Raw genomic sequence first — 57,671 nt, forward strand, 5'->3', positions numbered from 1 at the left:
TAATAAAGAAATAGATATTGTGGAAAAGGTAAAATATTTTAATAAAATAGATAAGATCTTAAATACTTGTGAAAATACTGGAAAAGGATTCATGTATCAGGACTTTATTTTAGTGTTTTTAAGAGAACATGGAATAAGTATAGTACAACAAAATAAAACTCATGATGGTGGATTAGATATAATAGGAACAAAAAAGATATGCGTTATAGATAATATTTATGCAACTCTAAATATATATGGACAAATTAAATTTTATAATGGGGTTGTTACACTAAATGAAATTAAACAATTAGTTAAAGATAAGATTTATAGAGTTTTATATGAAAAAAACAATATAATGGAATGTAATAAAGCAATGTTTATTAGTCATAAAGGTTTTTCTAATAATGCAAGAGAGTTTGCAAAGAACAATGAGATTATATTACTTGATACAGAAGAAATTTTAACACAAATATTTATTAGTAAAAAAAATTTGAGCTTAAAAATTATTGATAAATATAGTAAAGATAAATAAATTTTAAATATATTATTAAATTGTGTGTGTAAAAAAAATATATTTTAAGTAATTATATTTTTTATAAGGATTTATAAATAAATTTTATATTTTTTATGTGTGTGTAAAAATAAAAAGATAAGTAAAACACTAATAAATGAGAGTATATCTAAGTTTTAAGTGTTTACACAAATGTATAAGTGAGTATAGGGGAAGGAGAGTATATCTATCGATTAGTTGATGATTTATCTGGAAATCCACAAAAAGAAAAATTACGTGTATGGATTGATTCTCAAACAGAAGAAGAAATAAAAAGAGGTATAAAAGAAGCAAAACCTCTAGATGAATATGATTCTTTAGCACATTCAGCATATTTAAGAGCAAAGGAAGATTACATAATAGGAATTAATTTCTCAAGGTTACTAACACTTATATATGGAAGGCAAGTATCTAACATATTAAAAAAAGATAAAAATTCAGTTGTAGCTGTTGGAAGAGTTATGAGCTGCGTATTAGGTATGGTTGTTGATAGAGAAAGAGAAATCAGGAATTTTAAAAAGACATCATTTTATAAAATATCAGGAAGCTTTAGTCGTAAAGAAAAAGAAGAAGATATACAAGGTGAATGGAAGGCTTTAGAGAAATCTAAATATAAAGATTCACCTAAGTTATATAATGAAGGTGGATTTAAGAAAAAAGAAGATTGTAAACTTCTTATAAAAGAGCTAGAAAAGTTAGAAGAAGGAATAATTTCAAATATAAAAAAGACTAAGGAAAATAAAAATGCACCACTTTTATTTAACTTAGCTGAGCTTCAAAATGAATGTTCTAAGAAGTTTAAGATAAGTCCAGATGAAACTTTAAAGCATCTTCAAACTTTATATGAGAAAAAGATGGTTACATATCCTAGAACTGATGCTAGAGTTTTATCTACAGCAGTTGCAAAAGAAATTAAAAAAACAATAATTAAGTTATCTAATATGGAGATTGGAGAAGAGATAAAAGGCTTTATTAATACTATATTAGAGAAAAACTTTGATAAGACAATTATAAAAAGTAAGTATGTTGATGATAAGAAAATAACAGATCACTATGCTATAATTCCTACTGGTGAGGGTAACTTTACTATAAATTCATTAAAAGAAATAGAAAGAAAGATATATTTTTTAATACTTAGAAGATTTATAGCTATATTTTACCCTAAAGCGCAATATAGTAAGCAAGCTATAACTATAACTGTAGGTGATGAGCCTTTTTATATAACTAAAAAGGTTTGTGTTGAAAGAGGATATTTAGATGTTTTAGAGAGTAAAAAAGAAAAAGAAATTGATGAATTTCCAAAAGATTTAAAAAAGGGTGAAAAGGTAAATATAAACTTCTTAGAAATGAAAGAAGGGGAGACTAGTCCTCCTAAAAGATTTTCAACAGGATCAATAATAATAGCAATGGAAAATGCAGGTAAGCTTATAGAAGATGAAGAATTAAGAGAGCATATAAAAGGTGCAGGTATTGGTACATCAGCAACTAGAGCTGAGATATTAAAGAAATTAATAAATATTGATTATATTAAATCAAATAATAAAACACAAATTTTAACTCCGACAGAACTTGGGGAAATGATTTATGAAGTAATAAATGTTTCTATACCATCTCTTTTAAATCCAAAGCTTACGGCATCATGGGAAAAAGGTTTAAAACTTGTGTATGAAAAAAGCATAGAGCCTGAAGAATTTATGCTTAAATTAGAAGCATATACAAGAAAATCAACATATACAGTTTTTAAAGATAATAAATTAGCATTATTAAATAGAAAACTTTTAGAAGTTAAAAATGTATATAACAATTAAAATTTATAAAAAAAGAAACCTAAAGATTAGGTTTCTTTTTTTATATCTATACTTTTTAATGGAATAATAAATTGTATACAGATACTGCAATATTAAATGCTAAAGGTGCAATAAACACTGTCATTGTACCTGAAATACCTATTGAAAGTGAACTCATAGCACCTTCAGTTTCTCCGATTTCTAATGCTTTTGTAGTACCGATAGCATGTGATGCTGTACCAAGAGAAATACCAACTGCAATTTTATTTCTTATTCTAAATATCTTTAATATTGTAGGTCCAATTATTGCACCGATTATTCCGGATAAGATAATTGCAAGTACAGTAACTGGTACTATTCCGTTAAGTTGTGCACTTATAGCCATACCTATTGGAGTTGTTACAGACTTAGGTATTAATGATTTAACTATTGATATATTAAGTCCTAGTAAGTGTGATAATAATATTATTGAAAAAATTCCGATAAGTGTTCCAAAGAATATTCCAATAAATATGGCGATTGCATTTTTCTTTAATGCTTCTATTTGTTTATAAAGAGGAACTGCTAATACTACTGTTGCAGGTCCAAGGAACATATTTATAAATTTACCACCTTGATTATATGTATCAAAGTCTATGTGGAATACTTTTAAAAATAAAATTACAAGAATTATTGCTATAAGTAGTGGATTAAATATAGGTATTTTTGTCTTTTTGTAGATAAACATTCCAATCTCAAATGCGATAAGAGAAAGGAAAATACTAAAAAGTATAAGTATGTTTTTATCGCTTAATAATGCATTCATCCTATTGTTCTCCTTTCTTTTTCTTGTTTAATAGGTTAACTATAAATTGTACAATCAAACCAGTTGAAGCAATAACTATTGCTGTAGTAACTATACAAACTATTATGATTTGTATTATACTTGATTTTAAAAGTCCAAGAGAAGTCATTAAGTTAACTCCTGCAGGAATAAAGAAAAAGGCTAAATGGTCTAAAAAGAAAGTTGATACTGTATCTACTTGTTCAACTTTTATTATTTTTGTACAAAGTGCTACTAGAAGTAATAATAGACCTATTATGTTTCCTGGAATTGGAATGCCAGTTAAGGAAACTATCGCATCCCCTATTAAACATATTGCAAATATGATAAGTGCTTCTCTAAATAATTTCAAGTCAATCTCCCCTTAGTATTATGTATTACTATATAAATGTATCACTTTAGAGAAATTAAGTAAACAGTTGATTAAGCTAGAAAAATCAAGGGTTTGCAAGTTACAAATATTTACAAACCCTTTATAAATGTTAATGAAAATGTTATCAATAGGATATCTTTTTAAATATTGTTAATTATTTTTTTACATATTTATTCTCAATAATAGCTACAAATTTATACATTATAAAAGCGATTATGGAAAGAATTACAATACTCATCATTACCATATCAAGCTGTGATATTTGTCCACCATAAACTATTAAAAAACCAAGTCCTTTTCGTGCAACTAAAAATTCTCCCATTATAACACCTACCCATGATAATCCAACATTTATTTTTAGTGCTGATATTAATGTTGGTATACTATAGGGGAATATTAGATATCTTAATATTTGAAATTTTGATGCTTGGAATGTCTCCATAAGTAATAGTTTTTCTTTATCTATTTCATTAAATCCAGTATATACGCTTATAATTGTTGTAACAACTGATATAAGAAGTGCAATTACAATTATAGCAGTTATACCATTACCAGCCCAGAAGATGATTATTGGGGCAAGGGCAACCTTTGGAAGGGCATTTAAAACAACTATATAAGGATCTAATACTTTTGAAGTAAATGGACACCACCAAAGAATAATTGCAATGATAGTTCCTATAATAGTTCCTAAGATAAATCCAATAATTGTTTCATAACAAGTGATAGCAATATGACTCCATATAGTTCCATCAGAAATAAAAGACAAAAGAGATGAAAATATCCTAGATGGTGAAGATGTTAAGAATGGATCTATAAATTTATAATCAGCTAAAACTTCCCATAATATTAAAAAGAATAGTAATATAAATATTCTAAAAAGAGATATTTTAAGTTTATCTTTCTTTAATTTCTTTAAATAAAGCTCGTGTTCTTTACTAATCACTATCATCCAGCTCCTTCCATAGTAAATCAAAGTAGTTTTTAAATTCTGATTCTTTTCTTCTATTAAATGGAGTTAAAGGATCATTTTTAAAAGATATTTCTATTTCTCTTTTTATAACAGAGGGTCTTTTACTTAACACAATTATTCTATTTGATGTAGATATAGCTTCACCGATATCATGTGTTACCATAATTACAGTTTTTCCTTCAAGCTTTATTATCTGATGAATTTCATCACAAACATTAAGTCTTGTTTGATAATCTAAAGCAGAGAAAGGCTCATCTAAGAATAAAATTTTAGGATTTAATGCAAGTGTTCTAATTAAAGCAACTTTTTGACGCATACCACCTGATAATTCAGTAGGCTTATGATCTTTAAATTTAGTTAAATCATAATTATCTAATAAAGCTTCAACCCTAGCTATATTTTCATCAGTAAGTAAGCCCTTAATTTTTAATCCAAGTATTACGTTATTCCAAACTGAAGTCCAATCAAAGAGATGATCTTTTTGAAACATATAGCCTATTTTATCTAAGTTATTTCTTATAGGTTCATTATTATAAGTTACAGTGCCACTTGATTGTTTTAATAGGCCACTTATTATATTTAAAAGTGTTGATTTTCCACATCCAGAAGGTCCTAGAATGCTTAAAAAATCTTTATCATTTACTACAAAACTTATATCTTTAATGGCTTCAGTTTCTCCTTTAAGAGAGTGATAGTTCATTTTTATATTATTAATATTTAATAGAGCCAAATAAATTCACCACCTTATTTTATAGAAGATAAAATAGTAATTACTATATGTATAAAGGAGTTATTCCATATAAGGAATAGCTCCTTATTATCATAAATTATTTTTCAGAAGTAACCTTTTTAGAAAATTCATTATTAACTATATCTTCAAATGGTGGCCTTGATTGAATTAAAGAAGAATCATAATCACTTATTATATCCATAAGATGATTTAAGTTTTCTTCATTTACAGTTGGATCATCTGCTATAGCGTCTATTTCCTTATAGTTATCAATAACAGAAATAATTATATCTTTATCAGTACCTGGGAAGAAAGATGAAATAGAATCTGCTATTTCACTAGAAGAATGCTCTTTAAACCAAATTTGGCCTTTATATATAGCACGTGTGAATTTTTCTATTGTATCTTTATTATTATCCATATAAGATTTTGTTGAGAAGAAGCAAGTATAAGCTACTTCACCAGATGATTCACCAATTGATGCAACTATATGACCACTACCTTCTTTTTCAAGCATTGAAGCTGTAGGTTCAAATAATGCTACATAATCTCCAGTACCAGATTTAAAAGCACCAGAAGTTGCTGTAAAATCTAAATTAGTAACCATGTTAACATCTTTTTTAGGAGAGATATTGTTTTTATTTAATACATATTCTAAAGCCATTTCAGGAACACCGCCAGGTCTTCCACCTATTATGTCTTTGCCTTTTAAGTCAGACCATTTAAAGTTTTCATCTTTTTCTCTTGCAACAAGGAAAGAACCATCTCTTTTTGTAAGTTGTGAGAATAAAACAGGATAATCTTCTCTACCTTGATTATAGATATAAATAACTTGTTCTGGTCCACAAAATCCTATATCAGCATTATTAGACAATACATTTTGCATAACCTTATCTGCACCTTGTCCTGTGGATAAATCAATGTTTAAGCCTTCTTCTTCAAAGAAACCTTCATTTATTGCAATATACATTGGTGCATAGAAGACAGAACGTACAACTTCATTAAGACGTACAGTTTTTAGATTTGAATTATCATTTGGTTTTTCACATCCAATAAGACATATGCATGTTATAAGTAAAATTGCTAGGCTAGAAATTAATAAACTAAATTTTCTTTTCATAAGCACTCCTTTTATAACAAAATAATTATCTGTGTTTTATACTATGACAAAAAGTACTAGATTGTTAAAAGATAGAGCAAACTAAGAAAAGCAATATCAAGAGATATTGCTTTTCTTAGTTATATAGAAATTTTTAAGTTTTAAGAATATTGCAGCACATAATATAGTTACTCCAATTATAAGAAGTTCTGATAATATAAGAACAAATAAATTTGAGTATCGTGCTATTCCACGTCCTATTAATATATTACTTATTGCACCATGAAGTAGATATAATACTAATGAATTTTTTCCAATAGGAGAAAAAATTGTTCTAAAATTTGGTATAAGTGTTAATATAAATCCACCAATTAAAAATGCCCCTATATAATGGAAAGCTCTTATACATAATGGGAATAATAAATCATCATAATAAGATGAGTAAGATGATAGTTCAAATAAAAGCTCTATTTTTATAGAATGTGATAAGGCATAAAGTATAATAAGAATTATTATAGAGCCTGCTAAAAGCTTTAATCTATGTTTTTTTAATATATCTACATATTCTTTTTTAAAAGACATTCCAGCTATGAAAAATGGAAAGAAGAAAATTGTTCTTGATATACTACTTAAACTTCCAATTGAATTATCAAATCCTAGAATTAATGAAACAATTATTGAACCAATAAGCCATTTTTTATTATTATCAACGTAATCAGATAATATGTACCAACAAGTTAAAGATAATAAGTACCAAAGAGTCCATTGAGGGTACATAAGTTCAAATTTATAACCATTACATCCTATTATGTATTTATAAAATATTATATAGGCTAATTGGGCAAAGAAATATAGTTTAAATGTTGATTTAACTTTCTGTACGGTTGTCCTTTTACTAAGTCTACAAAAATAACCGGATACGAAAGTAAACATAGGCATATGGAACATATATAAAAATAATATAAAATAGTGAGTGTTTACATTTTGTGGGCTTGCAAGTTCAAGAGAATTACCCGTTATAACGAATAAAATAAGAAGTCCTTTCAAGGTATCAAAATAATAATCTCTATTCTTTAGTTTTAATTCCATTATAATCCTCCAAGTATAAATGTTTACTAGTTTTATATAACAGAAATATAGCATAAATATTAGAATATTACAATTGTAGAAGATTGTCTTTAGAATGATTTAAAGTTAGTAATAAGGTATTATTTTTGATATAATAACCAGTATATAAAAAGAGAGGGGATGGATAAAATGATAAAAGCAGTTTTATTTGACTTAGATGGAACTTTATTAGATACTAATGAATTAATATATAAATCTTTTGATTATACATTTAAAGAAGGGTTAGGACTTACACTTTCAAAAAATGAAATAACATCATATTTTGGTCAACCATTACCATATACTTTCAAAATGTTTACTAAAGATGAAGAAAAGATTGAAAATTTAATACATATGTATAGAGAATATAATGAAAAAATTCATGATAATATGTGTTTTCCTTTTAAAGGAGTACCTAAGCTTTTAGAGGAACTTAAAAATAGAGGTATAAAATTAGCTATAGTTACTTCAAAAAGAGAAAACTTAGCAAGAAGAGGTATGGAGATTGCTGATATAATAAAATATATGGATGTAATAGTTACACCAGAATACACAAAAAAGCATAAGCCAAGTGCAGAACCTGCATTATTTGCTTGCGAAAAATTAGGTGTTGATCCTAAAGATGCATTAATGGTAGGGGATAGTCATTTTGACTTATTATGTGGAAAAGAAGCTGGTTGTAAGACTTGTGGAGTTAAATATACAGCATTAGATTTAAAGAGATTAGAAGAGGTAAAGCCAGATTATTTAATAGATTCTCCAGAAGAAATATTAGAATTATTATAAAGAGAAAGGGGAATATATATTTTGAATATACAGATATTTGGAAGTAAAAAATGTTTTGATACTAAAAAGGCAGAAAGATACTTTAAAGAAAGAAAAATAAAATATTCACTTATAGATATGAAAGAAAAGGGCATAAGTAAAGGTGAATTAAATAATGTAAATAAAGTAATTCAGGTTAATGAATTAATTAATCAAAAAGCTAAAGCGTATAAAACTTCAAATTTAGATAAAATAAGAAGTAATGAAACTAAGCTTGAAATTTTACTTAAAGAACAAAGTTTAATAAAAACACCTATAGTTAGAAATGGAAAATTAGCGACGGTAGGGTATAAACCAGAAGTTTGGAAGGATTGGGAGTAATAAAACATATGAAAAAAAGAGATTTTAAAGGAAGTGTAGTTTTAAATCCAGTTCCAGTAGTATTAATAACATCAAGAAATAAAGAAGGAAAAGATAATGTATTTACTGTAGGATGGGCAGGAACAGTATGCACAAGACCTCCTATGCTATCAATTTCTATAAGGCCTGAGAGACTATCTTATGATTACATAAAAGAGTCAATGGAATTTGTAGTTAATATACCTCATGCAGGTATGACAAAAAAAGTTGATTTTTGTGGAGTTAGAAGTGGTAAAAAGATAGATAAAATAAAAGAAATGAATTTTACTATGAGAGAATGTGACAACATAAATGTTGCATATATTGAGGAATGTCCAATAAATATTGAATGTAGAGTAAGACAAATAATTCCTTTTGGAAGTCATGATATGTTTATTGCTGATGTTTTAAGTTCACATATAAATGAAGATCTTATAGATGAAAAGGGTAAGATTCATTTTGAAAAGGGTGATTTAATAGCATATTGCCATGGAGAGTATTATAAGTTACCTAGAACTTCACTTGGATGCTTTGGACATTCAGTAATGAAGAAGAAGCAAACAAAACCAAATGCAAATAAAAGTATTAAAGAAAATAAAGATACAAAAGAAAATAAAAAAACTAATAATTTAGATAAAAAAACAAAGAATAAAAATAAGTCAAAAGTTAAAAGTTTGGGAAATAAAAAAACTAAGTCTAAGTCTTCTAAAAATAATAAAAAGAGTATAAGCAAAAAAAAGAAAAGATAAAAGAGCGGAAGTTAACTTCCGCTCTTTTATCTTACTCTAAGTATAAATTAGTATCTTCTATAGCTGCTATATGTTCTTCCATAACGGCTCTTACGGTTACGTCTACCACCAATAAATTTTATTATTAAAAGTATTAGTAATACTATTACAACTATAACTACAAGTACACCTAAGTAAGCAAATATATTTGCTTTAATTAATTGTCCAGCTGATATTCCAATGCTTCCTTTTAAAGTTGTATGATAATCTTTAACTGATAAGTTTAAATCAACTTCTTTGTGTGAAGCAACAGACCATGCATTTTTATCTTCATTATTAAATGTTATTTCAGCATTTTTATCATTAAATGTATTTTTATAAAGCATAGCATCTTCTGATAATGTTACAGGAGCTTCTATTGTCTTTTCAGGACCAAAGAATCTAAATATTTTATAGTTTAAAGTTACATTTTTTATAGAATCTCCAGCTGATTTAAATACAGATGGTTGTGCAGCATAGCTATAATCCATTATTTTATTCATGTCATTATATCTAGTTGAATCATCAGCACTAACTGCTGAATCTAAAACTATACCAATGATTTCTCTGCCATTTCTGTCATAAACAGCTGATAAACATTCTCCAGCTGCATCAGTTGTACCAGTTTTACCTGCAATATTTCCATCTTTACCTAAATTCTTATTTCTGTTTTCTAATTTAACAGTTTTTCCACCAATAGTAATTGTAGCTTCTTTAGTTTCCATTACTTCTCTAACCCATGGATTGTTAAAAGCAGCTTTAGTAAGTAATGCTAAATCATAAGCTGTTGTATAGTGGTTAGCATTATGTAATCCGTTTGGTGTTGTAAAGTGTGTGTTTTTCATACCAAGCTCTTGAGCTTTTTCATTCATAAGCTTTGTAAAATTATCAACATTTCCAGAAACCTTATCAGCTATCATGTAAGCTGCATCATTTCCTGAGAACATTAATAAACCTTTCATTACATCATCAGCAGTCATTGTATCTCCGACTTTCATAGTAACTCCTGGCCAATTTGAATGTAATGAATAAGCAGGTTGAGATTTTGCAGATTCAGTAAATTTGATTGTATCATATTTTTGAGCATGTTCTGCAAATATTAAAGCAGTTAATAGCTTAGTTATACTTGCAGGATATGCTTTTGCATCTGCATTTTTTGAATAAATAATTTCACCTGTCTTTAAATCCATTGTAATTGCATATTTTGCAGTTATACTTGGATCTTGTAAAGTTTGCGTATCTGCATATGATTTTACTAATCCAAAAGGAGCTAATAAATACATAGCAAAAACAACTACTATTACTTTTAATAGCATACTTTTTTTAGTTAAATTCATTTTTTCACCTCATTCTTTTTTGTTAATGATTAAATAGACATGCATACAAAAAAGTATATCACCTTATTAAAGTAATAACAATAAAGTTTAGGTTAAAATAGAGATTAAAATTATTACAATAAAGTTAAGCAGAAAGTTATATTAAAATTAAAAATAAAAAACCTCTATAAAAGAGGCTTTTTTTTATTTATCTTTATTTTCAAATCTTTTTATTATATTTTCTTTAGCTTTAAGTTCTAATTCATCATTTAGAGGTTCTAAAGTAACATTTTCATACTTATTATTTAAAGCTATCTCTAATAATTTATCTGCAAGTTCAGGATTTTTAGAAAGTAATGATCCGTGGAAATAAGTACAGAAAGTGTTTTTATAAACACAACCTTCATAACCATCTTCACCATTATTTCCGTATCCTTGGATGCATTTACCAAGAGGTTTTAAATTATTTATATAAGTTCTACCTGAGTGATTTTCAAATCCAACGTAAGTTTGAGAAAATTCATCGTTTCTTATTATTGTATCTCCAATAAAACGAGTGTCTCCACCTTCAGTATATATATCAAGTATTTTTAATCCTTCTAATTTTTCTCCATTTGGAGCTCTATAATAATTTCCAAGAAGTTGATAGCCACCACATATAGCTAATAATACTTTAGAATCTTCTACATATTTAGTTAAATCTTCTTTTTTATTTTTCATTAAGTCAGCTGAAACTATTGATTGTTCATAGTCTTGGCCACCACCAAAGAAAACTATATCATAATTTTCTCCATCAAATTTATCATTTACAGATATATCTATAACATTTACTTTTATTCCACGAGCTTCAGCTCTTGATTTAAGTATTAATATATTTCCTACATCACCATAAACATTTAATAAATCAGGATAAAGGTGACAAATATTTAATTCCATAAAAATACCTCCTTTACCAAAGCTTTTGTATATAGCCTTTTGAATGTAGATGCTTTCTATAATTAATCATTGCAGTATAAGTTGCAAGTATATAGATGTTTTTATCTTTACATTCTTTAAGCTTGTTAGTTAATTTTTCATAATCTTCTTCTATTATAAACTTGTTAGCATCAAGTCCAGCAGTTTTAAGTCTAACTGCCATATCATACATTCTCATACCTGAGATATAAACATTATTTATTGGAAGTTTTGGAAGTCTTTCAAAATCAACATCCCAAATCCAAGATACATCTCTTCCATCTGCATAATTATCATTTAGCATAAATAGAGCAGAGAATGGTTCTTTATTTAAGCATAAAGTATCGATTGCTTGGTTATAACCTGCAGGATTTTTTACAAGTATTATTTTAACATTTTTATCATCAATTTTAATAACTTCTTGTCTACCAAAACTTGAATCTTGCTTTCCTAAAGATTTTGCAATTACTTCATCTGGTACCCCAAGTTCTTTTGTTATTGAATAAGCACAAAGTGCGTTATATATGTTATAAGCTCCAGATTGACTTATTGTAATTGGAGTGTTATTTATAACAACTCTTGAGTATTCAGGAGTAACTTCTATTATTTCATTAACTTTATACTTTAAAGGAGGTCTTTTATATCCACAATTAGGGCAATAGAAATCTCCTAAGTGATTATATGTAATAAAGTTATAGCTATATGGAGATTTACAGAATTTACAGAATTTAGAATCAGCGTTTACATCAAGCTTTGTATCTTCTTGTACTGGTACGCTAAATCCATAAAATTCTGTAGGATTTTTAACATCTAATTTGCCAAGTAAAGATTCATCCCCATTTAAGATAAGTTTTGTTTTAGGAGCTTTAACTACTCCTTCAAGGATTTTTGTAAGAGTTGTGTATACTTCACCATATCTATCTAGCTGATCTCTAAATAAATTAGTTACAGTTAAAAGCTCAGGAGTTATGTATTCAGTAATAAACTTAACATTAGCTTCATCAACTTCTATAACTGCATATTTTGATGTGTTTTTGTCTCCAAATTTAAAGTTATCAATAAAGCAGGAAACAATTCCAGGGAAAAGATTTGCACCTGTATTATTAGTTATTACTTTAAATCCATTTTCTTTAAGTATGTTTGTAATCATACTTGTAGTTGTTGTTTTACCGTTTGTACCAGTTATAAGAATAACTTTATATCCTTTAGAAACAGTTTTTAAGATGTTTCTATCTAACTTTAAAGCAACTCTACCTGGGAAGGTACTACCACCTTTTAAAAAGTTCTTTGAAATAAAAAGTACTATTTTACTAGAAATAATACTTATAAATGATTTTATATTAATAATATTCACCACCCTATAATTAATAAAAATTTATAACTATCATATAAATAATAATTAGTATAACACAAAATTATATTACAGCGAAATATTAATAAATACAATAAAAATTAACATTAAAATAAATAAAAAAATTTATCTTAAAAGTAATTTGTAAATGTAATTTTCATAAAAATGTTGAGTAAACTTTGTAATTGGAGTATTATACTATTGGTTCAAGAATATGTAATTATATACATAATAAATAGATTAATGGAAATAGAAAAGGAGTGATTATAATGTATCCAATTAAATTTGAAAATTTATATTACGATAAGATATGGGGAGGAAGAGAGCTAGAAAGCTTTAGAGATAATTTACCAGATGGTAAAATAGGAGAATCATGGGATATTGCTTGTCATAGAAATGGAACTGGTATTGTTGAAAATGGAGAATTTAAAGGTATTAAATTTGATGAACTTATAAAAAAATTAGGGCATAAATTATTAGGTGATAAAATAAAAACTGATACTTTCCCATTATTAATAAAGCTTATAAGTGCAAATGATAAGTTATCAGTTCAAGTACATCCAGGAGATGAATATGCAAAGATAGCAGAAAATGATCTTGGAAAAACAGAAGCTTGGTATGTTGTTAGCGCAAAAGAAGGAGCATCACTTATAGTTGGAACAAAAAATTGTGACAAAAAGACTTTTGAAGAAGCTATCAAAAAGGGTGATTTAACTCCATATTTAAATGAAATCCCTGTAAAAAAAGGCGATATGTTTTATATAAAAAGTGGATTAGTTCATGCTATTTGTGAAGGCGTTGTAATAGCTGAAATACAACAAAGCAGTGATACAACTTATAGAGTTTATGATTATGGAAGAGGAAGAGAAATACATGTAAAGAAAGCACTAGATGTTATTGATTTTTCATTAAAAGGAGAAAATATAAAAGGAATTACAATCCATGAAGATGGATATGATAAGACAGTTCTTTGTGTTAGTAAATATTTTGCAATAGAAAAATATGAAATAAAAGAAAGTGCGAAAGAAGAAAGTGATAAAGATAGATTCTATTTATTTACTTGTGTTGATGGAAGTGGAGAAATAATTTGGGATAATAAATCACTAGAAATTAAAATGGGAGATAGCATACTTATTCCAGCATATCTTGGAGAGTATGAACTAAAAGGAAACTTTACTTTACTAAAGAGCTTTGAACCAGATATTGAAAAAGAAAAAGATGAAATATTAGATAATGTTTTAAAATAATAAATAGTACTTAATTTTTTACTTTCCCATATTTTCTTAAAATTTACTTAATTAAGTGATTGGATATAGACAACCACTGATAATATACTTATAATTAAAAAGTCAATAATATTTTTGAAAGTGAGTGAAAATCAGTGGGAATAGATTTACTATTGATATTTAAAGCAATAATTATTGCTATAGTAGAAGGTCTTACGGAATTTGTTCCAGTATCATCAACAGGACATATGATACTAGTTGGAAACTTAATTGATTTTACAGGTCCATTTGCTGATATGTTTGAAGTTGTTATACAACTTGGAGCAATTTTAGCAGTTGTTGTACTATTTTGGGAAAAAATTAGTACAAGTGTAGTAGAATTCTTTAAGTTTATTTTTACAAAAGGAAAAGAAGGAAAAACAGGTTTTAGATTTGGAATTAATGTAATTGTTGGATCAATACCAGCACTTATAGTTGGATTATTACTTCATGATAAGATTAAGTCTTTATTTACTCCAAGAGCTGTTATATACGGATTTATAGTTGGGGGTATCTTATTACTAGTTATAGAAAATATCTATAGAAAAAGAAAGCCTAAGGCAAATGATATAGATAGTATTACACCTAAAGAAGCTTTGATAGTTGGTGTAGCTCAATGCTTTGCTATGTGGCCTGGAATGTCAAGAAGTGCTTCTACTATAATGGGTGGTTGGATAGCAGGGCTTTCAACTCCGATTGCAGCAGAATTCTCATTCTTCTTAGCAATTCCAGCTATGATTGGTTCAAGCGGGCTTGATATGTTAAAGTTTGATTATTCAGAAATGAATTCAACAAAATGGATAGCACTAGCTGTTGGATTTATTGTAGCATTTATAGTTTCAATAGTAGTTATGGATAAGTTTGTAAGCTACTTAAAGAAAAAGCCAATGAGAGTATTTGCAATATACAGAGTAATAGTAGGTGTAATACTTGCTGTATTAGTATTTGCAGGTTTCATGACTTTACCGGCTTTATAAATAGAATATTTATAATTTAGAAAGTCTAGTTAATGTTTCATTAACTAGACTTTTTTTATACATAATAGATTTATATAAATCATATATTTTAAAAAGTAAATTGAATATTATAAATAAATTAAGTTTTCTCTTTTAAGTTATATAAAAAATAAATTTAATTGTTGGTAGAGGGGGATTTTTAAGTGTCAAAAGGAGTGAAAAAAATAGCTTTATTAACTGGGGGAGGAGATTGTCCTGGATTAAATGCTGTAATTAGGGCAGTAACTAGAACAGCAATTTTAAATTATGGTTATGAAGTTATAGGTTATAAATTTGGTTATCGTGGATTATATAAAAATGACTTTGTTAAATTAACATTAGAATCAGTATCTGGAATACTTCATAGAGGAGGAACTATTTTATATAGTTCAAATAAAGATAATCTTTTTGATTATAATGTTATGGAAAATGGAATAATGGTAAAGAAAGATGTTTCTGATATAGCTGTTGAAAATTTAAAAAGAGAAGGGGTAGATGTATTAGTTGTTATAGGTGGTGATGGTACATTAACTTCAGCAAGAGATTTTGCAAGAAAAGGTATAAAAGTGATAGGAGTTCCAAAGACTATAGATAATGATTTAGCATCAACTGATGTTACATTTGGATTTAATACAGCAATAGATGTAGCAACAGAAGCATTAGATAGACTTCATACAACAGCTGAATCACATCATAGAGTTATGATTTGCGAAGTTATGGGAAGAGGTGCTGGATGGATTGCATTAGAATCTGGAATTGCAGGATCAGCAGATGTAATTTTACTTCCAGAAATCCCATATGATATTAATAAGATAGTTGATAAAGTTAATGAAAGAAACGCAGAAGGCAAACTATTTACAATAATAGTAATAGCTGAAGGTGCTAAACCTAAAGATGGAAATATTGTTATTTCTAAAGTAGTTAGTGATAGTCCAGATCCAATAAGACTTGGAGGAATAGGAAATAAATTAGCTGATGATTTGGAAAAAATAATAAAAGATCATGAGGTAAGATGTACTGTGCTTGGACATATTCAAAGAGGAGGAAATACTTCTACTTATGATAGAATTTTATCAACAAGATATGGGGTAGCAGCAGTTGAAATGATAAATGAAGGTATATTTGGAAATATGGTATGTTTAAAAGGAAATGAAATAACTTATGATAGTTTAGAAAATGTAATAGGTCAAAAAACTAAGCAAGTTGATCCAAATTGCGAATTAGTTAAAATTGCTAAAAAGATAGGAATTTCATTTGGAGATTAATTAAAGAATAATTTTAAGGGTTTAGCATAGCGCTAAATCCTTTATTAGAATAAATTTGTATGATTTAAGGCAAATTTATAATATATTATAATTTTACTAAAAATTGGGGTAAATTTTAATTTTGATATTGGAGGGTATTATGAAAGAAATTAAAAAGTATTTAGAATCAAGAATAGGTAATTATAGTTTCTTCTTTGAAGACCTAAAAAGCGGTTTTGTTTATGGTTATAATGAAAACGTTCAGATGATATCAGCAGGGTGCATGAAATTACCTATATCAATTTCTTTAATAAAAGATGTAGAAAGAGGAAATGTATCTTTTATGGATAAAGTAAAGATAGAAGGAGCAGATAAAGTTTATGGAACTGGTATAATTCATGAATTTAATTCAAGAGATTATACTGTATTTGAACTTTTAGTTGCTATGCTTATTCAAAGTGATAATACGGCAGCCAATAAGATTATTGATATTGTTGGAATGGATAAAATAAACGAAGATATAGGTGAAATGGGTCTAAAAAATACTATCCTAAATAGAAAAACAACTGATGAAAGAACTGGAAAATCAGATATAGAAAATTTAACATCAGCTAGAGATTTATCTAAATTGTGGAAGCATTTATATGAAGGAACTTATTTAAATAGAGAAAATAGTACAATGTTAATAGATATATTAACAAGACAACAAATAAAGAATAAATTAGCCCTTTATATACCAGATGATTTAAAATATGAAATTTCAAGTAAAACTGGTGATAAAAAAGGTGTTGAAAATGATACAGAATTACTTCAGCTTCCTAAAGGAGATTTTACATTTACAGTTCTTTCTACATCAATTCCAAATAGTGTTTATGGAACTGTAACGCTAGCTAAGTGTGGAAAGATGATGTGGGATAATGTAATGAATAATTGGAATTAAATAATTTTTAACTAAAAATAAAATAACAAATATATTAAAATAACTGCTTTGACATTTATATGTTAGTAAGCAGTTTTTTTATAATATAAATTTCAAAATTATAATATTTTGTAACGATAAATTTGTTAATAATAAAAACTATCAGTAAAAAATTACTTTATATGAACTAAAAAATGTTATAGATGTGCAATTAATCAGTATATAAATATGCAAAATTTTCTTATATTTTTATAAAAAGTATCATATTTTCACTATATATTTTCTAATTTTTATTAAAAAATATGCTAATACATATATTTAGGAAAAAATCTAATCATGTTCATATATTAATTTTTTATAAATTGACAATAAATTTTAACAGGTATACTTTTAAGGTACAGATTTAATTGTTTAAGGAGATGATTTAAATGTGTACACATATACATATTTCAAGTAATAAAAATAATCTTTATTGGGGAAGAACTTTAGATACAGGATTCAATCCATTTGATATTGGATCACAAATAAATATTGTTCCTAGAGATTTTGTTTTAGAAACACAAAGTACACCTTGGAAAACAAAGTATTCATTTATAGGAATAAATTTAGCAGGATCTACAGTATACTTTGATGGAGTTAATGAAAAAGGTCTTGCAGGTGGTTTATTATTCTTAAATGCATGTACATTTGATAAGAAAGAAAATATAGAAAAAGAAGGACTTAAAGCCATAAATGCTGGAGAAATAGTTCCTTGGATTTTAAGTAATTTTGAAACTGTAGCTGATATAAGAGAAAGTATATCAAAAGTTGCTGTTACTGCTGATGATATTCCTTCATTAGGAGAATTAGGAAAAGGTAATCCTATGACAGTTCATTATACTTTTACAGATAGAAATGGGGATTCAGTTGTTTTAGAAGCAACAAATAATGGACATTTCCGTGTATTTAATAATACCGTAGGGGTAATGGCTAATGATCCAACATTTGATTGGCATATGACAAACTTAGGAAATTATGTTCAAGTACAAGGTTTTAATAATAATTCAAATAATTTAAATAAGGAAACAACAATTAATCCAATTTCAAATGGTTCAGGTTTACTTGGATTACCAGGTGATTATACTTCACCATCAAGATTTGTACGTGCTGCATACTTAAGAAATCTTATAGATGAAGTTAGTGATGAAGATGCACCAGCTGCTGTATTTAGTGTTTTAAATAGTGTTTGGATTCCAAAGGGAGTTGAACATTTTAATAAAGATAAAGAAGAATCAGACTTTACAAGTTATATGTGCGCATATGACCAAAACTTAGGAAAGTTATATTTACGTGTATGTAATAAAGTTGATACAATGGAATTCTCATTAGATAATATGAAAAATAGTGAAATAGTAAAATATTCAGTTAATTAAATATAAAATTAGTATTTAAGAATAAAAATTAAACGTAAAGAATCTCATATAGGCGTGTAATCTTAGGATATAAGGGGAGACTTATTTAATCTGTATATGGAGGCAATTATATGGGAGAAAAAAAGAGGTTTATTGATAGGCTAGAAAATTATCCAATAGGGATATGTGGGACATCCTTAGGCCTAATAACAGTAAGCTCAGCATGGCAATTAAATGGAATAAGTTTCTTAAAGCCATTAGCAATAATATTTGCAATTGTAGCAATAGCATTAATGATTTTAAGAATAATTATATTTCCTAAAAAAGCTATAGAAGAAATAAAAAATCCAGTTTTAGGAAGTTTTTATCCAACAATAGATATGACCTTAATGCTTATAGCAGCATATTTCTTAAATGTTGCACCAACATTTGCAAAAACATTATGGATTATTTGTATTGTTATACATTTTGTATTATTTGTGCTTTTCTTTACATTTAGAATAAAGAATTTTAAATTTGAAGATATGGTACCAAGTTGGTTTGTAGTATGGGTTGGTGTTGTAGTTGCCAGTGTTACAAGCACAGGAATGGGACATGATAGATTAGCACAATATCTATTTTATTTTGGATTTGTTATATATATAATAACTTGGCCAATAATGTTATATAGAGTATTTAATCATAAAGCTTTAGAAGAACACAAACTACCTACAATAGGAATAATGGCAGCACCTGCTAGCCTTTGCTTAGTTGGATATATTACTGCATTTAAAGTTTTAAATCCTATAATATTAGTTATTTTAACTATTATTTCACTGATAAACTTAATATTAGTTTATACTTATATAATAGGTTTTATAAAGAAAGGATTTGCACCAACATATGCAGCACTTACATTCCCACTTGCAATTAGTATTATGGCTGCTTATAAATTAAGTAATTACTTAATGAAAGTTGGAGTATTTGGATCTTATATATTTAAAGTTATAGGAGATATTGAAATATTTATAGGAACAGCAGTAATATTCTATGTATTATATAACTTTATATTATTGTTAATAACAATTTTAAGTGCAAAAGCAGAAAAAGATTTAGAATCAAAAGAATCTTTAGTTGGAGAAGTTATTAAAGAAGAAACTTTCCCTGAAAATAAAATAGAAGAAGTGATAAAGTAATCTACTCTAGTAATTTTATATTAGAATCTTTAGTATCTTTAATGCTAAAGATTCTTTTTTATATGATTAGAAATTAAATATATTTACATATAACTTTTTATATGATATTATATACAAAAATAACCTTTAACTTGATCCAGAGAGGTCATTAAGGAAGTAATAGTAATACAATTGTATCGTGGGATAACTACGTCTTCCTTAAGTTTTTTAAGGAAGACTTTTTTTATGCAATTGTAAGAAGATATTTCCCTTTTAATTTAACACAGAGAGGTTAAGAAGGAGTGAAAATATGTTAAAAAATAAGCATCTAATAGATCCTATGGACTTTACTATAGGACAATTAGAAGAAATTTTTGAATTAGCACATCAAATAATTAAAGATCCAAAAAAATATTCTCATGTATGTGATGGAAAAATTCTATCAACTCTATTTTATGAACCTAGTACAAGAACAAGATTCAGCTTTGAATCAGCAATGATGAGACTAGGTGGAAACATCTTAGGTTTTTCAGAACCAAATTCAAGTTCAGCCTCAAAGGGAGAGACCCTTGCAGATACAATAAAAATGGTATCAATTTATTCAGACATTATAACTATAAGGCATCCAAAAGAAGGAGCAGCAAAGGTTGCAAGTATGTATGCGGATGTGCCAGTTATAAATGCAGGTGATGGTGGACATCAACATCCAACTCAAACATTAACAGACTTATTAACAATAAAATCATTAAAAGGAAGTCTTTCAAATCAAACTATTGCACTATGTGGAGACTTAAAATATGGAAGAACAGTACATTCACTTATAAAAGCAATGTCTAGGTATGAAAACAATAGATTCATATTAATATCACCCAAAGAGCTAAAAATACCAGAATACATAAAAGAAGGTATATTAAAAAAGAATAACATAGAATTTAAAGAAGTAGAAAAGCTAGATGATGTAATAGATAAAGTAGATATTCTTTATATGACAAGAATTCAAAAAGAAAGATTCTTTGATGAGGAACAATATTTAAGACTTAAAGATAGCTATATTTTAGATATGGACAAGATGCATTTAGCAAAAGAAGATATGATAGTTATGCATCCGCTTCCAAGAGTTAATGAAATATCTAGAGAAGTAGATAAAGATAAAAGAGCCTCATACTTTAAGCAAGCTGAGTATGGAATGTATGTAAGAATGGCTTTAATATGTAAGCTTTTGGGGGTATGTTAGTATGTTGGAATTTAATAAAAATAGAAAGATAGTTAAAAATTTAGAACTTTCAGAAAAGGTTGTAGATGTAATTACTTGCGACAATGTAAGATGCATAACAAGCGATGAAAAGTATATTCCTCAAGTATTTAATCTTGTAGACAAAGAAAAAGGAATTTATACATGTGAATATTGTAATCATAGAGTGAAATTAAGATAAGGATTTAGAGAGGTGCTAATTTTGAATTTACTAATAAAGAATGCAAATATAATTGACTCACACCAAAACTTTTTTGGGGATATTTATATAGAAAATGGGAAGATAAAAGAGATAGGAATAGATATAAATAAAAAGGATGTTGAAGTTATTGATGCAAATGCTTTAACTTTAATGCCATCATTTATAGATACACATGCTCACTTTAGAGATCCAGGACTTACATATAAAGAAGACTTAGAAAGTGGCTCTAAAGCAGCACTAAGAGGAGGATATACAGGAGTTTGTTTAATGGGAAATACTAAGCCTGTATGCTCAAGTAAAGAAGTTTTAGATTATGTAAAAAAGAAGGAAAAAAAATTAAGTTTAATAGATATACATCAATGTGTAACTATAACAAAAAATTTTGATGGGAAAACAATATCTCATCTAGAAGATTTTAAAGGCGATTTTAGAGTTAAAGCTATATCAGATGATGGTGTTGGTGTATCTGATTCAAGAGTTATGATGGAAGCTATGAAAATAGCAAAAGAAAATGATTGGGTAGTTATGTCTCATGCAGAATCTAGTGAATTTTCAGATATAGATATGAGACTTGCAGAAAATATGATGACTTGGAGAGATATAACACTTGCAAAGGTTACAAAAGCTAAACTTCATATGGCACATGTAAGTACTAAAGAAGCTATGAAATATATAATAGATGCAAAATGCAAAGGAATAAATGTAACTTGTGAGGTTACTCCACATCATATAGCTTTAAGTAATGATGTTAGTGATTATAGGGTTAATCCTCCTATAAGAGAAAGGGAAGACGTTGAGTTTTTATTAAAAGCGATAAAACATGGAGATGTAGATTGTATAGCAACAGATCATGCACCGCACACATTTGAGGATAAGAAAAATGGCTCTCCAGGAATGGTAGGATTAGAAACAGCTTTTTCGATATGTTATACAAAGCTTGTAAGAAATGGTGTTATATCTATGAATAAACTATCAGAAATGATGTCAAGAAATCCAGCAAATATATTAAAGATGAATAAAGGAAATATTAGTGTTGGATTAGATGGGGATTTAGTTTTAATAGATCCAAACAAAAAGATAGTTATAAATTCAGAAGAGTTTTATTCAAAGGGAAAGAATACTCCATTTGAAGGAAATGAATTCTATGGGGAAGTAGTTATGACAATAAAAAATGGAAAAGTTTTATATAAAAGGTAGTGGGGGATTAAAATGAAGAACAATATAATAGACAAGTTATATAAGAGAGTAGAAGAAAGAGGAGTAGTATGTGTTGGACTTGATACTTCACTTGATTACATACCAAGCTTTATAAGAGAAGGAAAATCAAACAGAGAAGCAATTTTTGAATTTAATAAGGCGATAATAGATGCAACATATGATGTAGCAGCATGCTTTAAAGTTCAAATAGCTTATTATGAAGCATTAGGAATTGAAGGGTTACAGGCTTATAAAGACACATTATCATACCTTAGAGAAAAAGGAGAAATAATTATAGCAGATATAAAAAGAGGTGATATTGCAGCGACGGCTAAAATGTATGCAAAAGCTCATTTTGAAGGAGATTTTGAAGCTGACTTTATAACTTTAAATCCATATATGGGCATGGATAGTATAGAGCCATATATGTCATATATAGAAACTGGTCATAAAGGAGTATTTACTTTAGTTAGAACTTCAAATCAAGGGGCTAAAGATATAGAATGTGTAAAAACTTCAAGTGGAAGAAATGTTTATGATATAGTTGGTGAAAAAATATTAAATATAGGAAAAAAATATATAGGTGAATGTGGATATACTCCGCTTGGAGGAGTAATTGGTTGTACTCATGTAAAAGAAGCCGAAAAGATTAGAGAAGATTTTAAGGAAATGTTTTTCCTAATACCAGGTTATGGTGCGCAAGGAGGACAAGCTGAAGATGTTGCAATGTATCTTAGAAACTGTAATGGTGGAGTTGTAAATTCATCAAGAAATATACTTTTAGCTTATAAAAATAATGGAGCATTAGAAAAAGATTTTGCAAAATGTGCTAGAGAAGAAGTTATTAGAATGCAAAAAGAGATAAGAGAAGCATGTGAGATTTAAGGGGGATTTTAACTATGAGTATTGTATATAAAGAAGTTACTGTGCTTAGTAATGAAGAGATACAAAAAGGGATATTTAAATTAGTAGTAAAAAGTGATGATGAGATAAAATGTGGTCAATTTTATATGCTTAAAGCAAAAAATGTGTTCTTGCCAAGACCTATAAGCATTTGCAAAAAAGAAGATGATAAGCTTACATTTGTTTATGCTGTAGTTGGCTCAGGAACAGAAAAAATAAGTAAGCTAAGAAGCTTAGATAAAATAAATATTACAGGTCCTTTAGGGAATGGATTTAATGTAGATGAAAATTTAGGTAAAGTTGCATTAGTATCTGGAGGTATAGGAATTGCACCAATGCTTGAGGTAGCTAGAGAACTTAGGGAAAAAAATACAGCATCTAACATAGATTTGTATGCTGGATTTAGAGATGATGTATATCTAGTAGATGAGTTTGAAGACTATATAAACAATATAAATATAGCAACTAATACTGGAAAGCATGGCACAAAAGGGTTTGTTACAGATATTTTAAAAGCAAAAGATTATGATGTGGTTTTATGTTGTGGACCAGAAGTTATGATGAAAGAAGTTATAAGAATTTGCAAAGAATGTAATACAAAAATATATGTGTCTATGGAAAAGCATATGGCTTGTGGAGTTGGAGCATGTCTAGTTTGCACATGTAAAACAAAAGAAGGAAATAAGAGAACTTGTAAAGATGGACCAGTATTTGATGGTGATTATGTAGAGTTATAAGGAGAGTTATATATGTTAAATGTTAATATAAATGGAGTAGAATTTAAAAATCCTGTTATAGCAGCTTCAGGCACATTTGGATTTGGACAAGAATATAAAGAATTTTATGATGTTGGTATGTTAGGTGGAATATCATCAAAAGGATTAACTATAAAAAAGAAAGATGGAAATGATGGAATAAGAGTATATGAAACTGCAAGTGGCATGATGAATTCAGTTGGGCTTCAAAATCCAGGAATAGATTATTTTATAGAACATGAACTAAAAAATATGAAAAAACTTAATACAAATGTAATTGCAAATGTTGGTGGTGGATGTATAGAAGATTATGAAGAGGCTGTCATAAAACTTAATAATACAGAAGTTGATATGATAGAGCTTAATATATCATGTCCTAATGTCAAATCAGGTGGTATGGCTTTTGGAATAAAATCAGAAGTTGCATATGATGTTGTAAGTAAAATAAGAAGTATAACTGATAAACCACTTATTGTTAAGTTATCACCAAATGCAGAAAATATAGTTGATATGGCAGTAAAATGCAGAGAAGCAGGTGCAGATTCACTATCTTTAATAAATACAGTAAAAGGATTTGCAGTTGATATAAATAAAAGAAAACCAGTCTTTGATAATGTATATGCAGGATTATCAGGACCAGCTATAAAACCAATAGCACTTAGAATGGTTCATGAAGTATCAAAAGCTATTGATATACCAGTAATAGGTCTTGGTGGAATATCTAATTGGCAAGATGCTATTGAATTTATGATGGCAGGAGCATCAGCAATACAAATCGGAAGTATTAATTTTACAAATCCTATGGCAGGAAAAGAAATAATAGAAGGAATGGAAAATTTCCTTATAAAAGAAGGAATAAAAGACATAAAAAGTATAATTGGGATTGTTTAATAATTAACAAAATATTGGAGGTTTTTTAATATGAAAGCGTATAAAAAAGAATTTATAGAATTTATGATAGAGTGTGGTGTACTTACTTTTGGAGATTTTATAACAAAAAGTGGACGAAAAACTCCATTTTTTATCAATACAGGAAATTACAAAAAAGGAAACCAACTAAAGAGACTTGGGGAGTTTTATGCACAAGCTATAAAAGAAAATTTTGGAGAAGATTTTAATGTGCTATTTGGTCCTGCATATAAAGGAATTCCACTAACAGTTACAACATCTATAGCTTTATCAGAACTTTATGATATTGATGTAGAGTATTGTTCTAATAGAAAAGAAGTTAAAGATCATGGGGATAAGGGAATACTTCTTGGATCAAATTTAAAAGATAAAGATAAGGTTTTAATAGTTGAAGATGTGACAACAGCAGGTACTTCAATACGTGAAACAATGCCGATTTTAAAGGAACAAGGGGATGTTGATGTTGTTGGACTTATAATATCTGTAGATAGAATGGAAAAAGGGACGGGAGAAAAATCTGCTTTAAGTGAAATAAGAGAAAATTTTGGATTAAAAACATGTGCGATAGTAACTATGAAAGAAATAATAGAGTATCTTTATAATAAAAAAATAAATGATAAAATAATAATAGACGATGAAATTATGAGCAAAATAAATGATTATTATGATAAATATGGAGTTAGATAAAAATAATATTTTTCAAAAAATAGTAAATAGAAAAAGAAAATTTATAAAAAAAAATTTACAATTTTAATTTTTTATTTTAAAATAAAGGAGTAAGAGGAAATCTAAATAATGATATTTATTTTCATATGAAAATAAATATTGACTGTGAAAAAAATATCATTTATAATTAGATTATAAAAGTTATGAAAGCGAGGCGACGCATTAATGTTTAGAGAATGGGAAAACTTTAAATCAGGTAACTGGCAAAAAGAAATTGATGTCAGAGACTTTATTCAAAATAACTATACTCCATATGAAGGAGATGACTCTTTCTTAACAGGAGCTACTGAAAATACTACTAAGTTATGGAACGAAGTAAGTGAATTATTCAAAAAAGAAAGAGAAAATGGTGGAGTATTAGATGTTGATACAAAGACTGCATCAAGAATAGATGCTTATGCACCAGGTTATATAGATAAAGCAATAGAAAAAATCGTAGGAGTTCAAACTGATGCACCTTTAAAGAGAGCTGTAATGGCTGAAGGTGGAATAAGAATGGCTGAAAATGCAGCTAAAGCTTATGGATATGAAGTTGATCCTAAGATTTCTGAAATATTCACTAAGTATAGAAAAACTCACAACCAAGGTGTTTTCGATGCTTATACAGAAGAAATGAGATTAGCTAGAAAATCAGGTATCGTTACAGGTCTTCCAGATGCTTATGGTAGAGGAAGAATCATAGGTGACTACAGAAGAGTTGCTTTATACGGTGTAGATAGATTAATAGAAGATAAAATAGCTCAAAAGAAATCTTTAGAAGTTAGAACTATAGATGAAGAAGTAATCAGATTAAGAGAAGAAATCTCAGACCAAATAGTTGCTTTAAAAGAATTAAAAGTAATGGGAGAAAGCTACGGATTTGATTTATCAAGACCAGCAATGAATGCTCAAGAAGCTGTTCAATGGTTATACTTTGGATACTTAGCTGCAATCAAACAACAAAATGGTGCAGCAATGTCACTTGGTAGAACTTCTACTTTCTTAGATATATATATTGAAAGAGATTTACAAAATGGAACAATAACTGAACAAGAAGCTCAAGAAATAATAGATCATTTCGTAATGAAATTAAGATTAGTTAAATTCTTAAGAACTCCAGAATACAATGAGTTATTCTCAGGAGACCCAACTTGGGTTACTGAATCAATCGGAGGTATGGGATTAGATGGAAGAACTTTAGTTACTAAGAATTCATTCAGAATGCTTAATACACTATACACTATCGGACCATCACCAGAACCAAACTTAACAGTTTTATGGTCAACAAGATTACCTCAAGGATTTAAGGATTTCTGTTCAAAAGTATCAATAGATACAAGTTCAGTTCAATACGAAAATGATGATTTAATGGCTCCATATTGGGGAGATGATTACGCTATAGCTTGTTGTGTATCAGCAATGAGAGTTGGTAAGCAAATGCAATTCTTCGGAGCTAGAGTAAACTTAGCTAAGACTTTACTTTACACTATAAATGGTGGTAGAGATGAAAAGTCAGGAGTACAAGTTGGACCAAAGATAGCACCAATAACTTCAGAATATTTAGATTACAATGAAGTAATGGAAAAATTCGATATTATGACAGACTGGTTAGCTAACCTTTATGTAAATACATTAAATGTTATCCACTACATGCATGATAAATATTCTTATGAAAGCTTACAAATGGCTTTACATGATAGAGATGTATTTAGAACAATGGCTTGTGGTATAGCAGGACTTTCAGTTTGTGCTGACTCACTTTCAGCTATTAAATATGCTAAAGTTAAGCCAATAAGAAATGAAGAAGGAATAGCTGTAGATTTCGAAGTTGAAGGCGAATTCCCTAAATACGGAAATGACGATGATAGAGTTGATGATATCGCTGTATTCTTAGTTGAAAACATGATGAACAAGATCAGACAAAATAAGACTTACAGAAATGCATACCACACTCAATCAATCTTAACTATAACTTCAAACGTTGTTTATGGTAAGAAGACTGGTACAACTCCATGTGGAAGAAAAGCTGGAGAACCATTTGCACCAGGAGCTAACCCAATGCACGGAAGAGATAATAGTGGATCACTTGCATCATTAAACTCAGTTGCTAAGCTTCCATATGAACATTCACAAGATGGTATATCAAATACTTTCTCAATAGTTCCAGATGCTTTAGGAAAGACTAAAGAATCAAGAATTTCAAACTTAAGCAACATGTTAGATGGATATTTTGCTCAAAAGGCTCATCACTTAAATGTTAATGTATTTAATAGAGAAACATTATTAGATGCAATGGAACATCCAGAAGAGTATCCACAATTAACTATTAGAGTTTCAGGATATGCTGTAAACTTCATTAAGTTAACTAGAGAACAACAACTTGATGTTATAAACAGAACATTCCACTCAAAAATGTAATATAACTAAAAGTTAATAAGTTTAAAAATATCCTCTGCTAATTTATCTTTAGCAGGGGATATATTATAATTAAAATACAAATTAAATGATGATTTAAAAGTTATGTAGAGATTTTATAAATTTTAAGTTATTATTTTTAAGTTAAGAGGGGAGTTTAAAAACATTATGACTACAGGTAGAATTCATTCAATAGAAAGTATGGGACTTGTAGATGGCCCAGGTATAAGAGTCGTTGTATTTTTTCAAGGATGCTCTTTAAGATGCAAGTATTGTCATAATCCTGATACATGGGAATATGGAGGTGGAGAAGAATACACTGCATCTGAATTAGTTGATAAGATAAAAAGATATAAGCCATATTTTGAAACTTCAAATGGTGGAGTTACATTTTCAGGTGGTGAACCTTTAAGACAGCCAGAATTTTTAATAGAAGCATTAAAATTGTGCAAACAAGAAGGAATACATACATGCATAGATACTTCAGGATTTGGAGTTGGAATGTATGATGAAATCTTAAAATACACAGATTTAGTTCTTTTTGATATAAAAGAACTAACAAAAGAAAATTATAAAAAAGTAACTTTAATGAATATAGATGAATCTTTAAAGTTCCTTGAAGCAGTTCAAAGAAATGGAACAAAAATGTGGATTAGACACGTTGTTGTACCAGGATTAACTGATGGAGAAGAGCATATTAGAGAATTAAAAGAATTCATAAGTACTTTAAAGAACGTAGAAAAAGTAGAACTTCTTCCATATCATGTACTTGGAGTAAATAAGTACGAAAAAATGGGAATTAAATATCCATTAGAAGGTGTAGAGCCTATGGATAAGGAAAAAATTAAAGAATATGAAAAGATATTAAATGAATAAATAAAAAAAGAGTTATGTTAAGTTATAACTCTTTTTTTATTTTTTAGATATTAGTTTTTATATATATTTGAGAAATATCCGTGAGGTATTATCTTTCTCTTTAAACCTTCAATTACTGTTAAATATGTAGCAGCAGTATCAAATCTAGCATCATGATAATTTCCGCTTCCTCCGAATAGTTCTTTAGCTTTATTTTCTATTTGTTCTTTTGTAATATCTAAGAATGAAATAACCTCTTCAAGTTTTGGGTTTTTGAATGTACCGTTAGGTTTTAAGATTTTGCATATATCTTTGTAGTATGACATAGTGCAGAATGTTCTTTTAGGTTCATAATTTGCTCCTAAAAATAATAATTCACTATGCATAAATTTAATATCAAAGTTTACATTATGACCTATTACAAAATCTGCATCCATAAAATCATCTATAAATTCTCCAACTAAATCTTCAAAATACATTCCTCCTGAAAGCTCATATAGTTTTTCAAGAGAAAAACCGTGTACTGCTTCAGCATTTGGATCCATTTCATCAACTGCGAAAAAGAAATTTTTCCCTGTAGTAGTCTGAGGCTTTGTTGAAGTATCAACTACTATATAACTTAACTGACATATATGTCCAGGACGTATACTTGTTGTTTCTGTGTCAAAAAAAAGTAACTTCATTACGTATCCTCCTATATATAAAATATATAATAATTATATACTATATTTATTCATAATAAAATAACAAAAAAGTCAGACAAAAACAATAGGAATTAATTTAAAAAGATATTATAATAAAATTTATAATAAAGGGTAAGATAAAGAAAAAATGGTAAATTGGAGGTAACTAAGATGTTATATGAAAGAAAAAGAAAAGTATCAATAATCGGAGCAGGCTTTGTAGGGGCAACTACAGCTTATGCACTTATGAATAGTGGTATAGCAACAGAAATATGCATATATGATATAAATATGGATAAAGCGATGGGTGAAGTTATGGACTTAGTTCATGGTACATCATTTGTAAAGCCAGTTAATATATATGCCGGATCTTTAGAAGAAACAAAGGATTCTGATATAGTAATAATTACAGCAGGTGCTGGACAAAAAGAAGGAGAAACTAGACTAGATATGATTGGAAAGAACTTTAAAATCTTTAAAGGATTCATTCCAGACATAGCAAGATTAAGCCCAGATTCAATTTTATTAGTTGTATCAAATCCTGTAGATGTATTAACTTATATAACTTATAAATTATCAGGATTCCCAAAAGAAAGAGTTATAGGTTCAGGTACTGTATTAGATACTTCAAGATTAAAGTATGTACTTGGTAAATATTTTAATGTAAATAATAATAATATACATTCATATGTTATTGGAGAACATGGTGATAGTGAATTAGTAACTTGGAGTAATGGAAGAATAGGGGGAGAAAGTTTTGATATATATGCAAAGCAAACATCACTTGCTTGGGATGATGAAATCAAAAATGTAATAGAAAATGATGTAAAAAATGCTGCTTATGAAATAATAAACAGAAAGAAAGCAACTTACTTTGCAGTAGCACTTGCTGTTAATAGAATTGTTGAAGCTATATTTAGAGATGAAAATAGTATCTTAACTGTAGATTCATTATTTGAAGGACAATATGGTATAAGTGATATGTATTTAGCAATTCCAACTATAGTTAATAAAAATGGTGCTAAGGAAATTATAGAAATTCCTTTGTCAGAAGATGAAGAAAATAGACTTAAAGAATCAGCTAAAATATTGAAATCACATTTAGATCAATGTAATATATAGAAATTAACAATAAATATTTTTTATATAATATTATATAAAATTAAAGGAGGCTATTTATGAAACAAGAAGGTATTATTATCCCAGAGGGATATAGAAGTAAAGCTACATTAATTGAAACAGAGACTTATATTAAGGCTATAAAGGATTATTTTGAAAAGAACTTAGCAGAAAGATTGAACTTAATCAGAGTATCAGCACCTCTTTTTGTTGATTCTAAATCAGGATTAAATGATGATTTAAGTGGAATTGAAAGACCAGTAAGATTTGATCTCCTAGCTTCAAAAGAGGATGTAGAGATAGTTCATTCACTTGCAAAGTGGAAGAGAATGAGCTTACATAGATATAACTTTCCAGTAGGAAAAGGGTTATATGCTGATATGAATGCTATAAGAAGAGATGAGGAACTTGATAACATACACTCTATATATGTGGATCAGTGGGATTGGGAGTGTATTATTAATAAAGAAGATAGAAATTTAGAAACTTTAAAAGATACTGTAAGGAAGATATATAGTGTATTTAAGGATACAGAAGAGTTTGTAAGAGATAATCTTATGAGTATAGAAAAAGAACTTCCAAAAGATATATTTTTTATCACATCTCAAGAGCTTGAGGATATGTATAAGGATTTAACACCTAAAGAAAGAGAAAATGCAATATGTAAGGAAAAAGGGGCAGTCTTTATAATGCAAATAGGCCATGAATTAGCTTCAGGCAAAAAGCATGATGGTAGAGCACCAGATTATGATGATTGGAATTTAAATGGAGATATTTTATTCTGGAATTCAGTTTTAGATAGTGCAGTTGAATTATCATCAATGGGAATAAGAGTAGATGAAAAATCTTTAGAAAATCAGTTAGAAAAAGCTAATTGTCTAGAAAGAAAGAATTTAGAATTTCATAAAGCTTTATTAGAAGGAAAACTTCCATATACAATTGGAGGTGGTATTGGACAATCAAGAATATGTATGTATTTTTTAAGAAAGGCACATATTGGAGAGGTTCAAGCATCTGTTTGGGATGAAAAAAATAATAGAATATGTAGAGAAAATGGAATAGAATTATTATAAAAATACTCAATAGTCTATTAAGACTATTGAGTATTTTGATTTTTAAATGTTAGCTCTCCACTAATAACTTTTCTTATTCTTCCAAAACTATCCTTTATTATGAGTTCTCCACTATCATCTAGGCCTATACAAGTCACTGTTTCTATATTTTTTGAAGTAACTAAATTAGCAATTTTATTTATAAAAAGTGAATTGTTTCTACAGATATTTATGACTTCTGATAAATCATTTTTATCTATAAAATTATTATAAAATATCTCAAAATGATTTAAAAAATTTGCAAGTATTTCTGCACGATTATATTTAGTATTCTTTTCTATTAATAAGGAAGTTGCATTTAAATCAGATGAGAAATCTTCTTTTTTTATATTTATATTCATACCAACTCCAACTATAATATATTTTATTTTATTCATATTACAATTCATAAGAGTAAGTATTCCACAAAACTTTTTATCGTTAATATAAATATCATTTGGCCATTTTATTTTACAACTTATATTTAGTATTTAAAAATTTATTTATTGAATTTAAATCTAAATTATCATAGTTCATATTTTACCTCATTAAAATTTATTTTTTATATTATAACATATTTACAAAAATCTAAATAAAAGCTTATATAAAGACAAATTTTTAATAATATAAACAATTATTAGCCAAAATATAAGTAAATTATATATAAAAGTACTGGTTTTGACCTGAAATTTTTATTATAATGTTATTAATGATAATAAATGCTCTACTTTTAATTTAGCAATAAAGAATGTTTAACTTAAAAAATGTCAATAATATTGAATAATATATATTAAGGGAGATAGGATATGCAAGATAAAAGACATGACAAATTAAGTAGAAAAAATACGAAAGTGAAAATGTCTAGTTATAAAAAAATCTTGATTTCAATAGCAGTTTTAACTATATTTATTATAGTTCTAGTTTTAGGGTCTTACATGTATATTAAGGGACAAGTATACCAAGAAAATCCTACAGCACAAGCTATAGAATATAAAGAACAGCCAGGAATTACGAATATATTATTAATAGGAACAGATGCACGTAAATTAGATGAAAAAGCAAGAGCGGATGCTATAATTATTGCTACAATAGATAATAACAATAAAAAACTTAAATTAACATCAATTATGAGAGATACCTTAGCAAAGATACCAGGACATGGAGAGCAAAAAATAAATGCAGCACTTGCATGTGGTGGGCCAGAATTACTTATGCAAACCATTAAAGATAATTTTGATATTTCATTAAATAAATATGTTATGGTTAATTTTAAAGGTTTTCAATCCATTATAGATAAAGTTGGTGGAATAGAAGTTGATATAAAAGATTATGAAATAAAAGAACTTAATAAGTTTATTGGTGAGTATGAAAAAGAAAAGTCACCTAAGATAACTACAACTGGAATACAAACTTTAGATGGTCAGCAAGCGTTAGCTTATGCAAGAATTAGAAAAGTTGGAGATGGTGATTATGAGAGAACAGAAAGACAAAGAAGGGTTATTGATTTAGTAACACAGAAATTTAGAGATTTAAGTATAGTTAAATATCCTTCTGTAATGACAGAATTATCAAAATATATCAAAACTAATATAGAACCAGCTTCAATTCTTAATTATGCCTATACTGTTTCAAAGTTTGAAAGTTTAAAGTTTGATCAGTTAAGAATACCAGTAAGTGATGATATTTCTTGGGGAGGAATGTATAAGAATAAGGGTTGGGTACTTATTGTAGATAAGGAACAAAGCTCAAAAATAATACAAGATTTTATATTTAAGGATATAAAACCAACAAATAAGAGTTATGATATTTCAGTTTGGAAAGAAAAGCTTGTTAAATATATTGGACAAGATAATCAAAGTATAGAAGAGACTCAAATACCAATAAGTGATAAGGAACTTGATGGCAATTATAATTGCACAACAAATAATGTAAGTTTATTAAAATAATGGACACAGCTAATTTTTTTTAGCTGTGTTTTATGTTATAATACTTTAAAATAAAAGAAGGAGAATTTATAGATGAGTTTTTTACAGAACATAATATTTATGATACCTGCTATATTAATAGGGTTTACGTTTCATGAATATGCTCATGCAAAGGTAGCGGATAAATTAGGGGATAAGACACCAAGATTTCAAGGAAGATTAAATTTAAATCCTATTAATCATTTAGATCCATTAGGAACTTTATTGATTTTGTTTTGTGGTATAGGATGGGCAAAACCTGTACAAGTTAATCCATCAGCTTTTAAAAATTATTATAAGGATGATTTAAAAGTAAGCATTGCAGGACCAATTGCAAACTTAATAGTTGCATTTATAGGGACTATTTTATATTTTGCCTTAAGAATTATTGCAGGGTATGGCCTTTTAGGAGGAGCATTATTACCTGTACTTATAATAATAACAAGATATATTATAACGCTTAATGTAACTTTATGTGTATTTAATATATTACCTCTGCCAGGGTTAGATGGATTTAATATTCTTAGAGATTTAAGTCCAAAGCATTTTTATAAAGTATCAGAAAGTATTTATAAATATCAATTATTAATATTTATTGCGATAATTTTAATTGGTGGACCAATAATAAGAATACCATCACAATTAATATTAAACTTATTATCAAAGATAGTTTCAATGATATTTGGAGTGATTTTTTAGTATAAAATAAGCAGTTAGTTTAAAACTAACTGCTTTAATTATATATCTTAATTTATTTTTTCTATTATTAGATTTCTATTATATATTTCTCTAAATGAACAAGCACTTCTCATAGCTTGGCTTATTTCAACTTCTAAATCTAAAGAAGATTGAAGTTCTAATTTAACGCTTTCCTCATCTATATATACATTTATGTTAGAAACAGCACCTTCTAAGCTTCTATCAAGCCCTTCAGCTATTTTAAGTATAGTTCCTATATATTCTATAGCATTTATATCATTTCTATTTATTATAGAGCTATATTGAGGAAATGGGATACTATATTTATTATTTCTATGATAAGCAGCAATTGCAGCACTCATCAATAATTCTTTTTGTGTTAAACCATTTATAGATGAATTTAATATTATATAAAAACTGTGTTTATGATGATTGTAGTAATCAATGCTTGTACCACAATCATGCAATAATGAAGATGTTATAAGTATTCTATTAAATGAATCATCTAATTTATGTATTGGTTTTAAGCTTTCAAAAAGATCCTTACATAGTTTATAAACATTATTTGCATGACTTTTATTTATATTAAGTTTATTCATAATGCCTAAAATGCTATATATTAGCATGTTTTTTTCATATTCATAGTTTTTAGCAATATATTCATACATAATACCATCTTTTAGTCCGCGAGCTGATGTGATTATTTTATTTACATTTGTATGATTAAGTAAATTTAAGAATATACAAACTCCAGCAACCATTATATCTGCACGATCACAAGGTAAACCTGGAATTTGTGAACGTTGTTTTAGATTTTTACATTTTAATAAATTATATATATCATGAACATCAATATCATATAGAACGTAATTATGTTGTATATCTATTGGATAACGTTTTTTGATTCTATCTATTTTACCAAGAATCTTAATAGTGTTACCAATACCTATAATTGAATCAAAATCAGCATATTTAAGCCATGTACATTTATCAATTAATTTATTTATCATAATTTTAGCAGCTTCTAAATCTTCTCTTAATATTATATCTTGAAGATTATATTTTAAAGTAAGGTTTAGTGTTCCAACTGGTATTGAGTAATAATTTTGTATTTCTCCATTTTTAACCCATGCAAGATGAGTGGAAGTACCTTCTATATCAACAATAAGAGAATTTTCAAAATAAATCGTATTTGATATACTTAAGAAATTATAATAAATTTCTTTATATGAATCTAATATAGTAATATCAATATTAAGTTCATCTTTAATTATATTTAGCAATTTATCACTATTTGATGTAACTTTAAAAGCTTCTGTTGCAACTGCTATAATTTTTTTAACTCCTGATATTTCACACATAGATTTAAATGCTCTTAGAGTAGATAATGTTTCAGAAATCTTTTCTTTTGAAAAGCATTTTCCATCTATTAAATCTTCAAAAAGTCTTATAGATGTAGTAAGTTCATCAATTTTATTAAAATATCCGTCATCTTCTACTTCATTTAAAGCTAATGTAATTGAAGTCGGAGTCAGTTCAATAATACCAATTCTTTTCATAATAAACTCCTTAAAATTTTAAATGTGTATTAGTATTATTATACAACATTTCAAAGCAATATGTTAGGGATAAGAGTGTTTAAATATTTATTGACATTTTGTAAGAATTATATGTATAATGAATCGAAGAACATAGAATAATAAATTTGATGAAGAGGAGAGTATATTAATCGATTCTTTTAGCGAGTAGGGAGTTTGGTGTAAGCCCTATAAGATAGATTAGTTGAAGAGAACCTCAGAGAAGCGCCTGAAATGAGTAAGGATCGCCGCAAATAACTTATTTGCGTTAACAAAAAGAGTGGCATTTTCTTTATGCAAGTAGAGTGGTACCGCGGAAAAAGTGATAGTATTCCGTCTCTTATTTTATAATAAGAGGCGGTTTTTATATTTACGAAAAAAAGGAGGAATAAAAAATGGATTATAAACAAATTATTGCTGAATTAATAAAACAACATGTTGATTTAGATGTAGAAGATATTAAAAAACTTATAGAAATACCACCAAAGTCAGAAATGGGAGATTACGCATTCCCTTGTTTCCAATTAGCGAAGGTTATGAGAAAATCTCCAAATATGATAGCTGAAGAGTTAGTTTCAAAAATAAATAGCGAAGGTTTTGAAAAGATAACTAATTTAGGACCATATGTTAATTTCTTTGTTGATAAGACAGCTTTCTCAAAAGCAACTATAGAAAAAGTTATTGAAGAAGGAGATAAGTATGGTTCATCAAATATTGGTGAAGGAAAAACTGTATGTATTGACTATTCATCACCTAATATAGCTAAGCCTTTCCACGTTGGACACCTTTTCTCAACTTCAATAGGAAACTCACTTTATAAATTATTTGAAGAAGAAGGATACAATGTAGTTGGTATCAATCACTTAGGAGACTGGGGTACTCAATTTGGTAAGCTTATATCAGCTTATAAAAGATGGGTTGATGAGGAAGCACTTGAAAAAGATGCTATAGCAGAACTTTTAAGAATATATGTTAAATTCCATGATGAAGCAGAAAAAGATCCATCATTAGTTGATGAAGGAAGAATGTACTTTAAGAGACTTGAAGATGGAGAACCAGAAGAAACAGCTTTATGGAAGAGATTTAGAGAGCTTAGCTTAAAAGAATTTAATAGAGTATATGATCTTTTAGGGGTTAAGTTTGATTCATTTGCTGGAGAAGCATTCTATAATGACAAGATGCAAGTTGTAATAGATGAATTAAGAGAAAAGAACTTACTTACAGAAAGTAATGGGGCACAAGTTGTTATGCTTGATGAATACAATATGCCTCCTTGCATAATCCTTAAAGAAGACGGAGCAACTATATATGCTACAAGAGACTTAGCAGCTGCAAATTACAGAAAGAATACTTATGATTTCGATAAGTGTATCTATGTTGTAGGAAGCCCTCAAGCATTACACTTTAAGCAAGTATTTAAAACATTAGAACTTTCAGGAAAAGAATGGGCTAAAGATTGTGTTCACGTAGGATTTGGATTAGTTAAATTTGCAGATGGTGGAATGTCAACAAGAAAAGGAAAGGTTATCCTTTTAGATGATTTACTAAATGAAGCAATAGCTAAGACTTTAGAAGTAATAAATGAAAAGAACCCAGAACTTGAAAATAAAGAAGAAATAGCTAAGAAGATAGGTGTAGGTGCTGTTATATTCACTTATCTTAAAAATTCAAGAGAAAAGGATATAATCTTTGATTGGAAAGAAATCCTTTCATTTGAAGGAGAAACTGGTCCATATGTTCAATATTCATATGCAAGAGGTAACAGTATATTAGAAAGAGCTGGAGAAATTGATTTAACAAACGTAGATTATAGTAAGTTAAACTCAAAAGAAGAATTTGAATTGATCAAATCTTTAGAAAACTTCAGTAAAAATATTCACTCAGCAATTGAAAAACTTGAACCTTCAGTTGTAACAAGATATGTAATTGAAGTAGCAAAACTATTTAATAAGTTCTATAATGCTCATTCAGTATTAAACTTAGAAGATGAAGAACTTAAAAAGGCTAGACTTGCATTAGTAAAGGCAAGCTTACAAGTAATAAAAAATGGTTTAGGCTTAATAGGAATAGAAGTTGTAGAAAAAATGTAATATAAAAAAGCGCTATAAGTTATAACTTGTAGTGCTTTTTTAAATATTTTATAGATAATGTAAAACTTTAATATTTAATAAAAATGTCAATAATTAATATGATATAATGCGAATATAAACAAAAAATATGAGGGAAAGGTGATGGGATTAAGTGAATTTTTTTAAAAATATAAAATACAAAGATATCATAGTACTCTTATTGATAGTTTTTGTAGGATATAAGGTTATTGATAACTATCCAGTATATTTTTTAGTGTTAAAGAAATTTTTAGGCGTTATTGCTCCATTTATATATGCCATGGTTTTTGCATATATATTAAATCCGATTATGAAATTTTTTGAGAAAAGATTTAAATTAAAAAGAGGATTAGCAGTTATACTAACTTATCTTGTTGTTTTAGGAACAATAGTTATTATAGCATTATATGGAATACCTAATCTTATAGAAAGTATTATTTCTATAACAAAAGAAGTACCTGATTATGTAAAGATGGTTCAACATTGGATGAATTCAGCACTTAAAAATGCTAGAGTAAATGAATTCATGCAAGATACAGGCTTAATGAATAATTTAGCATCATTATCAACTAAAGCAGGATCTATATTGGTTTCATTATTAGAAGGAACAACAGGCTCATTAATTAGCATAACTACTGATATAATAAAAGTTGGATTTGGACTTTTAATATCAATTTATATGTTACTTGATAAAGAAAAGTTTATAAAACAAGCTAAAGTAATTCTTTTAATGATTGTAGGGGAAAAGATAGGAATGAAAATACTTAACTTCCTAAAGATATACAACTATATGATTGGAACATATATAGGTATAAAGGCTCTAGATTCTTTAATCATAGGTATAATATCTCTTGTAGGTCTTATGATATTAAGATTGCCATATGCTCCATTATTAGCACTAGTAGTAGGAGTTACTAATATGATTCCATATTTCGGACCATTTATAGGAATGCTAACTTGTGCTATAGTAGCTTTATTTGTAACTCCTTTTAAAGCAATAATAGTATGTATATTCTTACTTGCGCTTCAACAATTTGATGCTTGGTTCTTAGAACCTAAGCTAGTTAGTGGAAAAGTTGGAATTGGACCATTTTGGGTTATATTTGGTGTAACTATTGGTGGAGGATTCTTTGGACCATTAGGAATGATTTTAGCATCACCAACATTAGCTACAATAAAGATATATTATGATAAGATAATAAATAACTATAAAGAAAAACATGAAAAATTAGTAGATTCATTATAGTAATAAAAAAAGATCAGTAACTTTTAAGTTACTGATCTTTTTTTCTAGAAGAGCAGTTTCTACTACATGTACTGCAGTTAGAACAGCCTCCTCCTTTAGAAGTCTTTTTGACATTTTTATATATTATAAATATAGCTATTATTAATATAATTATTGCTATTGCAATTTCCATTTATATCACCTTCATCTTTAAATAAGTATAGCTATGTGATAGAAAATAAATGAAACAATCCATGCAAGTGCAATTTGATAGCAAATTGAGAATACCATCATCTTTGTTCCATACTCTTTTTTCATAGTACCTAGAGTTGATACACAAGGTGTATAAAGTAAAGTAAATATTAAGAATGAATAAGCTGAAATTGTTGTAAAGAATTGAGGTAAAACAACCTTTAAATCTCCATTGAATATAACTTCCATTGAAGAAACAACACTTTCTTTTGCAAGTAATCCACTAAGTAATGATACAGATGATTGCCAGTTACCAAATCCAAGTGGGGCAAATATTGGAGCTATGAATCTTCCGATTGCAGCTAATATACTATCATCAACATTTTCAACTAAACCATGTAAGTTAAAGTTTGATAAGAACCATATAACTACAGTCATAGCAAATATTATAGTACCTGCTTTTTTCATAAAGCCCTTAGCTTTATCATAAGTTTGTTTTAATATTGAACTTAATAGGGGAAGTTTATAATTTGGAAGTTCTATTATAAATGGTTCTTCATCCTTTTTAAATATAGTACTTTTAAATAAAATACCGATTATGAAAGCTACAACTATTCCAAGTAAGTATAATGATGCAACAACTAATCCTCTATGCTTAGTAAAGAATACTGAAGCAAATAATGCATAAATAGGAAGTCTTGCGTTACATGACATTAAAGGAACAAGTAGTGCTGTAAGTTTTCTATCTTTTTCACTTTCAAGGGTTCTAGATGACATTATTGCAGGAACTGAGCATCCAAATCCAACTATCATAGGTATAAATGCTTTTCCTGAAAGACCCATCTTTCTCATAAGCTTATCCATTAAAAATGCTACTCTTGACATATAACCACTGTCTTCTAAGAAAGCAATACAGATAAATAATGAAAGAATTACAGGTAAAAGTACTAGGATTCCTCCAACACCACCGATAATACCATCAACTAATAATGATTGGAACCAAGGAGCAGTATTTTGAAGTAATGTATGCATCCATGGTATGAATGAATCATTTAATAATCCATCTAACCAATCGGAAATAGGTTGTCCAACCCATGAAAAAGTAAATTCAAACATAAAGGCCATTATTAAAAGAAGTAATGGATAAGCTAATATAGGATTTAATAATATTTTGTCTAATTTTTGTGTTAAATCTCTTTTGTTAGCATTTTTTTCTTTTAAGCAATTATGTAGTACTTTTTCGATATATTTATAAGCTGATTTTTCATCTTTAAAGTCAAATTTATTTGAATCTTTTATATGTGTAAAATTATTTTTTTCTATTGTTTCTTTTAATTTATCTACACCTTGTCCCTTAGCTGCTTTTATAGGGATAACTGTAACATTTAAATCTTTAGATAACTTGTCATAATCTATTTCAAGTCCTTTGCTTTCAACAACATCAATCATATTGATTGCAAGTATTATTGGTTTATTAAATTGTTTAAGCTGAGTTGTTAGGTATAAATTTCTTGCTAAATTTGAACCATCAACTATATTAAGAATTATATCTACGTCTTCATCTTCTAAGAAATCTTTTGCGATCTTTTCTTCATGAGAAAAAGTATCCATGGCATAAATTCCAGGTAAATCTACTATTTTTACATTATTATAGAATCCTTCTTTTTTTTCAACTGTAACGCCAGGCCAATTTCCTATATGTTGCTTTGAACCAGTCATTGCATTGAAAAGCGTTGTTTTACCAACGTTTGGATTACCGAGTAGTGCGACTGTTGTCATTAAATTTCCCTCCTAAGTTAGTAATATTATATTTTTTGCATCTTTTTTTCTTATAGCTAAATCAAATCCTCTAAAATTAATTATTAAAGGATCACCAAGTGGTGCTATTGTTTTTAAAGTTACATCAGTTCCTTCTATACATCCTAAAGCTAATAATCTCTTAGCTAATTTTTTATCTCCACCTATGCTGCTTATAATTCCGTGTTCTCCAGGTTTAAGACTTGTTAGTTCCATTTATTTTCCACCTCGCATTGAAAATCATTATCACATACATATATAATAACATTATATGAATTTATAAGTCAATATTTAATAAAAACAAAAATAAATTAAATTTGTTTAAATATTAAAATATATTATAATATAATAAAAAAATACAAAAAGGTATATTATATTGCAAAAGAATTTTTTGTAGGTATAATATAATGAATAATTATTTTGTAGAGGAAAGAGAGGATTTATATGAAAAAAAATATAGCAGCATTCTTTGATATAGATGGAACTTTATATAGAGAAGGATTAATTACAGAAGTTTTCAAAAAAATGATTAAATATGAAATAATTGAACCAGAAAAATGGTATAATGACGTTAGACAAGATTTTGAAAAGTGGGATAGAAGACAAGGAGATTATGATACATATTTATTAAAAATGATTGATATATATATGGAAGCAATCAAAGGCTTAAATAAATATCAAATAGAGTTTATAGCAAAAAGGGTTATAGAACAAAAAGGTGATAGAGTATACACTTTTACAAGAGATAGAATAAAATGGCATAAAGAGCAAGGTCATATTTTAATTACAGTATCAGGTTCACCAATTGAATTAGTTAAAGAGATGTCACTTAAACATGGTTTTGATGATTTTAGAGGAGCAGAATATGTTTTAGATGAAAATGGACAATATACAGGAGATGTAATTCCTATGTGGGATAGTGAAAGTAAGGAGAAAGCTATAAAGGAATTACAAGAAAAGTATGATATTGATTTAGAAAAAAGCTATGCTTATGGAGATACTGCTGGTGATTATACTATGCTTAGTAAAGTTGGAAATCCATATGCTATGAATCCTACAAATGAACTTTTAAGAAAAATCCTTTCAGATAAAGAATTATCAGAAAGAATAAATATTATTGTAGAAAGAAAAGATGTAACGTATAATCTAAATGTAGAAAATATCCAATTTGAATAAGAAAGAGTGATACTGTGATTATAAAAGAAAACATTATACCTGTAGGAAAGTTAGAAGAAGCTGACTTTTTAAATTATGAAAATAAAGTTTTGCCTGAAGAAATAATATTTTTTGATTTAGAACATTATGTATATAAAAAACCAAAATGTATAGGAGTATTTGGTGCATGTATATATAATAAGGAAGAAAATATTCTTCATGTAACACAATATATGATTGAAAATAAAAGAGAGATTAAGGATATTTTAAATCTAGCCTTAAGATATTTTAAATATATGAAGGAAAATGGCAAAAAGGCAATATCAACATTTTCAGGTAATAATGATTTTACAGTAATAAATTACTTATTCAATAAATATAACATATCTTATGACTTTGAAGCAGAATTTCTATCAATAGATATCCAAAAAGCTTATGAAAAAAGCATGAAGACATCAATAGGACTTAAAAAATTAGAAAAGATTTTTGAAATTGATAGGCAAGGGGAAGTTATAAGTGGATCAAATCTAGCAAAGACTTTCCATAAAGTTATGAAAGATAATGATTATGTAAAAAGAATGCCTAAAGAAAAGATAGAGAAAATATTGCTTTATAATGAGCAAGATGTTGTTAATCTATATTATATATATACTAATTGGAACAAATATATTAAATTATCTGAAAAAGAAGATAATAAAGATATAGATGAAAAAAATGATTTGGAAAATTAATAAAAATAAAAATAAAAAACACTTAAAAGTTAGTGCACTTTTAAGTGTTTTTTTATTATTTCTTAGTTATAGTCTTTCCGTTACTTTGTAAAACTATGTTACCATTTTTATCAGTTCTATAAACTTTAATATTATATTTTTGAAGCTTCTGTATAGTCTCTTTATGAGGATGTCCGTATGTATTATTAACACCACAAGATACTATTGCAATTGACGGATCAACAGCTTTTAAGAATTTTTCACTTGTTGAAGTTGATGAGCCATGGTGTCCAAGCTTTAATACATCAGCTTTTAAATTATAATTCTTTTCTAAAACATAGTTTTCTTCAACTGTTTCAGCATCACCTGTGAATAGGAAAGAAGTATTTCCATATACAAGTTTCATAATAGGTGAGTAGTTATTTAAGTTAGTTTTTTTGCCATATCCATCAGCCTTTGGTGAGAAAACTAAAACCTTAGTATTTTTTCCAAGGTCAATAGTGCTAGTCCCTTCTTTAATAACATTTATTTTTAAGTTCTTCTTTTTAAGGGCTTTAATCATATTTTCAAAAGTTCTTGTAGTAGTTTCTACTTTAGGAGCATAGAATTTTCCTATTTCGTACTTATTTATAATAGTAGCCATGTTACCTATATGATCTTCATGTGGATGGCTTGCTATTACATAGTCTAACTTTTTGATTTTTAATTTATCTAAATATGAAATTATATCTTTTTCATTACTCCTTGGACCAGCATCAATTAACATATTTTTACCGTTTACTTGTATTAATTCAGCATCACCTTGTCCAACATTTATATAATGAACAAGCATTCCAGAGTTAGATGAACTAGGTTTTTTAGTATTACTGATATTGTTTGTGGTGTTATTTTTATTAATATTATTTGTGACATTATTTGAAATATCACTACAACTCATTAAAAAAGTTGATGAAAGCAATATTAGTATACAGATTAAAGATTTTAAATATTTTTTCACAAGAAATCCTCCTTACATAATATATACTGTATTAGTTTATCATCATATTGTATAATAATAAAGAAAAGTTTTTACATACTAATGATTAATGTTAAGAGGTGAAAAAAATGCAAGTATTTAAAATGATAGTATATTTGATATACATGTTTTATACAGTTTTCAAAGAGATTAAATTTAAGTTTATATATAAGATTAAGGGAGAAAAACAAGCTATAAAGTACGGTCAAGATGCATTTAGTAAATGGAGCGATTTTACTATAAAAATTATAGGTATGGATGTAGAGGTCAAGGGACGTGAAAATATACCAAATGAAGCTTGCGCTTTTATAGGAAATCATATGAGTATATTAGATATACCAGTGTTAAGACAAGCATCAGGAAGAGAAGTTGGATTTGTATCAAAGAAAGAAATATTAAAGATTCCAATGTTAAGATTTTGGATTAAGCATTTAAATTGTGTAGCATTAGATAGAGAAAGTCCAAGAGAAGCTATAAGGGTTATAAATGAAGGTGCTAATTATTTGAAAAATGGATATGATATGGCTATTTTCCCAGAAGGAACAAGATCAAAAGATGGAAAGGTGCATGACTTTAAAAAGGGAAGTATGAAGCTTGCAGTTAAAGCAAAGGCACCTATAGTTCCAGTATCTATAAACGGTACTTCAAGATGCTTTGAAGATAATAAAAAATTTACTAAAGGAAAAGTTACTATAGTTTTTGGAAAACCTATATATACTAAAGACTTATCTAAGGAAGAAGAGAAAGAATTAACAAAAAGAGTTCATGATGAAGTTTTAAAAAATATGATTTGGGTAAAATAAATATATGTTTTTAAAAAAGGGGGATTTTTATCTCTCTTTATTTTTATATTAATATATCTATAAAAAGTTATAATCACTTGTATATAATTTTAAACATAACATGTGAATATAGATATTTTGGAATTCTTTATTTAAAAATATAGTTTTTTTAGTTTTAAGTTTCATTAAAATTTAAAAATGTTATTTCAAAATGAGGAAAAAATGTTCTTAAAATTTCAAAAAATATGATATAATGGGCATATGGTAGTAATAGTATTATAAAAATGCAATTTTGAGAATTAAAAAATTCGTATGGAGGTTATAATATGAAAAAAGAATTTTCGATAAGTAATGATAAAGTAATAATTAATTTTACAGCTAAGTATTGCACAAATTTTGAATCTTTATTAGAAAGTGAAGCCTTTAGAAGAGTTTTAGGATCATTTATAAAAACAATAAAAAATAAAAATTCAGTAAGTTTTAGACACTTAGAAAGTTCATTAAAAACTAATAAAACAAAAGAATTAAGAAATGAACTGTTAAGAATATTTAAGTTTTTAACAGTTATGAATGTAGAAGAAATAGTGGAATTTAACGAAGATTATAAAGAATTATTAGAAAATAAAGAAGGATTTATAAGATTAGTTGAAGAATTATACTTATTCTGGAGAAGACTTGAAAGATATACTTTAATTCATGGAGGAAAAGTTGATAGTGGATTAGCACAAGTAAGTTTTACAGAAGCAAATGATGGCTTATCAAAACTTATTTTAAGACTTTATAGAAAAATTGAAAAAAACATATTAGGAGTAGAGCCAAATGTATTTAGGCAGATACCAGCAGGTGGAAATTCATGTATTATGATAGATAAATTATTATGGCCAATACCAGATGGCTATGAAGTATTAGAAGATATACCGTTTATAAATAATATTCTATTAGAGACACCTTTTATAACATATCCAAAGAGAAGTACAAGAACAGGAATGTTTACTGAAATAAAGGAAAATCCATTAGAATATTTAAACATGAATAAAGAACATTGGTTTTGTTATCCTGCAAAGGTTGGAGAACTTTTAGCATATATTTATTTCCATAGAGATTTTATGGAACATGGAATAACTTTATGTAATCTTTTTGAAATGGCAAGAAAAGAAGAGTGTAGAGGTAGAAAGCCAGATATGATATATATATTTGGAGCAGAAGATGAAGATAGTGACGAAAAATTAAAAACTGTTTTCTATGATGATAAGAAAAATAATATAATGGTTGGATATGTAAATCATTCAGAGGAGATAGATTATTTTGGTTATATGAAGAAAATGACATTAACGCTTCATAATTTAATTATGATAAAAAGAGGAAACCTTCCAATACATGGAGCTATGGTAAATATAGTATTAAAAAACGGTAAAACTGCTAATGTGGCTATAATGGGAGATAGTGGAGCAGGAAAATCAGAAAGTTTAGAGGCGTTTAGAGCATTGAGTGAAGATTATATTTCAGATATGACTATAATATTTGATGATATGGGAACATTTAAATTAAAGGATAAGTCTATATATGGATATGGAACAGAAATAGGAGCATTTGTAAGACTAGATGATTTAGATCAAGGATATGCATTTAAAGAAATGGATAGAAGTATATTTATGAATCCAGATAAAACTAATGCAAGACTTGTTATGCCAGTTGCTCCTTACAATGCAATTATAAAAGGATATAAAGTAGATTTATTCTATTATGCTAATAATTATGAGGAAGTTAGAACTGGTGAAAAGTCTATAAGTTATTTTGATAATGCTGAAGATGCAATTAAGGTATTTAGAGCTGGAGCTAGAATGGCAAAAGGGACTACATCAGAAACAGGTTTAGTAGAATCATACTTTGCTAATCCTTTTGGACCAGCACAAAAACAAGAGGAAACTGATGAATTATTAAATAAGTATTTTAATAGTATGTTTAAAGGAAATACAAAGGTTGGACAATTAAAGACATGTCTTGGAATAAAGGGACAAGAAAAGAAAGGTCCAAGAGAGGCTGCTTTAGAATTATTTGAAGAAATAAAAAAGTTATAAAAAAATAAAGGTTGGGTTTAAATCTCAACCTTTATTTTTATAATTTTTCTGATATATCAGTAGATGTATTATCATTTTTAAATATCAATTTTGTTAATGTAAATATACTATCTGCAGTAAAATATAAAAGGATTAATATTGTAAGAAGCATACAAGTATGCAATGGAATTAAATTTACTAAATAAAGTATAACAGGATTAATAACTTTAAATCCAAGTATAGTTCCAAGTCCCCAAGCTAGTGAAAAAGGAAGGCATATTCTTCCGTTTAAGTTTAGAGGATCATCTGTATAATCCCACCATTTTGAATCAAATAATTTTTCTAAAATATAACTTGTTATGTATTCGATAAAAGAAATTAAAGTAGTAGAAATAATAAATAATGTAATCAAATTAACTTGAATTATGTCTGAAAAATATTGGAGTAAAAATATTATTAATAAAGCACATGCTCCGTATATAGGACAAAAAGGTCCATTAAGAAATCCTCTATTAATAAATTTTTTTTGAGCCCAATATTGGTATACAACTTCTGTACACCATCCGAGAAAAGAGTAGATAGTAAAAATTAAGAAAATGTTATTGATATTCATATATCCCTCCAATTATTTTAAAAATTAAATATGGAAGGAATATTCCTTCCATATTTAATTTGATAATTAATCATTTATATATCTACTTTTAGCAAAGAATGAAATTGCATAAAGTCCTGCTATACCTACAAGTCCATAAACTATTCTACTTAAAGCAGACATGTCACCAAAAAGTGTTGCAACTAAATCAAATTGGAAAAATCCTATTAGTCCCCAATTTATAGCACCGATTATTACTAATAATAGTGCTAAAGCATCTAAAAATTTCATAAAAAACACTTCCTTAAAATATTTTTTCAAAGATAGTATTAGCGATTTAAGGAAGTATTATTCATAAATTCTATAAAGTGATATTTCTATCTATTGGTTGAGATAAAGATATAAATGTATCTGTTCTTTGGATTCCTGAAATAGTATTTATTTTATTCATTAATATTTCTTGTAAGTCAGCAATATTTTTACAAATTACTTTTGCAAAAACTGAGTAATCTCCAGTAGTTAAGTGTAACTCAACAACTTCTGAAATCTTTTGCATTTCTTCAATTACACTATCAAATGATGAAGTTTTGTCAACATATACCCCAACGAAACAACAAACATCATATCCAAGTTTTGGAAGATTAAGAATAATCCTTGTCCCTTTTATTATTCCCATGTCCTCCATCTTTTTCATTCTTACATGAATAGTACCACCACTTACATGACAAATTCTAGCTATTTCTAAATATGGTGTTCTACAGTCTTTTATTAATAAATCTAATATTTGAAGATCTAAATCGTCTAATTGTAAATGTGTATTTATAGCCATTAAATCACCTCATTGGAATTAATAAATTACAAATTTATTATTATTTTTATAAATCAAGATATATTTTATCAAATAATCAGTATTTCATAAAGATATAAATAGATAATGTTTAAAAATTTTAATGAATTTTATTATTTTAGTAAAATACATTAAAAAGTTAATGGTTTTGAAATAAAATTTAAGAAAAATTAAATATTTAATTATTTTACTTGAAAAGATTAGTAATTTAAATTAATATAAAATGTATAAGACTAATTAGGAGGACAAGTAGGCAATGGGGATATTGATGTCAATTTTATATTTTGTAGTAATGTTAGCTATTGTATTTGGTCTTTATGTACTTGGTAAGGAATATGTATTCAATAAGGTACGTATAAATAAATACATACCACTTGCAGTAGCAATTGTATTACTTATAGTACAAATGTTTGGAGTAATTAAAATTAGTTGGATTGGAATAATATTAACTCCAATTATAGTTGTATCTTTTTTATGGTTCCTAGACATTCACCAAACAGGTGGTGCTAGAAAATCAGAAAAGAAAATTGTTATAAAATCAAAAGCAAAGCCAAATAGAGCGAAACATTTAAATAAATAGTATAAGAAAAATCCAAAGTTTAAAACTTTGGATTTTTTAATCAATGAATATAGGAGAGCTTATAGCAATCCTTCCATTTTCTTGATAAATCTTTACTACAAACCAAGTCTGATTTTCTTGAAGTTTGTGAGAATATAAATATTTTATTTTATTTAACTTTAAATTCGAAATCGAATGAATTATTTGTCCTTCGTTAGTTATTATGTCTATTTTTTCTATAAAGTAGTACTTATCTTCTACAAAAACAGAGAAATTAATATTATCATAGTTTGAAGAAATAATACCACCCATTAATATATCATTAGCAAAAAAATAGAAGGTTAAGCTTCTGCTTTCTGAAGAAAATGTATTACGTTTTCTAAAACATTCAATTAAGGCACCTTTACTTAGTTTAGGTAATATAGCACCTGTTACATTATTATTATTTCCAAAGTCTAGATTATTAGTATTTAAACTATTTACAGCACCAAGTTTCCATCCTAAATCTAAAAGTTTAAAGTAATATTTTTCGCGTCTATTATAATGGACACCAAAAGTACCATTGCATACTTCTATAGAAGTTATTATATTATTTAATATTTTACTATATGGTAAATCTAATATACTTTTGATGGGATGTTTTATTATTATAAATGCATCAGGATTCTTAATCATCCAAACTATCAATAAATTAATATCATTAATATCTCCAATGAAAAAATTATTTGGATTTATTACATTTATATCTCCATAAGGAATGATTTTTGCTTCAAAGCCTTGAAATACGATGAAATTTTCTTTTTTCTTTTGAAATCTTTTTAATAAATTACAAGAATAGTTCCATCTTGTTATGGTATTTCCATTATAATAAATAGGTTTAGGTAGAAAACTATTTTTATCTGTAATCATTAAAAAATCAAAATGATTTTTATATACATAATTTAATGTATCATTAAGGGATGAAGAACCTAAAGAATAAGACGTATAACAATTTGGTATACCATAATACACATTTATATCTTTTAAATTAAAAACATTTATTGTATCATATTTATTATGTTTACCCATATATATTATCCTTAAAATTGCTTATAATTATATATAGTTATAGGATATATAAATTAATGACAACAATTTATTTAAATGATAAAATAGTGTTAGAATGGTAAATGGAGATGAGAAACATGATTAAAAGTTATAGAGGGAAAAAACCAGTGGTCGATAATGATGCATATATATCTGAAAGTGCAGATATAATAGGTGATGTTACAATAGAAAAGGATTGTAATATTTGGTTTGGTGCTAGATTAAGAGCAGATATGCAAAGAATATATGTAGGAAAAGGTACTAACATTCAGGAAAATTCAGTTGTACATACAGATACTGATTTTGAAACAATAATTGGAGAAAATGTTATAGTAGGTCATGGTGCTATAATTCATGGATGTACTATTTCAGATAATGTTTTAATCGGTATGGGATCAATAATATTAAATGGGGCAAAAATAGGTAAAAATTCAATAGTTGGAGCTGGAGCTTTAGTTACTCAAAATAAAGAATTTGAAGATGGAGTTTTAATATTTGGAAATCCAGCAAAGGCTGTTAGAAAACTTACAGAAAAAGAAATAGATAGCATAAGAGAATCAGCAAAGCATTATATAGAGCTTAGTAAGGAGTATGCTAAATTTTAGGAGGAAAAATGATAAAAATAGGTGAATACAACAAGCTAGAAGTTATTAAAGAAAGAGACTTTGGATTTTTCTTAGCAGATAAGAGAAAAAATGAAATATTATTACCAAAGTCTTTATTAAACGGAAATGAAATTGAAGTTGGTGATGAAGTAAATGTATTTGCATATATGGATTCACAAGGAAGACCGGTTGCAACTATGAAAAAGCCATTAATTGAAGTTGGAAAAGTTGCATATTTAGAAGTTGTTCAACAAAATGATTTTGGTGTATTTTGTGATATGGGACTTGAAAGAGATTTATTTGTTCCATTAAAAGAACAAAGATTTAAGCTTTTAGTAGGTAAAAAGTATTTATTTTATGCTTATCTAGATAAAACTGGTAGACTTGCTGCTACTACAGATGTTGATGATTATTTAGATCAAGGTGAAGGATATAAAGTTGATGATATTGTTGAAGTTATTTCATACGGAAAAGGTACATCAACAACAATTAAGGTTGCAATAGATGGAAAATATAGAGGTATAATACTTGGAAATGAACATATAGAAACTATATATCCTGGTGATAAATTTAAAGCTAGAGTTAAAAGAATATATGAAGATGGAACAGTTGGTCTTAGTACAAGAAAAAAGAGATTAGATGCTAGAGAAGAGATAAAAGAAGCAATTCTTAAATATTTAAAAGAAAATGGCGGAATGATGGCATATAATGATAAGTCAAATCCTGAAGAAATCAAAGAAGTTTTTGGAACAAGCAAAAATTACTTTAAGATGGCATTAGGTGGCCTAATGAAGGAAGGCTTAATAGAACAAAATGAAGAAGGTACTAAGCTAAAATAAGTATAAAATAAAAATAACCTATATCAAAAGCTTGATATAGGTTATTTTTTTATTTTCTAAACATATTTAAGATTAATTTACTGATTTCATTAATTACAAGTGGAACTAATGAAATTAAAAATATAAATTCAAAATCGCCAATTGATAAAGGATAAGTTTTAAATACTGATGATAAAAAAGGAACAAATACTATTAATAATTGTAGTGCTATTCCTACGATAAGTGAAATGACTAAAGCTTTATTTCTAAATATATCTGATCTAAATATAGATTTCTTATTATTTCTAAGTGAAAATGATAAAAATAATTGTGAAATACTAAGAACTATAAATGCCATAGTTTGAGCATGAGTAATAGAATCAGAATAAAGGTTAAGTCCAGTTTTAAAAGCTACTAACGTTGAGATTCCAACAGTTAATCCATTTAAAATTAAAGTAAATATCGTATCTTTTGTAAATAAACTTTCTTTTGAACTTCTTGGAGCTTCGTCCATAACAGCTTTATCTCCAGGGTCTACTCCTAAAGCAAGAGCTGGAAAACTATCAGTTATAAGATTTACCCATAAAATATGAATAGGTTGAAGTGGGGCAGCCCAATTTAAAATAATAGCTACAAATAGTGATATTATTTCACCAAAGTTACCTGAAAGTAAAAATGTTATGGATTTTTTTATGTTTGAATATATATTTCTACCTTCTTCAACTGCACCAACAATAGTTGTGAAATTATCATCTGTAAGAATCATATCAGCAGCACCTTTTGCAACATCAGTACCTGTTATACCCATAGCAACTCCAATATCAGCACTTTTAAGAGATGGGGCATCATTTACACCATCACCTGTCATAGAAACTATATTATCATGTAATTTAAATGCTTTAACTATTTTTACTTTATGTTCTGGAGATACACGAGCAAAAATTCTATATTTATTTATATTTTTATTTAGTTCTTCATCTGATAATTTATCTAATTCACTGCCTTCTATACATTGACTGAAATCATTACAAATTCCAAGCTCGCTACCAATAGCATATGCAGTATTTTTGTGGTCTCCAGTTATCATTATTGTTTTTATTCCAGCTTTATCACAAAGTTCTATAGAACCTTTAACTTCTTCTCTAGGAGGATCAATCATTCCCATTAATCCGATAAATATTAGATCTTTTTCAATATCAGATAGTGGCGTGCTTTTAGATTCTAAGTCTTTATATGCACCACCTAAAACTCTTAATGCTTCATTTGACATTTCATTTGATTTAGCTAAAAGTTCTTCTTTTATAGAATCAGTTAAATCCTTAATTTCACCATTTATAAGGATTTTATTACATACTTTAAATAAAGAATCAATAGCACCTTTAGTATGAACTCTATAATGATCATCATATTTATTTACTGTACTCATTAATTTTCTATCTGAATCAAAAGGTATTTCATCAATTCTAGCATATTTATTATTTAATTCAGTTTTATAATAATTAAACCTAATTCCAACATCTAAAAGAGCTATTTCAGTTGGATCACCAGTATTTCCTTTTTCTGATAAAGTAGCATCATTACAAAGTATCATTGTTTCAAGTAATAATTTGGAATTTTCACTAAGCTCACTTATATCATTTACAGATGAGATGGAATTATTATCATAGATTTTTCTAACAGTCATCTTATTTAATGTTAAAGTACCAGTTTTATCTGAACATATAACATTTACAGATCCTAAGGTTTCAACAGCAGGTAGTTTCTTAACTATAGCATTTTGTTTTATCATTCTTTGTACACCAAGTGCAAGAACTATAGCAACTATAGCAGGAAGCCCTTCAGGAATTGCAGCAACTGCTAAACTAATTGCAGTAAGAGCCATTTCAAAAGTATCTCTTCCTTGTAATAATCCAATAACAAAGATAAGAACGCATATGATTATTGATGCTATTCCTAATATTTTACCAAGAGAAGAAAGCTTTTTTTGAAGTGGAGTTAAATCAGCTTCTTCATTTTCAATCATCTTGGCTATTTTACCTATTTCAGTATCCATAGCTGTTGCAACACAAACACCCATTCCACGTCCATAAGTTGCTAGAGTAGACATGTATGCCATATTTTCTCTATCACCAACTGGAACATCATTAGAATCAAATACTTTATCAGCATTTTTATCGCTAGGTAATGATTCACCAGTAAATGCAGATTCTTCGATTTTTAAATTAGCAGTTTGAATTAAACGTAAGTCGCAAGGAATATATCTTCCAGCATCTATAACTACAATATCACCTAATACAACTTCTTCTGATGGAATTTCAATTATTTCTCCATTTCTTTTTACTAATGCTTTAGGGGTAGATAGTTCTTTTAAAGCAGAAAGAGCCTTTTCAGCTCTAGATTCTTGAGCTACACCAATAATTGCATTTATTAAAATAACTATAATTATTACAATAGCATCACTATATTCTTCCATTATTGCAGATATAATTGCAGCAACAATTAATATGTAAATCATTGCATCATTTATTTGTGCAAAGAAAATATTAAGAAGAGTTTTAGGTTTTTTAGATGATAGTTTATTTGGTCCATTTTTTTCTAGTCTTATTTTAGCCTCTTCATTTGATAGACCATTATTTTTATCTGTAGAAAGTTCTTTTAAAACATCATCTATAGATTTATCGTACATAATTTTCACCTCTTTACAAAATATGATTTAATAAAAAACATTTACTAAATATAGGGTAATCATATTTATAAAAATAAATACATGGTAAATTTATAGAGATAAATTTGTATTTTAAAAGAAATTAATATACAATGAAGAATATTAAATTATATTTAACTAAATTTAATAAAATTATTAATTACTGAGGAGGAAATATGGTAAAAAAGTTTATTAGTTATTACAAGCCATATAAAAAATTATTTTTACTAGATATGTTAACGGCACTTATAGCTGCAATATGTGATTTAATATATCCATATATGACAAAAGAGCTTATAAATATATCTATACCAAATAAAAATTTAAGGATGATAATTGTTTTTGCGATAGTATTAATTATTATCTTCTTAATTAAAGCTCTTTGTACATACTTCATGCAATATTGGGGACATGTAGTAGGAGTTAGGATGCAGGGAGATATGAGAAGAGATGTATTTACACATCTTCAAAAGCTTCCAAATACATATTTTGATAATAATAAAACTGGGGACATAATGTCTAAAATAGTTAATGACTTAATTGAAATTTCAGAACTTGCTCATCATGGCCCAGAAGATTTATTTATTTCACTTGTAATGTTATTTGGATCATTCTTTATACTTATACGCATTAATATAGCACTTACACTTATAATATTTGCATTTATTCCTATAATAGTTATTTTCACTCTTAGACAAAGAAGAAAAATGGCTAAAGCATTTTTAAATACAAGAGTTGAAACAGGATTTGTAAATTCTACTTTAGAAAACAGTATATCAGGAATAAAAGTTTCTAAAGCTTTTGTAAGCAGAGATTATGAAGTTAATAAGTTTGAAGAAGGAAATTCTAAATTTAAAAAAGCTTCAGAAGCATCTTACAAAGTAATGGCACAATATTTTTCAGGTGCTGAGTTTTACTTAAATTTATTAAATTATGTTGTACTTATAGCTGGAGGTATATTTACTTTATACGGAAAAATAAATATTGGTGATTTTATGGCCTATGTTTTATACATAAAGTTATTTACTGATCCTATAAGAAGACTTATTAACTTTATGGAACAATATCAAAGTGGTATGACTGGATTTAAAAGATTTATGGATACACTTAATGTTGAAGCTGAAAAAGACAAAAAAGATGCTAAAGATTTATCTAATATAAATGGAAATATTGAATTTAATGATATTCATTTTAGTTACGAAAATAAAAAAATTCTTGAAGGTATATCTTTAAATATAGAAGCTGGTAAAACAGTAGCTTTAGTTGGACCATCTGGAGGAGGAAAAACTACATTTTGTAATTTAATTCCTAGATTCTATGATGTTGAAAGTGGAGACATTTTAATTGATGGAAATAGTATTTATGATGTTAAGCTTGATTCTTTAAGAAAAAATATAGGTATAGTTCAACAAGAAGTATTTTTATTTACTGGAACAATAAAAGAAAATATCCTATATGGAAATATGAATGCAACAGATGAAGAAGTTATAGAAGCTTGTAAACTTGCAAATATTCATGACTTTATAATGCAACAAAAAGATGGATATGATACATATATTGGAGAAAGAGGAGTTAAACTTTCAGGTGGGCAAAAACAAAGAATATCTATAGCAAGAGTATTCTTAAAGAATCCACCAATCCTTATATTAGATGAAGCAACATCAGCACTTGATAATACAACTGAATATATGATACAAAAATCATTAGAAAAACTTTGTGATGGAAGAACTACTTTAATTGTAGCTCATAGACTTTCAACTATAAAAAATGCAGATGAAATAGTAGTTTTAACTGATAAAGGCATTGAAGAGAGGGGAACTCATAAAGAACTTATAGAAAGAGATGGTATATATAAAGAGTTATATAATTCATCTAAAAAATTAAGTTAATATTAAATAAGATAAAGTTAATAGAAAATTCTATTGCTTTATCTTATTTTTATTTTAACGAATATTTAAAAAAGTTGTGACTAAAAATAGTATTGACTAATATTTTAAAAAGAGTTATGATTTAAGAAAAAAGTTATACCCCTTGGGGGTATATAGTGGAGGTAATAATATGACAAAACATATTGCAGATAATAATTTTAAATCAGAAGTTTTAGATCAAAAAGGAATAGTAGTAGTTGACTTTTTTGCAACTTGGTGTGGACCTTGTAAAATGATAGCACCTATAATAGAAGAATTAGAAAAAGAAATGACAAATATTAAATTTGTTAAATTAGATGTTGACGAAAATCCAGAAGTATCTAATAAATATCAAATACAAAGTATACCAACATTAAAAGTATTTAAAGATGGTCAAGATGTTGATACTGTTGTAGGATTCTTACCAAAGGATCAAATAAAAGCACTAATAGAAAAACATATATAAGAGGTTTTTTATGGAAAGATATGATATAGCTATAGTTGGTAGTGGTCCAGCTGGACTATCTGCAGCATTAAATGCAAAAATTAGAAACAAGTCTTTTATAATATTTGGAGATAGTAATCTTAGTAGTAAGATAGAAAAAGCTCCTAAAGTTAATAATTATTTAGGTTTCACTTTAGGGTCAGGAAAAGATCTTCTAAATAGTTTTAAAGAACATTTAGATAAAATGGGAATAGAAATTGTAAATGAAAGAATAAATAATATATATTCAATGGGTGATTATTTTACTTTAATGGTTAATCAAAAAATGTATGAAGCTAGATCAGTTATATTAGCAACTGGTACAGAATATACAAGACCATTAAAAGGAGAAGAAGCTTTCATAGGGAGAGGTGTAGGGTATTGCGCAACATGTGATGCACCACTTTATAAAGGAAAGAAAGTAACTATAATAAGTTATCATGAAGAGGGAGAAGAAGAAGCAAATTTTGTTAGTGAATTAGCTAGCGAAGTATTTTTCGTTCCAATGTATAAAGGCGATTATAAATTAAATGATAATATAAAAGTTATAGATGGAAAACCAATTGAAATAGTTGGAGATTCTAAAGTTTCTAAAGTATTGTTTGATGACGGAAAAGAGCTAGATACTGATGGAGTATTTTTATTAAAAAATGCCGTTCCACCTACTCAATTAGTACCAGGACTTGAAATTGAAGATGGACACATAAAAGTAGATAGATTAATGAGAACAAATATTAAAGGGTGTTTTGCAGCAGGAGATT

General features: G+C 27.4%; 57 protein-coding genes and 1 other annotated feature (1 of these 58 running past the window's edge). Of the genes, 36 read left to right on the top strand and 21 right to left on the bottom strand.

Annotated features, from left to right (window positions below; translation table 11 throughout):
- Together SPJ33_RS05635 and SPJ33_RS05640 are read left to right on the top strand one after the other, a co-directional pair.
- A partial coding sequence (locus SPJ33_RS05635; RefSeq protein ID WP_321116996.1) for a restriction endonuclease occupies nucleotides 1–514 on the top strand: 514 nt, incomplete at its 5' end.
- Between the two features lie 179 nt (nucleotides 515–693).
- The gene (locus SPJ33_RS05640; protein ID WP_414627212.1) at nucleotides 694–2,340 is read left to right on the top strand and encodes a type IA DNA topoisomerase; all 1,647 of its coding nucleotides are present in this window, start codon (nucleotides 694–696) and stop codon (nucleotides 2,338–2,340) included.
- A gap of 55 nt (nucleotides 2,341–2,395) precedes the next feature.
- Here SPJ33_RS05640 and SPJ33_RS05645 read toward each other — a convergent pair whose 3' ends face one another.
- The 6 genes from SPJ33_RS05645 to SPJ33_RS05670 form a co-directional block, all read right to left on the bottom strand.
- The gene (locus SPJ33_RS05645) at nucleotides 2,396–3,124 is read right to left on the bottom strand and encodes an LrgB family protein (protein ID WP_321116997.1); all 729 of its coding nucleotides are present in this window, start codon (nucleotides 3,122–3,124) and stop codon (nucleotides 2,396–2,398) included.
- A 1-nt stretch (nucleotide 3,125) separates the two neighbouring features.
- Nucleotides 3,126–3,494 carry a CidA/LrgA family protein gene (locus SPJ33_RS05650; protein ID WP_321116998.1) on the bottom strand — a complete coding sequence of 123 codons (369 nt, stop codon included), beginning with the start codon at nucleotides 3,492–3,494 and terminating at the stop codon, nucleotides 3,126–3,128.
- A 175-nt stretch (nucleotides 3,495–3,669) separates the two neighbouring features.
- Complete coding sequence (locus SPJ33_RS05655) at nucleotides 3,670–4,455, bottom strand: ABC transporter permease (protein WP_321117062.1); 786 nt, start codon at nucleotides 4,453–4,455, stop codon at nucleotides 3,670–3,672.
- The gene (locus SPJ33_RS05660) at nucleotides 4,451–5,215 is read right to left on the bottom strand and encodes an ABC transporter ATP-binding protein (protein ID WP_321116999.1); all 765 of its coding nucleotides are present in this window, start codon (nucleotides 5,213–5,215) and stop codon (nucleotides 4,451–4,453) included. The genes SPJ33_RS05655 and SPJ33_RS05660 overlap by 5 nt, the downstream gene beginning before the upstream one ends.
- Nucleotides 5,216–5,312: 97 nt before the next feature.
- Nucleotides 5,313–6,335 carry an ABC transporter substrate-binding protein gene (locus SPJ33_RS05665; RefSeq protein ID WP_321117000.1) on the bottom strand — a complete coding sequence of 341 codons (1,023 nt, stop codon included), beginning with the start codon at nucleotides 6,333–6,335 and terminating at the stop codon, nucleotides 5,313–5,315.
- A 96-nt stretch (nucleotides 6,336–6,431) separates the two neighbouring features.
- Nucleotides 6,432–7,403: an acyltransferase family protein gene (locus tag SPJ33_RS05670; RefSeq protein WP_321117001.1), complete on the bottom strand. Its 972-nt coding sequence runs from the start codon at nucleotides 7,401–7,403 to the stop codon at nucleotides 6,432–6,434.
- Between the two features lie 168 nt (nucleotides 7,404–7,571).
- Between SPJ33_RS05670 and ppaX the strand changes: the two genes are divergently transcribed.
- From ppaX to SPJ33_RS05685, 3 genes are read left to right on the top strand one after another with little or no spacing between them, the layout of a single operon-like run.
- Entirely contained in the window at nucleotides 7,572–8,207 is a 636-nt protein-coding gene (ppaX, locus tag SPJ33_RS05675; RefSeq protein ID WP_321117002.1) for a pyrophosphatase PpaX, read from the top strand.
- Nucleotides 8,208–8,228: 21 nt separating this feature from the next.
- Nucleotides 8,229–8,567, top strand: coding sequence for an arsenate reductase family protein (locus SPJ33_RS05680; RefSeq protein WP_321117003.1), 339 nt, complete (start codon nucleotides 8,229–8,231; stop codon nucleotides 8,565–8,567).
- An 8-nt stretch (nucleotides 8,568–8,575) separates the two neighbouring features.
- A complete protein-coding gene (locus tag SPJ33_RS05685) occupies nucleotides 8,576–9,334 on the top strand; it encodes a flavin reductase family protein (protein WP_321117004.1) in 759 nt (252 codons plus the stop codon).
- A gap of 47 nt (nucleotides 9,335–9,381) precedes the next feature.
- Here the strand turns inward: SPJ33_RS05685 and SPJ33_RS05690 are convergent, their stop codons facing one another.
- From SPJ33_RS05690 to SPJ33_RS05700, 3 genes are all read right to left on the bottom strand, one after another.
- The gene (locus SPJ33_RS05690; protein ID WP_321117005.1) at nucleotides 9,382–10,689 is read right to left on the bottom strand and encodes a D-alanyl-D-alanine carboxypeptidase family protein; all 1,308 of its coding nucleotides are present in this window, start codon (nucleotides 10,687–10,689) and stop codon (nucleotides 9,382–9,384) included.
- Nucleotides 10,690–10,872: 183 nt separating this feature from the next.
- Complete coding sequence (locus tag SPJ33_RS05695; protein ID WP_321117006.1) at nucleotides 10,873–11,604, bottom strand: type 1 glutamine amidotransferase; 732 nt, start codon at nucleotides 11,602–11,604, stop codon at nucleotides 10,873–10,875.
- Nucleotides 11,605–11,617: 13 nt separating this feature from the next.
- Entirely contained in the window at nucleotides 11,618–12,976 is a 1,359-nt protein-coding gene (locus SPJ33_RS05700) for a Mur ligase family protein (protein ID WP_321117007.1), read from the bottom strand.
- A gap of 266 nt (nucleotides 12,977–13,242) precedes the next feature.
- Between SPJ33_RS05700 and SPJ33_RS05705 the strand changes: the two genes are divergently transcribed.
- The 15 genes from SPJ33_RS05705 (at nucleotide 13,243) to pflA (ending at nucleotide 29,155) form a co-directional block, all read left to right on the top strand.
- Nucleotides 13,243–14,220: a type I phosphomannose isomerase catalytic subunit gene (locus SPJ33_RS05705; protein WP_321117008.1), complete on the top strand. Its 978-nt coding sequence runs from the start codon at nucleotides 13,243–13,245 to the stop codon at nucleotides 14,218–14,220.
- A 134-nt stretch (nucleotides 14,221–14,354) separates the two neighbouring features.
- Nucleotides 14,355–15,215 (top strand): undecaprenyl-diphosphate phosphatase, encoded by an 861-nt coding sequence (locus SPJ33_RS05710; RefSeq protein WP_321117009.1) that lies wholly within the window; start codon nucleotides 14,355–14,357, stop codon nucleotides 15,213–15,215.
- 182 nt (nucleotides 15,216–15,397) lie between these two features.
- Complete coding sequence (locus SPJ33_RS05715) at nucleotides 15,398–16,498, top strand: 6-phosphofructokinase (RefSeq protein WP_321117010.1); 1,101 nt, start codon at nucleotides 15,398–15,400, stop codon at nucleotides 16,496–16,498.
- Nucleotides 16,499–16,637: 139 nt separating this feature from the next.
- A complete protein-coding gene (locus tag SPJ33_RS05720) occupies nucleotides 16,638–17,417 on the top strand; it encodes a serine hydrolase (protein WP_321117011.1) in 780 nt (259 codons plus the stop codon).
- 407 nt (nucleotides 17,418–17,824) lie between these two features.
- Nucleotides 17,825–18,808: a linear amide C-N hydrolase gene (locus tag SPJ33_RS05725; protein ID WP_321117012.1), complete on the top strand. Its 984-nt coding sequence runs from the start codon at nucleotides 17,825–17,827 to the stop codon at nucleotides 18,806–18,808.
- A 110-nt stretch (nucleotides 18,809–18,918) separates the two neighbouring features.
- Nucleotides 18,919–19,962 (top strand): TDT family transporter, encoded by a 1,044-nt coding sequence (locus SPJ33_RS05730; RefSeq protein ID WP_321117013.1) that lies wholly within the window; start codon nucleotides 18,919–18,921, stop codon nucleotides 19,960–19,962.
- 289 nt (nucleotides 19,963–20,251) lie between these two features.
- Nucleotides 20,252–21,175, top strand: coding sequence for an aspartate carbamoyltransferase (gene pyrB, locus SPJ33_RS05735; protein ID WP_321117014.1), 924 nt, complete (start codon nucleotides 20,252–20,254; stop codon nucleotides 21,173–21,175).
- 1 nt (nucleotide 21,176) lies between these two features.
- The gene (locus SPJ33_RS05740) at nucleotides 21,177–21,374 is read left to right on the top strand and encodes a hypothetical protein (RefSeq protein WP_321117015.1); all 198 of its coding nucleotides are present in this window, start codon (nucleotides 21,177–21,179) and stop codon (nucleotides 21,372–21,374) included.
- A gap of 21 nt (nucleotides 21,375–21,395) precedes the next feature.
- Nucleotides 21,396–22,592, top strand: a complete 1,197-nt coding sequence (locus tag SPJ33_RS05745) for a dihydroorotase (RefSeq protein ID WP_321117016.1) — start codon at nucleotides 21,396–21,398, stop codon at nucleotides 22,590–22,592.
- A 12-nt stretch (nucleotides 22,593–22,604) separates the two neighbouring features.
- Nucleotides 22,605–23,477, top strand: coding sequence for an orotidine-5'-phosphate decarboxylase (pyrF, locus tag SPJ33_RS05750; protein ID WP_321117017.1), 873 nt, complete (start codon nucleotides 22,605–22,607; stop codon nucleotides 23,475–23,477).
- 14 nt (nucleotides 23,478–23,491) lie between these two features.
- Complete coding sequence (locus SPJ33_RS05755) at nucleotides 23,492–24,232, top strand: dihydroorotate dehydrogenase electron transfer subunit (protein ID WP_321117018.1); 741 nt, start codon at nucleotides 23,492–23,494, stop codon at nucleotides 24,230–24,232.
- A gap of 12 nt (nucleotides 24,233–24,244) precedes the next feature.
- The gene (locus tag SPJ33_RS05760) at nucleotides 24,245–25,141 is read left to right on the top strand and encodes a dihydroorotate dehydrogenase (RefSeq protein WP_321117019.1); all 897 of its coding nucleotides are present in this window, start codon (nucleotides 24,245–24,247) and stop codon (nucleotides 25,139–25,141) included.
- A 30-nt stretch (nucleotides 25,142–25,171) separates the two neighbouring features.
- Nucleotides 25,172–25,846, top strand: a complete 675-nt coding sequence (pyrE, locus tag SPJ33_RS05765) for an orotate phosphoribosyltransferase (RefSeq protein WP_321117020.1) — start codon at nucleotides 25,172–25,174, stop codon at nucleotides 25,844–25,846.
- A gap of 204 nt (nucleotides 25,847–26,050) precedes the next feature.
- On the top strand, nucleotides 26,051–28,282 hold the full coding sequence (gene pflB / locus SPJ33_RS05770; RefSeq protein ID WP_321117021.1) for a formate C-acetyltransferase: 2,232 nt from the start codon (nucleotides 26,051–26,053) through the stop codon (nucleotides 28,280–28,282).
- A gap of 165 nt (nucleotides 28,283–28,447) precedes the next feature.
- Nucleotides 28,448–29,155, top strand: a complete 708-nt coding sequence (gene pflA / locus SPJ33_RS05775) for a pyruvate formate-lyase-activating protein (RefSeq protein ID WP_321117022.1) — start codon at nucleotides 28,448–28,450, stop codon at nucleotides 29,153–29,155.
- A 50-nt stretch (nucleotides 29,156–29,205) separates the two neighbouring features.
- Here pflA and SPJ33_RS05780 read toward each other — a convergent pair whose 3' ends face one another.
- Nucleotides 29,206–29,817, bottom strand: a complete 612-nt coding sequence (locus SPJ33_RS05780; RefSeq protein WP_321117023.1) for a 3'-5' exonuclease — start codon at nucleotides 29,815–29,817, stop codon at nucleotides 29,206–29,208.
- Between the two features lie 171 nt (nucleotides 29,818–29,988).
- Between SPJ33_RS05780 and SPJ33_RS05785 the strand changes: the two genes are divergently transcribed.
- On the top strand, nucleotides 29,989–30,939 hold the full coding sequence (locus SPJ33_RS05785; RefSeq protein ID WP_321117024.1) for an L-lactate dehydrogenase: 951 nt from the start codon (nucleotides 29,989–29,991) through the stop codon (nucleotides 30,937–30,939).
- Between the two features lie 56 nt (nucleotides 30,940–30,995).
- Nucleotides 30,996–32,009, top strand: coding sequence for an aspartate--ammonia ligase (asnA, locus tag SPJ33_RS05790; RefSeq protein ID WP_321117025.1), 1,014 nt, complete (start codon nucleotides 30,996–30,998; stop codon nucleotides 32,007–32,009).
- A 23-nt stretch (nucleotides 32,010–32,032) separates the two neighbouring features.
- On the opposite strand, the gene SPJ33_RS05795 is transcribed toward asnA, so the two are convergent.
- Nucleotides 32,033–32,518, bottom strand: a complete 486-nt coding sequence (locus SPJ33_RS05795; protein ID WP_321117063.1) for a biotin--[acetyl-CoA-carboxylase] ligase — start codon at nucleotides 32,516–32,518, stop codon at nucleotides 32,033–32,035.
- 315 nt (nucleotides 32,519–32,833) lie between these two features.
- Between SPJ33_RS05795 and SPJ33_RS05800 the strand changes: the two genes are divergently transcribed.
- Entirely contained in the window at nucleotides 32,834–33,973 is a 1,140-nt protein-coding gene (locus SPJ33_RS05800; RefSeq protein ID WP_321117026.1) for an LCP family protein, read from the top strand.
- A gap of 72 nt (nucleotides 33,974–34,045) precedes the next feature.
- A complete protein-coding gene (locus SPJ33_RS05805) occupies nucleotides 34,046–34,690 on the top strand; it encodes a site-2 protease family protein (RefSeq protein ID WP_321117027.1) in 645 nt (214 codons plus the stop codon).
- A 47-nt stretch (nucleotides 34,691–34,737) separates the two neighbouring features.
- Here SPJ33_RS05805 and SPJ33_RS05810 read toward each other — a convergent pair whose 3' ends face one another.
- Nucleotides 34,738–36,249 (bottom strand): Ppx/GppA phosphatase family protein, encoded by a 1,512-nt coding sequence (locus SPJ33_RS05810; protein ID WP_321117028.1) that lies wholly within the window; start codon nucleotides 36,247–36,249, stop codon nucleotides 34,738–34,740.
- Between the two features lie 140 nt (nucleotides 36,250–36,389).
- Nucleotides 36,390–36,611: a binding site (T-box leader), on the top strand.
- Nucleotides 36,612–36,662: 51 nt separating this feature from the next.
- On the opposite strand from SPJ33_RS05810, the gene argS reads away from it, so the two are divergent.
- Both argS and SPJ33_RS05820 read left to right on the top strand, forming a co-directional pair.
- Nucleotides 36,663–38,357 carry an arginine--tRNA ligase gene (argS, locus tag SPJ33_RS05815; protein ID WP_321117029.1) on the top strand — a complete coding sequence of 565 codons (1,695 nt, stop codon included), beginning with the start codon at nucleotides 36,663–36,665 and terminating at the stop codon, nucleotides 38,355–38,357.
- A 151-nt stretch (nucleotides 38,358–38,508) separates the two neighbouring features.
- Nucleotides 38,509–39,621, top strand: coding sequence for an AI-2E family transporter (locus SPJ33_RS05820; RefSeq protein WP_321117030.1), 1,113 nt, complete (start codon nucleotides 38,509–38,511; stop codon nucleotides 39,619–39,621).
- 28 nt (nucleotides 39,622–39,649) lie between these two features.
- Here SPJ33_RS05820 and SPJ33_RS05825 read toward each other — a convergent pair whose 3' ends face one another.
- From SPJ33_RS05825 to SPJ33_RS05835, 3 genes are read right to left on the bottom strand one after another with little or no spacing between them, the layout of a single operon-like run.
- On the bottom strand, nucleotides 39,650–39,793 hold the full coding sequence (locus tag SPJ33_RS05825) for a FeoB-associated Cys-rich membrane protein (RefSeq protein WP_321117031.1): 144 nt from the start codon (nucleotides 39,791–39,793) through the stop codon (nucleotides 39,650–39,652).
- Nucleotides 39,794–39,810: 17 nt separating this feature from the next.
- The gene (gene feoB, locus SPJ33_RS05830; RefSeq protein ID WP_321117032.1) at nucleotides 39,811–41,571 is read right to left on the bottom strand and encodes a ferrous iron transport protein B; all 1,761 of its coding nucleotides are present in this window, start codon (nucleotides 41,569–41,571) and stop codon (nucleotides 39,811–39,813) included.
- A 12-nt stretch (nucleotides 41,572–41,583) separates the two neighbouring features.
- Complete coding sequence (locus SPJ33_RS05835) at nucleotides 41,584–41,805, bottom strand: ferrous iron transport protein A (RefSeq protein WP_321117033.1); 222 nt, start codon at nucleotides 41,803–41,805, stop codon at nucleotides 41,584–41,586.
- A 228-nt stretch (nucleotides 41,806–42,033) separates the two neighbouring features.
- Between SPJ33_RS05835 and SPJ33_RS05840 the strand changes: the two genes are divergently transcribed.
- A complete protein-coding gene (locus tag SPJ33_RS05840; protein ID WP_321117034.1) occupies nucleotides 42,034–42,765 on the top strand; it encodes an HAD-IB family hydrolase in 732 nt (243 codons plus the stop codon).
- A 14-nt stretch (nucleotides 42,766–42,779) separates the two neighbouring features.
- Complete coding sequence (locus SPJ33_RS05845; protein ID WP_321117035.1) at nucleotides 42,780–43,475, top strand: ribonuclease H-like domain-containing protein; 696 nt, start codon at nucleotides 42,780–42,782, stop codon at nucleotides 43,473–43,475.
- A gap of 55 nt (nucleotides 43,476–43,530) precedes the next feature.
- On the opposite strand, the gene SPJ33_RS05850 is transcribed toward SPJ33_RS05845, so the two are convergent.
- Nucleotides 43,531–44,391: a ComEC/Rec2 family competence protein gene (locus tag SPJ33_RS05850; protein ID WP_414627213.1), complete on the bottom strand. Its 861-nt coding sequence runs from the start codon at nucleotides 44,389–44,391 to the stop codon at nucleotides 43,531–43,533.
- Between the two features lie 167 nt (nucleotides 44,392–44,558).
- On the opposite strand from SPJ33_RS05850, the gene SPJ33_RS05855 reads away from it, so the two are divergent.
- A complete protein-coding gene (locus SPJ33_RS05855; RefSeq protein WP_321117037.1) occupies nucleotides 44,559–45,272 on the top strand; it encodes a lysophospholipid acyltransferase family protein in 714 nt (237 codons plus the stop codon).
- 305 nt (nucleotides 45,273–45,577) lie between these two features.
- Nucleotides 45,578–47,329, top strand: a complete 1,752-nt coding sequence (locus SPJ33_RS05860; protein WP_321117038.1) for a phosphoenolpyruvate carboxykinase — start codon at nucleotides 45,578–45,580, stop codon at nucleotides 47,327–47,329.
- A 37-nt stretch (nucleotides 47,330–47,366) separates the two neighbouring features.
- On the opposite strand, the gene SPJ33_RS05865 is transcribed toward SPJ33_RS05860, so the two are convergent.
- The 3 genes from SPJ33_RS05865 to SPJ33_RS05875 form a co-directional block, all read right to left on the bottom strand.
- A complete protein-coding gene (locus tag SPJ33_RS05865) occupies nucleotides 47,367–47,921 on the bottom strand; it encodes a putative ABC transporter permease (protein WP_321117039.1) in 555 nt (184 codons plus the stop codon).
- A gap of 66 nt (nucleotides 47,922–47,987) precedes the next feature.
- Entirely contained in the window at nucleotides 47,988–48,191 is a 204-nt protein-coding gene (locus SPJ33_RS05870) for a DUF378 domain-containing protein (protein WP_321117040.1), read from the bottom strand.
- Between the two features lie 70 nt (nucleotides 48,192–48,261).
- A complete protein-coding gene (locus SPJ33_RS05875; protein WP_321117041.1) occupies nucleotides 48,262–48,729 on the bottom strand; it encodes an Lrp/AsnC ligand binding domain-containing protein in 468 nt (155 codons plus the stop codon).
- Nucleotides 48,730–49,003: 274 nt separating this feature from the next.
- Between SPJ33_RS05875 and SPJ33_RS05880 the strand changes: the two genes are divergently transcribed.
- On the top strand, nucleotides 49,004–49,327 hold the full coding sequence (locus tag SPJ33_RS05880) for a hypothetical protein (protein WP_321117042.1): 324 nt from the start codon (nucleotides 49,004–49,006) through the stop codon (nucleotides 49,325–49,327).
- 36 nt (nucleotides 49,328–49,363) lie between these two features.
- On the opposite strand, the gene SPJ33_RS05885 is transcribed toward SPJ33_RS05880, so the two are convergent.
- The gene (locus SPJ33_RS05885; protein WP_321117043.1) at nucleotides 49,364–50,374 is read right to left on the bottom strand and encodes a histidinol phosphatase; all 1,011 of its coding nucleotides are present in this window, start codon (nucleotides 50,372–50,374) and stop codon (nucleotides 49,364–49,366) included.
- A gap of 116 nt (nucleotides 50,375–50,490) precedes the next feature.
- On the opposite strand from SPJ33_RS05885, the gene SPJ33_RS05890 reads away from it, so the two are divergent.
- Nucleotides 50,491–50,997, top strand: coding sequence for a gamma carbonic anhydrase family protein (locus tag SPJ33_RS05890; protein WP_321117044.1), 507 nt, complete (start codon nucleotides 50,491–50,493; stop codon nucleotides 50,995–50,997).
- A gap of 8 nt (nucleotides 50,998–51,005) precedes the next feature.
- Nucleotides 51,006–51,836 (top strand): S1 RNA-binding domain-containing protein, encoded by an 831-nt coding sequence (locus tag SPJ33_RS05895; protein WP_321117045.1) that lies wholly within the window; start codon nucleotides 51,006–51,008, stop codon nucleotides 51,834–51,836.
- Between the two features lie 49 nt (nucleotides 51,837–51,885).
- Here SPJ33_RS05895 and SPJ33_RS05900 read toward each other — a convergent pair whose 3' ends face one another.
- Complete coding sequence (locus SPJ33_RS05900) at nucleotides 51,886–54,504, bottom strand: calcium-translocating P-type ATPase, PMCA-type (protein WP_321117064.1); 2,619 nt, start codon at nucleotides 54,502–54,504, stop codon at nucleotides 51,886–51,888.
- 191 nt (nucleotides 54,505–54,695) lie between these two features.
- Here SPJ33_RS05900 and SPJ33_RS05905 point away from each other — a divergent pair, with 191 nt between their 5' ends.
- From SPJ33_RS05905 to SPJ33_RS05915, 3 genes are all read left to right on the top strand, one after another.
- Nucleotides 54,696–56,408 carry an ABC transporter ATP-binding protein gene (locus SPJ33_RS05905; RefSeq protein WP_321117046.1) on the top strand — a complete coding sequence of 571 codons (1,713 nt, stop codon included), beginning with the start codon at nucleotides 54,696–54,698 and terminating at the stop codon, nucleotides 56,406–56,408.
- A gap of 169 nt (nucleotides 56,409–56,577) precedes the next feature.
- Complete coding sequence (gene trxA, locus SPJ33_RS05910; protein ID WP_321117047.1) at nucleotides 56,578–56,892, top strand: thioredoxin; 315 nt, start codon at nucleotides 56,578–56,580, stop codon at nucleotides 56,890–56,892.
- Nucleotides 56,893–56,902: 10 nt separating this feature from the next.
- On the top strand, nucleotides 56,903–57,671 hold the 5' portion of the coding sequence (locus tag SPJ33_RS05915; RefSeq protein ID WP_321117048.1) for an NAD(P)/FAD-dependent oxidoreductase. Its footprint extends 83 nt past the window's final position; 769 of the gene's 852 nt are visible here — the first part of the coding sequence; it begins with the start codon at nucleotides 56,903–56,905; its stop codon lies beyond the right edge, outside the window.

Source organism: Clostridium sp. (assembly GCF_034179595.1).
GTDB lineage: Bacteria > Bacillota > Clostridia > Clostridiales > Clostridiaceae > Clostridium.

Coding starts and splice junctions, on each gene's coding strand:
- SPJ33_RS05645 (WP_321116997.1), bottom strand. CDS start 3,124: ATGAATGCATTATTAAGCGATAAAAACATACTTATACTTTTTAGTATT.
- SPJ33_RS05665 (WP_321117000.1), bottom strand. CDS start 6,335: ATGAAAAGAAAATTTAGTTTATTAATTTCTAGCCTAGCAATTTTACTT.
- SPJ33_RS05670 (WP_321117001.1), bottom strand. CDS start 7,403: ATGGAATTAAAACTAAAGAATAGAGATTATTATTTTGATACCTTGAAA.
- ppaX (WP_321117002.1), top strand. CDS start 7,572: ATGATAAAAGCAGTTTTATTTGACTTAGATGGAACTTTATTAGATACT.
- SPJ33_RS05685 (WP_321117004.1), top strand. CDS start 8,576: ATGAAAAAAAGAGATTTTAAAGGAAGTGTAGTTTTAAATCCAGTTCCA.
- SPJ33_RS05690 (WP_321117005.1), bottom strand. CDS start 10,689: ATGAATTTAACTAAAAAAAGTATGCTATTAAAAGTAATAGTAGTTGTT.
- SPJ33_RS05695 (WP_321117006.1), bottom strand. CDS start 11,604: ATGGAATTAAATATTTGTCACCTTTATCCTGATTTATTAAATGTTTAT.
- SPJ33_RS05705 (WP_321117008.1), top strand. CDS start 13,243: ATGTATCCAATTAAATTTGAAAATTTATATTACGATAAGATATGGGGA.
- SPJ33_RS05720 (WP_321117011.1), top strand. CDS start 16,638: ATGAAAGAAATTAAAAAGTATTTAGAATCAAGAATAGGTAATTATAGT.
- SPJ33_RS05725 (WP_321117012.1), top strand. CDS start 17,825: ATGTGTACACATATACATATTTCAAGTAATAAAAATAATCTTTATTGG.
- SPJ33_RS05730 (WP_321117013.1), top strand. CDS start 18,919: ATGGGAGAAAAAAAGAGGTTTATTGATAGGCTAGAAAATTATCCAATA.
- pyrB (WP_321117014.1), top strand. CDS start 20,252: ATGTTAAAAAATAAGCATCTAATAGATCCTATGGACTTTACTATAGGA.
- SPJ33_RS05740 (WP_321117015.1), top strand. CDS start 21,177: ATGTTGGAATTTAATAAAAATAGAAAGATAGTTAAAAATTTAGAACTT.
- pyrF (WP_321117017.1), top strand. CDS start 22,605: ATGAAGAACAATATAATAGACAAGTTATATAAGAGAGTAGAAGAAAGA.
- SPJ33_RS05755 (WP_321117018.1), top strand. CDS start 23,492: ATGAGTATTGTATATAAAGAAGTTACTGTGCTTAGTAATGAAGAGATA.
- SPJ33_RS05760 (WP_321117019.1), top strand. CDS start 24,245: ATGTTAAATGTTAATATAAATGGAGTAGAATTTAAAAATCCTGTTATA.
- pyrE (WP_321117020.1), top strand. CDS start 25,172: ATGAAAGCGTATAAAAAAGAATTTATAGAATTTATGATAGAGTGTGGT.
- pflB (WP_321117021.1), top strand. CDS start 26,051: ATGTTTAGAGAATGGGAAAACTTTAAATCAGGTAACTGGCAAAAAGAA.
- pflA (WP_321117022.1), top strand. CDS start 28,448: ATGACTACAGGTAGAATTCATTCAATAGAAAGTATGGGACTTGTAGAT.
- SPJ33_RS05780 (WP_321117023.1), bottom strand. CDS start 29,817: ATGAAGTTACTTTTTTTTGACACAGAAACAACAAGTATACGTCCTGGA.
- SPJ33_RS05785 (WP_321117024.1), top strand. CDS start 29,989: ATGTTATATGAAAGAAAAAGAAAAGTATCAATAATCGGAGCAGGCTTT.
- asnA (WP_321117025.1), top strand. CDS start 30,996: ATGAAACAAGAAGGTATTATTATCCCAGAGGGATATAGAAGTAAAGCT.
- SPJ33_RS05800 (WP_321117026.1), top strand. CDS start 32,834: ATGCAAGATAAAAGACATGACAAATTAAGTAGAAAAAATACGAAAGTG.
- SPJ33_RS05805 (WP_321117027.1), top strand. CDS start 34,046: ATGAGTTTTTTACAGAACATAATATTTATGATACCTGCTATATTAATA.
- SPJ33_RS05810 (WP_321117028.1), bottom strand. CDS start 36,249: ATGAAAAGAATTGGTATTATTGAACTGACTCCGACTTCAATTACATTA.
- argS (WP_321117029.1), top strand. CDS start 36,663: ATGGATTATAAACAAATTATTGCTGAATTAATAAAACAACATGTTGAT.
- SPJ33_RS05825 (WP_321117031.1), bottom strand. CDS start 39,793: ATGGAAATTGCAATAGCAATAATTATATTAATAATAGCTATATTTATA.
- feoB (WP_321117032.1), bottom strand. CDS start 41,571: ATGACAACAGTCGCACTACTCGGTAATCCAAACGTTGGTAAAACAACG.
- SPJ33_RS05835 (WP_321117033.1), bottom strand. CDS start 41,805: ATGGAACTAACAAGTCTTAAACCTGGAGAACACGGAATTATAAGCAGC.
- SPJ33_RS05840 (WP_321117034.1), top strand. CDS start 42,034: ATGAAAAAAAATATAGCAGCATTCTTTGATATAGATGGAACTTTATAT.
- SPJ33_RS05850 (WP_414627213.1), bottom strand. CDS start 44,391: ATGAGTTGTAGTGATATTTCAAATAATGTCACAAATAATATTAATAAA.
- SPJ33_RS05855 (WP_321117037.1), top strand. CDS start 44,559: ATGCAAGTATTTAAAATGATAGTATATTTGATATACATGTTTTATACA.
- SPJ33_RS05860 (WP_321117038.1), top strand. CDS start 45,578: ATGAAAAAAGAATTTTCGATAAGTAATGATAAAGTAATAATTAATTTT.
- SPJ33_RS05865 (WP_321117039.1), bottom strand. CDS start 47,921: ATGAATATCAATAACATTTTCTTAATTTTTACTATCTACTCTTTTCTC.
- SPJ33_RS05870 (WP_321117040.1), bottom strand. CDS start 48,191: ATGAAATTTTTAGATGCTTTAGCACTATTATTAGTAATAATCGGTGCT.
- SPJ33_RS05875 (WP_321117041.1), bottom strand. CDS start 48,729: ATGGCTATAAATACACATTTACAATTAGACGATTTAGATCTTCAAATA.
- SPJ33_RS05880 (WP_321117042.1), top strand. CDS start 49,004: ATGGGGATATTGATGTCAATTTTATATTTTGTAGTAATGTTAGCTATT.
- SPJ33_RS05885 (WP_321117043.1), bottom strand. CDS start 50,374: ATGGGTAAACATAATAAATATGATACAATAAATGTTTTTAATTTAAAA.
- SPJ33_RS05890 (WP_321117044.1), top strand. CDS start 50,491: ATGATTAAAAGTTATAGAGGGAAAAAACCAGTGGTCGATAATGATGCA.
- SPJ33_RS05895 (WP_321117045.1), top strand. CDS start 51,006: ATGATAAAAATAGGTGAATACAACAAGCTAGAAGTTATTAAAGAAAGA.
- SPJ33_RS05905 (WP_321117046.1), top strand. CDS start 54,696: ATGGTAAAAAAGTTTATTAGTTATTACAAGCCATATAAAAAATTATTT.
- trxA (WP_321117047.1), top strand. CDS start 56,578: ATGACAAAACATATTGCAGATAATAATTTTAAATCAGAAGTTTTAGAT.